Raw genomic sequence first — 57,671 nt, 5'->3', positions numbered from 1 at the left:
CAGGTGACCGCCACGGTGGACGGCGGCGCGGGTGTGGTGCAGGTGTACGTGTACGATCGCGGCCTGCACGTGTGGCCGGACACCGTCGCGGCTCTGCCGGGGGAAACGCGCCAGCTCACGATCCGCGCGATCCTGGAGGAGGGGGCGCCGGTGGCGCTCGGGAGTGGCGCGTGGGAGTCGTCGGACCCATCGGTCGCGCGGGTGGACGCGGAGGGGCGCGTCACCGCGGTGGCGGCGGGGCGCGCCACGATCACCGCGGTCTTCGGCGCTACGCGGGTCAGCTCGTCGGTAAACGTCGTCACCTATCCGCAGCCGCTCCGCTTCGCCTCGGTGAGCGGCGGCAGGACGCACAGCTGCGCGCTCACCACGGACGGCCGGGTGTACTGCTGGGGAAGCAACGAGCAGGGTCAGCTCGGCACCCGCCAGCCGAGCGACCGGTGCGAGCGGTTCGAATACCTGAGGACGGTAACGCGGCGGTACCCCTTCCGCTGCACCCGCATTCCGCTGCCCGCGGATACCGACCTGCGCTTCGTGGCGGTGAGCGCGGGCGACCGGCGGAGCTGCGCCCTGACCGCGGCGGGGTCGGCATACTGCTGGGGTGAGGGCGCCGCCGTTCCCACGGCGCTTCCGGGCGGGGTGGCTTTCCGGTCGATCAGCGGCGCCGCCTGCGGGGTGTCCACCCGCAACGAAGCCTACTGCTGGGGGAGCGCTCCGGGAAGCGCTCCCGCGCCGGTGCCGGGCGGCATCTCCTTCAACCAGGTCGACGTGGGTTACGCGCACACGTGCGGTGTCGCTACCGACGGAGCCGCATGGTGCTGGGGGGGCAACCCCTACGGTGAGCTGGGGGTGAGCGGAAAGCCGGAGAGCTGCAATGCGGTCGATTGTTCGCGGACGCCGTTTCGCGTTGAGGGGAGCCACACGTTTCGCTCCATCGTGGCGGGGACGTTCTTCACCTGCGCGCTGGACGCCACGGGCCGCGCGTACTGTTGGGGAAGCGGGTTCCACGGGAAGCTGGGCAACGGCCAGGAGCTGCACAGCCACACTCCGGTGGCGGTATCCCCGCCGAACACGTTCGCGAGCCTGAGCGCGGGCGGCGAAGCGGTCTGCGGGCTGGACCAGGGAGGAAACACCTTCTGCTGGGGGAACGACGTCCTCCGCCTGGACGGCACGCGGCCCATCTCCACGACCATTCCCACCCGGAGCGCGCCGCAGGGCACTCTCCGCTCGATCGAGCTGGGCGGTCTGCTGGAGGTGTGCGGCATCGGGACGGACGGGATCCTGGTCTGCCACAGCGGGTGGATCGAAGGACGCATCCCCGGGCAGTAGCGGGCGCTGGCAGGGAGCCTCCGCGCCAGCACGATGCTCCAGGAACGAGGGGGAGGTCCCGGACCGGGACCTCCCCCTCGTGCTTCGCGCCTGGAGAGCGGCTCAGTAGCCGTCGCCGCCCTCCGCGCCGGGGCCGCCACCGGTTCCGCCGCCCTGAGCGCCACCACCTTGCATGCCGCCGCCCTGCATGCCGCCCATCGGCGAGCCGCCGGAGGTGAGGACGCCGCCACGCGCCTGCATCCCGCGCCCGCCGGGCTGGCCGGGCTCCGAGATGCGCTCCAGCGTGTCGGCCACGCGGCGAGAGCCCAGCTCGCTGTCCAGGTCCGTCGCCACGTCGGCCTGGGCGATGATCCCCACCAGCCGCCCCTCGCGGTCGGTGATGGGCACGCGGCGCACCTGCTCGCGCTCCATCAGCTGGAGGACGTCCTGCACGGAGTCGTTCTTGTTGCACGTCTCCACGCCCGTCGTCATCACGTCGGAGACACGGGTGCTGGTGGCGTCGCGCCCCTCGGCCACGGCGCGGATGGTGATGTCACGGTCGGTGATGACGCCGCGCAGCCGCCGGTTCTGCTCGCTCTCCACCACCGGGATGATGCCGACGTCCAGGTCGCGCATCTTGCGGGCGGCATCGGCGAGGGTGGCATCGGGGGTGACGACTTCGGGGTTCTCGGTCATGATGTCGGCCGCGCGCATCCGGCGCAGCTCGTCGCCGCCCTGCCCCATCCCGCCCTGCTGCCCGTAGCCGTCCTGCTGGCCGCCGAAGGCGCCGTAGCCGCTGGTGCCGCTGCCGTAGCCGCGCCCGCCGCCGTATCCCCCGCCCCCGCCTCGTCCGGACCCGCCGCCGAAGCCCTGCCCGCCGCCATAGCCGCTCCCCATCCCCCCCGGACGCCCGCCGAAGCCGCCGCCCTGCTGGCCGTAGCCGCCGCCGCGCTGCATCCCGCGGCCGCTGGAGAAGTCCTGGTCGTACGCGCCGCCGCCGCTGCCGAAGCCGGTGTACCCCTCGCGGCTCTGCCGGCCCGAGAACTCGCCCGCATCGGAGCCCATCCCGGTGTACCCGTTGCCGAAGCCATCGGAGCCCATTCCGCCGTAGCCGCCACGAGACCCGCCGCCTCCGCCGCCCTGCCCGCGGAAGCCGCGATCCTGGCTGAAGCGTGAACGGTCGAAGTCGCGTCCGTAGTTTGGCATGCTCGTGCCTCCTGTGCTGGTTTGAACTCCCGCCGGCCGCGCCGCGCGGGCCGGGAGGGCCGCCCGGGGTGCAAGACTCGCACCCGGAGGCGGGCTCAGGAGGAGGCCGCGCCTCTCCGGCGCAGGAGCACAAAGAGCCCCACGACGCCGATCAGCGCGAAGCTGAACCACTGGATGGCGTAACCCAGGTGGGGCCCCTCGTCCAGCGGCGGAGGCGGCACCGCCACCGGGAGGGACCGCCCCGTGTCGCCCAGGAGCTGGAGGTACATCGGGAGCACGCCCGCTCCCAGCCGCGCCTGCGCCTCGCCGCGGTCCAGCCGCCGGTACGCCGTGTCGCCGCGCGCCGAGATCGAGCGGCCGCCGCGGTCCTGCGTGGTGGGGACTTCCTGGAGGATGCCCTCGACGGTGACGGTCCCGGCAGCGGGTGCGGGGCGCTCCGCGGGCGTGACGGCATCCGCGGCGGGGACCCATCCGCGGTTGACGAGAAGGATGCTGCCGTCTTCGAGGAGGAGGGGCGTGGCAAGGTGAACGCCGGGCCGCCCGCCCTCCACCCGGCCGCGGAGCACGAGCCCGGCCGCGGCGAGGTAGCGCCCGCGCGCCACCACGCGCCGGTACGCCAGCCGCGCCGGATCGCGACGCATCTCCGCGACGAGCGCCGCGTCGATGGGCCGCGGCGCCTGCCGCATTCCGGCCAGCACGATGGCGTTGCGGGCCCGGCGCTGCTCCAGCCGGTCGAGCTGCCAGAACCCTAGGCGCACGCACATCGCGCACATGGCCAGGATGAACACGGCGCCCAGGGCGTCGCGGAGGGTGAGGCGCATTGTGGGGGTGGCTGGGGCCTGATGAGGTGGCGAGTGAACTCGCTGCAACAACAGCACAAAGTCCGCCTTCGCGGACCCGGGGGCGAGATCGGCGTTTCACGAGACGGCTTCAGCCGTCTTCCCGTAGTTCCAGCCGGGGGCTTCAGCCCCCGGCGATGGCGACCCCGGGCGATCCCGGACGCCCCCCTACCGCACCAGTCCCAGCAGCAGCGAAGGGCGCAGCAGCGAACGGACCGGCCGCACGTCGCCGGTGACGCGGATGATGGCGTCGCCGAGGGCCGGGCGGCGTGAGAAGCGGCGCGACACCAGGCGCAGCATCGCGGGGCGCGATACGAACGCCTCCACCAGGTGCTGCACCCGCTCGCCGGGGCCGAAGGCGCGGCGCCGGTCCCGCTCGTACGGCGCCAGCGCGGCGGCGGAGAGGTCGCCCGCGCGCAGGGCGGCATCGGCGGTGCGGGCGGCGAGCTCGGCGCCGCGGAGGGCGCGAAAGATCCCCTGGCCCGTGAACGGATCGTAGTACCCCGCCGCATCCCCCACCAGCAGCGCCCCGTCCACGATCGCGCGGCGCACGGGGAAGTCGAACGGGCCGCTGGTCAGCACCTCGTCCACCCGCCGCGCATCCGCGAAGCCGAAGCGCCGCAGCGCGCCGTCAAAGAACCCGGTGGGGTCGCCCGCCACCTCGAGCGCCTCATCCCCCCCCACGACCACCGTGACGTTGAAGTGCCCGCCGCCAACCTCCGCGATCCCCACGCACCCGCGTCCGATCACGCGCAGCTCGCCCCACCCGCGTCCCGCATCGACGCCGACGACGTGCGCGGTCAGCGCCACCTTTCGCAGCCGTGGAGCCCGCCGCAGCAGCTCCAATCGCCTGACCACCACGGAACGCAGCCCATCCGCGCCGACGACGAGGCGCGCGCGGATCTCCTCTCCGCCCTCGACGCTCACCCCCACGACGCGGCCACCCTCGCGCAGCACGCCGGTGGCGCGCACACCGGTGCGCACCTCCGCACCACGACCGCGCGCGTGGTCCAGGAGGATCGAGTCCAGCACGTCGCGCGCGATGCCCAGCCCATGGACCTTGCTGGGGAAGCGCCCGCGGAAGCCGTCCCCCGCACCCGGCCGGATGCGCCAGCCATCGAGCCGGGCGGGATGTGCGGCTTCGACGGCATCCAGCACGTCGAGGGCGCGCAGTGCATCCACCCCCGCGGGGTTCACGCACTCGCCGCACGGCTTGCGGCGCGGAAAGTGGGCGCGGTCCAGCACGAGCACGTCGTGCCCGGCCACGGCCAACCTCGCCGCCATCGCGGACCCCGCGGGCCCGCCGCCGACGATTACCGCATCATACATAGAAAACAGAAGTGCGTCAGTGCATTAGTGCGTCAGTGCGTGGACGGCACGAAGCGCACCGAACAGCAACAACAGGTCAGGAGTTCCGCCCGTCCCAGACGAGCGCCACACGGAACGGCACGTGGGCGAACACTTCGGCGCCGCGCAGCCCCGCGACCCGGGCGAGCGAGCGCAGGTCGGCGGGGGTGAAGGCGCGGCGCACGGAAAGCGGGCCGTCGTTGCGGGTGATGGGGTGCGTGCGCCAGACGGTGGCCGCCAGGAGCCGCGCACCCAGCAGCGCCGCCCGCGTGCGGTGCAGATCGTTGACGATGCCGCCCAGCCGCGCCACCCGGTCCAGCTCGCGAAGCACGCGCACGCACTCCTCGTCCGTGTTGAAGTGGTGCAGCGCGGTGGAGCACAGCGCGAAGTCGAACTCGCCGTCCGCGTAGGGGAGCGCCAGCGCGTCCGCGGGCTCGGCGGTCACATCCGGGTCGGCGGCGACGCGGGCGCGGGCCTCGGCCAGCGTCCCGGGGTGCGCATCGGTTGCGACCACGCGAATGCGCAGGCCACGGCGCCGCCCCCACTCCGCCACGTGCAGCGGGATGTCCGCCGAGCCGGTCGCCACGTCCAGCACGCGGTACTCGCGCCGGGGATGGCGGGCGACGAGCCGCGCCAGGTGGTGGAGGACGACGCGCGTGCCGCCCAGCCAGCGGTTGACGCCGCGGAGGTCGGCCAGGCTCCGCGCCAGCTCGCGCGGGTCGGCATCCGGCGCGTCCATACGCTCCTCGCCGGCGGCGCGGGGCATCGGCGTCACTGCGTGGCCCCCGGGCGGCGGTCCGGCTCCACGTGCACGATCACGTCCTGCGCGCCGAGCTGGTCAGCGACCTCGTTCTCCACTCGGTCGGCGATGTCGTGCGCCGTCTCCACGTCCAGCCCGCCGCGCACGGCGATGGTCAGCTCGGCGAAGAGGGCGCCGGGCCGCCCGCGCGAGCGCACGTCGTACACCTCGCGCACACCCGACACCATCCCCGCCAGGCGCCTGATCTCGGTCGCCTCTACTGCGCGCTGGTCCACCAGCACGGGCACGGCGTCGCGTATGATGCGCCACCCCGTGCGCGCGATCAGCACCGAGACGAAGAGCGTCGTCCAGGCATCGCCGTGCGGCACGCCGAGCTCCGTGAGCCCCAGCCCGGCGAGCACCGCCACCGTCACCCACACGTCCGCGCGCAGGTGCGCCGCATCCGCAAGCAAGAGGTCGCTGCGCAGCGCCTCGCCGCGCCGCTTCTCGTACGCGGAGGCGATGAGGCCGATGACGAGCGACAGGGCCATCGCCCCGACCGCAACGGTGGCATCGAGCTCCCGCGGCTCGTTGCCCAGGATGCGAGACACCGCGCCGCGCACCAGCTCGGTAACGGTGATGGAGAGGAAGGCGACCATGGCGAGCGCGCCCAGCGTCTCGAACTTGGCGTGGCCGTAGGGATGCTCCTCGTCGGGCGCGGCGCCGGCTACCTGCGCCAGGACGATGGCGACGAGCGTGGTCAGCACGTCCAGCCCCGAGTCGATGGCGCCGCCCAGCACCGCCAGCGACCCCGCCCGCACGCCGGCGTACGCCTTCACCGCCACCAGCGCCAGCGAGACGGCCAGCACGGTGTTGAGCACCCGGCGCACGTCCGCCGAGCGCCGCGGCGATGCCTCGCGTCCGGCGGCCGGGCGTCTCATCACCCCACCAGCGCAGTGCGCACCCGCGCCGCCGCCTCGTCCACGGCCGCCGAGATCGCCGCCTCGTCCAGCGTCGCCAGCACGCCGTCGCGAAAGAGGACGCGCCCCTTCACCGCCGTCAGGATCACGTCCGTGGCGCGCGCGGCGTGGAAGACGGCCGCCACCGGATCGTGCACCGGGCGCACGTGCGGGCCGGCCAGCGACACGGCGCACAGATCCGCGTCCTTGCCCGGCTCCAGCGTCCCCACGCGGCCGTCGATCCCCAGCGCGACCGCGCCGTCCAGCGTGCACAGCCGCAGGAGATCGGCGGGCGATAGGATCTCATGTGACGCGAGCTGGCCGCGGTGCACCACGGAGGCGATGCGCGCCTCCTCCAGCAGATCCAGCCGGTTGTTGCTCCCCACGGAGTCGGTCCCCAGCCCCACGCGCACCCCCGCGTCCCGGAGCGCGGCGTACGGCGCCACTCCGTGCCCCAGCTTGGCGTTGGCCACCGGGCAGTGGGCCACCGCGCACCCCGCCTCGGCGATGCGCAGCACGTCCTCCGCATCGATCGTCACGCAGTGGATGAGGAGCGGGCGCGCATCCAGGACGCCGAGCCGGTCGAGCATCTCCACCGTGGTCCGGCCGCGCACGGGCGTGTCGATGCCGCGCGCCTGCAAGCCGGGCGCAAAGTCTCCCGCGCCGCGCTCCACCAGCTCGCGCTCCGCCAGCGACTCCGATGCGTGCACCGCCATGGGGAGGTCCTCCGCCACGCAGTACTCGGCGGCGGCGCGGAAGAGGCGGTCGGATACGGTGTACGGCGCGTGGGGCGACACCCCGATCCTCACCAGCTCCGTCTCGTCGCGGCGGAGTTGCTCGACAGAGGCGCGCAGCTCGGCCATGGACTCGTCGGCCTGCGCCGGATCGGGGCCGAACACCTCGCGGTAGAGGACGCCGCGCATCCCCGCCTCGCGCATCGCCACGGCCCCGGCGGCGGACGATTCTGTGGCGGCGAGCGTGGTCATCCCGGAGCGGATCGCCTCCACCATCGTCCAGCGCGCGGCTACGAGGTAGTCTTCGTCGCGCATGGCCGTGCGCTTGGTGCCCACCAGGCGCAGGATCCAGTCGCGGAAGCGGAGGTCCTCCAGCGCGCCGCGAAAGAGCGACAGCTCGGGATGGGCGTGCACGTTGACGAGCCCGGGGAGGAGGGCGGCCGCGCCCATCTCCACGATTCCGGCCTCAGGGGGCGGCTCGATGGCCGCGCTGGGGCCGACCGCCGCGATCCGCCCGTCCGCGCCCACCATCACCGCGCCCTCGCGGATCGGCTCCGCCGCCACGGGCAGCACCCACGCCGCGCGGTAGATGGTCGCCCTCTCGTGCGTCATTCCTCCCTCGGTACCGGGTCGCCTGTGCGTGAGCGGCCGCGCAGGTGCACACCGCGTTCCGCGGGGCCCTCACCCCCGCTCGTTCCTCGCTGCCCCCTCTCCCGATAACAGGAGAGGGCTGCGCCCTCTGTTATCGAGAGAGGGGGCGAAAACCGTGCGCCGCGCAGATGCCCCGTAGGGGCGCGATTCATCGCGCCCGCCCTCTGCGCGCCTCGACCCATGCACCCCACACCAATCCGGTAGGGGCAGACCTGCATGTCTGCCCGCCCTTGCCCCCGCGCCGACCCCGCGCCCCACGCACCCATCCCGTAGGGGCCGCCCCGCGTAGCTGCCCGTGCCCGCCCCCGCGACACACCCCGCCACCCGCGCAGACACCCCCCGCTCCCCGCGCTTTCGGAGTGGGGCAGCGAGGAACGAGCGGGGAGAGGGCCCCTCAGTTCGGGAAGCTGAACAGCGAAGCGCTCAGCGCACGACGGCTGCTGCGCCGGATCTGCGAATGGTCGTCGGCGGCGCTGCGGCCGACGGCCTGGCCGATGCCCAGCGACACCTGGATGCCGCCGGCATCGAACCGCGGAGCCACCGGGGCCGCGATGTCCAGGCGGTAGGTGCGGCGCGATCCCGGGGGAAAGGCCACGCGCAGCCCCAGCCCCGCGCTCGCCTGAACCGGCGACTCGCGGCCGTACAGGTCGCCGCCCTGCCAGATCTTCCCCACGTCCACGAACGCCGCCGAGCCGACGTCGAAGAGGCGCGGATACGGCCATCCCAGGTACGCGCGGTGCTCCAGCGTAGCCACGGCGCGGCGCTCGCCCATGAAGACGTGCGGCCGGTAGCCGCGCATCCCCGCCCGGCTCCCCAGAGTGAGCTGGAAGGGGACGGTGGTCCGCCATCCGCCATCCAGCGCGGCGGCGGCCACCCAGGTGAAGCGGCTGTCGGGGCCGGGCCGCCAGTACGCCCACCCGTCCGCCTGGCCAAAGAGGTTACGCCACTCGAAGCTCCCCACCGGCGCCGCGTAGTCGCGCCGCCCCTCGCCCACCAGCCGCACGCCGGCGAGCAGCCCGCCCGGCAGCTGCCCCGCCGCAAAGAACCCCAGGTCCACCGCCAGGTCGTCGTCGGTGGAGAGCGCGGAAAGGCTGCGCCCGATTCCCACCTCCGCCTCCACACCCAGGCGCACGTCCTCGGATCCGCGCACGGCGTCCAGGGCGCGGCGTCGCTCGAACCAGACGTTGCGCTGGCCCGCCAGGAAGACGAAGCGCAGCGACGACACCGAGTCCAGCCCGATCACCTTGCCGCCGCCCGGGAGCGGGATGGTGACCTCGCCGCCGCCGGAGGTGCGCAGCGAATCGCCCGGGTACACCGTCCAGTCCCCCGCCAGCGCCACGCCAAAGAGCGTCAGGTTTCCGCGCTGCCCCAGCCGGAACACCGTCCCCACGTCGAAGGCGCGCCGCTGCTCGGCGAAGAGGAAGCGGCGCGGGCGGCCGGCTTCCGCATCGGGAATCCAGAACTCGAAGTTGTTTTCCTCGTGCTCGAACTGCTCGCGCAGCGCAAACCGCCCCGCCTCGCCCCGAAAAGGCCACGCCAGCCGCTGCTGCACGGCGTAGCCCACCGGCGTGCGCGCCAGGGAGATCTCCGCGTCCGTGTGGGTCCCCAGGAGGTGGCGCGTGGCGAAGGAAGCGCCGAACACCCGCTCCCCCTGCCGCTCCTTGATGAACGCGGACACGCGCTGGCCGCGCCCCAGCAGGTTGTCCTCGCGCAGCTCCAGCCCGCGCAGCCCCACCTCGCCGCTCTCCATCTGCGGCTCCAGGCGGGTGGACCACTCGTCGCGCGTCTCCACCACCACGTGCATGGTGCTGTCCGGCTGGCGCACGGCGAAGACGTCCGCGTCGGCGATGTACGAGGTGCTGCGCAGGATGCGCTCCGAATCCAGCAGGAGCGCCTGATCGTAGCAGTCGCCCTCCCTGAAGAGGAGCTCCCGCCGGATCACCTGGTCGCGCGTGCGGATGTGGGCGCGATTCGCCAGCCGGAAGGCCCATCCGAAGCGCGATCCCTGCTTCCCCGCCTCCGTGTCGAAGACGGAGCGGTTGTCGATGAACACCTGCGAGATCCGCCCTCCCGTGCACTCGTCCACGTGGGCGTCCTGCGCGCTCGCCAAGCGCGCAAAGAGCGCCCCCGCCACCAGGGCGAGCGCGCAAAGGAAGCGGTCAGGGCGGCGCAGGTTCGGCAACTTCGCGGCCTCACGGCGCGGTACGGGCGCTCCGCCGGGCAGCAAGGCCGTACGGGGCGCGATGGAAGATTGTCCAGACGCAAGGAGCAATGTTCGCGCCCGGCTCAAGGCGAAACGAGGCGGAAGCCATGCATCAGGCTCCGCCTCGTACCCCACCACCGCCCGGGAGTGTCAGTCGCGCGTGGCCGCCAGCGAAGTTTGCGACGACGCAAGCCGCGCCAGTGACGCTTCGGCGCGCGCGCAGTCTTGGACCGCGCCACTTTCTTTGAAGATGTCGCGCGCACGCTCCAGGTACGCCTGCGCTTCTTCCACTCCGCCGGTCTGCAGGCGCAGCTCGGCGTAATCCGCCAGCGTTTCCGCTTCAAGGAACGGATACCCCTTGCCGCGCGCGATCTCCAGCGCCTTCTCGTAGAGCGTGAACCCGTCCGCGTGGCCGCGCGCGCGCGCGATGTTTCCACGGCCCTGGTACATCCGCCCCAGCAGGTACGGACTGGCCGCCGCGATGGCGTGATTCTCCGCCACAAGCGCCCAGTCCTCCGCCTGCGTCAGGTGTCCCTCCCTCAGGAGAAGCTGCGCCAAGTCCACCGCGATGGCTACACGCAGTGTGGGCGGCACTTCGAGCTTGATGGCGCGCTCGTACGTTGCCGCCGCTTCCGCCATCCTTCCCTGCTCCAGCCGGAGATGACCGAGGTTGTGCAGGCACACCCCGAGGTCCCCGGGAGACGGGTGGTCGCTCCAGACGGCGAGCGCCCGCTTGAACCACTCCTCGGCCTCGTCGAGCCGCCTCAGGCGGGTGGCGACGTTGCCGAGGTTGTTGTAGAGATGCCCGCGCGCCGTGGTCAGCGTCTCCGCCGGCGCCGATTCCGCACGGGCGAGCGCGTCCCGGTAGTAGTTCTCCGCCTCGCGCCAGTTCCCCTGCCAGAGGAGCACGTTCCCCTCGCCGGTGCGGGCGACCACCTCGCCGTGCAGATCCCCGGAGTCGCGCGCGAGCTCGGCACTGCGCTCGTAGTGCAGCGCCGCCTCCTGGAAGTCGCCCAGCGACAGCGCCACGCGACCAATGCGCCGCAGCGCCAGCACCTGCGCCCCTTTTTCGACCAGCGGGAGCGCCACCCGCATCGCCGCGTCGTAGCACTTCCGCGCGCTTCGCGCGCGTCCCAGGGCCTCGTGGTGCTCACCGAGTCCTACCAGGTGCCGCGCCACGGTGTCAAGGTCGCCTTCGAAGAAGCTGCGGAAAAGCGGGCGGAGCCGGTCGTGAAGCGTGGCGACGTACTGCCGCAGGGCTTCATCCGCCTCCGCGAGCGATTGCTCTACGTCCGTAGGGCTGAGGACGCGCTTGTCGACCGTGGTGTACGCTGTGGAGCTGTCCCACATCCGACGCGGGTCCGGCGCGGCCGCGCCGATCAGGCGCAGCCGCAGGACCTCAAGTTCGTCGAGCGCGGGAAGCAGGCCGAGGAGCTCCTCGACTACGAAGGCGGAACGTTGCACAGGCACCAGGACCGGTGCGTTCAGCCGCCCGAGGAAGTCAGCGTGCCACCGCGCTCAGCCGTGCCGTACGTGGAGAAGTGCCACACCTGCGTCTGCACGCGCTGCCCGTCCGAGGTCAGCGTACCACCCACGCTGGTCCACAGCTTGGTCGACTCGTCAAACCAGAGCGCAGCGGCGGCATAGCCCTCCGAGGTGGTGCCGGCGTACGGGAGCTCGATGGTGATGGGCTGCGCGAACTCCACGTTGTGCGGCCCGAACTCCGCCAGCGCCCGCTCCGTCCCCTCCCTGGGGAGGCTCAGCGTGAACATCGTTACCTTGTCCACCGCGCCGGCCGGAACCACGATGCGGAAGCCGTAGTAGCTCAGCGTGCCGCCCGCGGGCCCGATCCACGCCTTCGCCCACAGGTTGGCGGGCTTGGCCTTGATCACCTTGTACGCCGCCACCCGCTCCACGTTCTGCAGCTGGAGCGGGGTCTCCGTCTCGAGCCGGGGCTGCACCGGCGCCGCCTGTCCCTGCCCGCCGAACGGTCCACCCGCCTCCCCACAGCCAGCCACGAGCGCAAGGACCGGCACCACACCAAACAGGAAACGGCGAAGACGCATGCGTACCTCCGGAAGGGATGGGAAGGACACGGGGAGGGGGCAGGAGAGGCCAGAGAGCCGCGTACCCGTGTGCGGAAATTCATTTGGGGACGTTGTAAAACTAACCAAAGTGTACGGATGGTGCAATACATCCGTGACACACGCTCAGGTCGGGACCCCCAGCCTGTATTCGGCGATCTTGCGGCGCAGCGTGTTGCGGTGGATTCCGAGCCGCTCGGCCGCCATGGTGAGGTTGTTCGCCGTCTCGGCCAGCGCTCGGCGAATCATCCTGCGCTCCATCTCCTCCAGCGTCACCAGCGGCATCTCGGCCGGGTCCGCGGCGGTGGGGCGCGCCGCGGGCGGGTGGAGAATGTCGGCCGGCAGATGCTGCGGGAGGAGGATCTCGCCCTCTGACATCACCACCGCGCGCTCCATGGCGTTGCGAAGCTGGCGCACGTTCCCGGGCCAGGGGTGCGCGCGCAGGGCGCCGAACACCTCCTCGGCCACGGCGCGCACCGGCCGCGCGTGCTCGCGGCCGTAGTGGGCCACGTAGTGCAGCGCGAGCTGGTCCAGGTCCGCCCCGCGGTCGCGCAGCGGCGGCAGGTTCAGCGCGACCACCGCCAGGCGATAGTACAGGTCTTCGCGGAAGCGGCCCTCGCGCACCGACTCGGCCAGGTCGCGGTTGGTGGCGGCCACGATGCGCACGTCGATGGACACCGGCGACCCGCCGCCCACCCGCTCCACCTCGCGCTCCTGGATGGCGCGCAGGATCTTGCTCTGCAGCGCCAGGCTCATGTCGCCGATCTCGTCCAGGAAGAGCGTGCCGGCGTTGGCGCGCTCAAAGCGGCCGATGCGGCGCCCGATGGCCCCGGTGAAGGCGCCCTTCTCGTGGCCGAAGAGCTCCGACTCCAGCAGGTTCTCCGGGATGGCGGCGCAGTTGATGGCAACGAACGGCCCCTTGGCCCGCCGCGAGCGCGAGTGGAGGACGCGCGCCACCATCTCCTTGCCCGTGCCGCTCTCCCCCAGCACCAGCACGGTGGCGTCGCTGTCCGCCGCGCGGGCGATGGACTTGAACACCTGCATCATCCCCGCGCTGGACCCCACGATGGCGTCGCCGCCGCGAACCTCGTCCGGAATGGGGCGCAGGCGTCGCACTTCCTCGATGCCGGCCAGGATCTCGCGCACGCGCCCGCGCGGGAGCGGCTTGGGGAGCACGTCGTGCGCCCCCTGCCGGATCGCCTCCAGCGCCAGCTCCATCGACGGGCGCTGCGAGAGGAGGACGACGGGCGCCGAGCCGTCGCCGCGCAGCCTTCCCAGGATCTCCATCCCCGCATCGGAGAAGTCCGCGTCCAGCAGGATCAGGTCCCACGTTCCGGTCGCAATGAGGCGTAGCCCGTCCGTGAGCCCGTGCGCGGTGTGCAGCTCCGCCGCGTCCAGCTCAGGTTCGAGCGTTCGACCGACGCCGCGGTCTGCGTCCAGAAGGAGGACCTTCAAGGGCAATGGGGTGCGCTGGTAGCCGGAATTGAGGTTTGGTCGAGTATAGCGCCCGCACGGAAGCGGCGCAAACGCGCGACGGGGGACGCATACGGGATTATTACGGTGTCGGCTCCGCAAAGTCCAGCACGACGGGAGCGGGGGACCCGCGGCGCTGCCGTGGGTCCCCCGCACACCGGCACGGGCGCGCCGGAACATCAGCTTCTCCGGCGCGCCGCGGCGCGATTACAGCGCCGCCTTGTACAGCAGGCGGTTCGGCGTGCCGGTCACGTTGCCGGTGATCACGCCGGTGGTGGAGTTGTTGATGATCCAGCTGCGGATCGTGGAGTACGACGCGTCGCCGTAGGTGCCCTTGTAGAGCGCGCCCACGCCGGCAACGTGCGGCGAGGCCATCGAGGTGCCGCTGATGGTGTTCGTCTGCGTGTCGCTGCCGTACCACGCGGAGGTGATGCTGCTGCCCGGCGCGTACAGCTCCACGCAGCTCCCCCAGTTGCTGAACGACGACTTGGCGTCCGAGCTGGTGGAGGAGGCCACCGTGGTCACCGTGGAGGCGCGGGCCGGGGAGCGGGTGCAGGCGTCCGTGTTCTCGTTGCCCGCCGCCACCGCCACGTAGACGCCCGCATTGGAGAGACGGTTGACCGCGTCGTCGGTGGCCTGGCTCGCGCCGCCGCCCAGCGACAGGTTGGCGACCGCCGGCTTGATGTGGTTGCTGGTCGTCCAGTCGATGCCGGCGATGATGATGGAGTTGGCGCTGCTGCCGGAGCAGGTGAACACCTTGACCGCGCGGATCAGCACGGCCTTGGCCACGCCGTACGTCTTGCCGCCGACGGTGCCGGCCACGTGCGTGCCGTGCCCGTTGCAGTCGCTGGAGTTGCCGTCGCCCGTGGCGTTGTAGTTGTTCTGGGCGCGGGTGGTGCCGTCCGTCTTGCGGAACTCGCTGTGCGTGGCGCGCACGCCCGTGTCGATGATGTACGCGCGGACGTTGGAGGCGGTGTTGGTGTAGTTGTACGTGCCGCTCAGCGGGCGCGAGCGCTGGTCGATGCGGTCGATCCCCCAGGTGGCGCCGCTCTGCGTGGTGGCGGCGTCGACGATCTGGTCTTCCTCGATGTACGCCACGGCCGGATTGTTCTGCAGCGCGTTGACCTGGCCCTGGTTGAGCTCGGCCGCGAAGCCGTTGAGGGCGGCCGTGTAGACGAAGCGCGGGCTCACCTGCGCCACCGCCGCCACGGAGCGCGGATCGGCGCCCTCGTTGAGGACGACGATGTATTGCCCCTCGATGCCGCGGCCCGGCGCGGCCTGGTAGAGGCGCGCGCCCTCGGAGGGCGCCTTCATGGCGGTGGGGGTCTGGTCCGAGCAGGCGGCCAGCGTGACGGCGGTCGCCAGCAGCAGCGAAGTACGGTTGAAGCGCATGGTGTACGAGTCCTCTCTCCGGATGGTGAAGGATCATCGGCCGGCTGGCTGCCGGACCGGCACTGCGACTGCACCGGACCCGGGAGCGGACCGCGTCCGTACGGACGTTCGATCCAGCCCCCGCCCCACTCCCGCCCCCGCTCCCACGTGCAGTGGAGCGGCGCCCTCGGAACCACGATCGTGTGCGTTTTGGACGCCCCGCTCAAAGGCACGCGGCGCGCCATTCCGGTGCGCGCGGGCAAAGCTGTGCCGCGCAACGACATACCGTTTTGAGGCGCTGAGAACGGGCGGCGCACTTTGGTGCACCGCCCACCAATTTGCAGCGCCCGACCCGCGCCGAGCCCAGGAAACACCTGATATCGCCTGACAGAAAGGATAGAAAGGTCGGTCTCACCCAGAGGCGCAGGGGGGGAACAACGGAGAAAAGCCTCACACGGAGGACACAGAGGGAACTGCAAGCCACAGAGGAAACCTTTTGCTGTTCTCTCTGTGGCTCTGTGTCTCTGTGTGAGACCATCTGTTCTCATTCTGGTGCGGCCCGCGGCGACTGGCGAAATCGCGCGCGGGCGCGTAGTTTTTGGGCTTCTGCCCACGCCCCTTCCCGGGGGCACCCCGCGCGCGCGGCGGGGTATCATCGGCGAGTCCCGTATCTGTGGGAACGACCGACGCTTACGAGCTTCCAGGCACGCTGTAAATGGCCGACGACATCACCCCGCCCGATTCGAACGAGTTCGCGGAGCAGCCCACCGGCGGATCCAAGGTCCTTCCGCGGCTGATCGAGGACGAGATGCGCGAGTCGTTCATCGACTATTCGATGAGCGTCATCGTGCAGCGCGCCCTTCCCGACGTGCGCGACGGGCTGAAGCCGGTGCACCGCCGCATCCTCTTCGCCATGCACGAGGCGGGGCTCGCCCCCAACCGCCCGTACCGCAAGAGCGCCACGGTCGTCGGCGACGTGCTGGGCAAGTACCACCCGCACGGCGACAGCGCCGTGTACGACTCGCTCGTGCGCATGGTGCAGGACTTCTCCCTGCGCTACCCGCTGGTGGACGGGCAGGGGAATTTTGGCTCCATCGATGGCGACAGCGCGGCGGCCTACCGCTACACGGAGGCCCGCCTCGCCCCGCTGGCCACCGAGCTGCTGGCCGACATCGACAAGGAGACGGTCGACTTCTCACCCAACTTCGACGACCGGCAGGTGGAGCCGCGCGTGCTGCCGGCGCGCGTTCCCAACCTGCTGGTCAACGGCTCCAGCGGGATCGCGGTGGGGATGGCCACCAACATCCCCCCGCACAACCTGCGGGAGGTGGTGGGGGCGTGCATCCACCTGATCGACAACCCGGAGGCCACCAGCACGGACCTGCAGGCCTTCGTGCGCGGGCCGGATTTCCCCACCGGGGGCGTGATCTACGGGCGCGAGGGGATCCGCGAGGCGTACGAGACGGGGCGCGGGCGCGTGGTGATCCGCGCTCGGGCGCAGATCGAGGAGCGCGAGGACGGGCGCGGCGACCGCATCATCGTCACCGAGATCCCGTACCAGGTCAACAAGGCGCGTCTCATCGAGCACATCGCCGAGCTGGTGCGCGACCGCAAGCTGGAGGGGATCAGCGACCTGCGCGACGAGAGCGACAAGCGCATCCGCATCGTCATCGACCTGCGGCGCGACGCCATCCCCCACATCGTGCTGAACCAGCTGTACAAGCACACCACCATGCAGAGCACCTTTGGGGTGATCATGCTGGCGCTGGTGGACGGGGTTCCGCGCGTTCTCAAGCTGCGGGAGATGGTCTACCACTTCCTGCAGCACCGCCACGAGGTGCTGCGCCGCCGCAGCGAGTTCGAGCTGCGCAAGGCGCGCGAGCGGGAGCACATTCTGGAAGGGCTCAAGATCGCCGTCGACCACATCGACGAGGTGATCGCCATCATCCGCGGCTCGGAAACCACGGAAGAGGCGGGGATCAGCCTGCGCACGCGCTTCACGCTCAGCAACCGCCAGTCGGACGCCATCCTCAACATGCGCCTGGCCCGCCTCACGGGGCTGGAGATCGAGCAGCTGGAGGGCGAGCTGGCCGAGGTGCGCGCCACCATCGCGGACCTGGTGGACATCCTGGGGAACGAGGCGCGCCGCCTGGAGATCATCAAGGAAGAGCTGCGCGAGGTGGCCGACCGCTACGGCGACGAGCGACGCACCGAGATCCTGGGCGACGCGGGCTCCTTCTCCATCGAGGACCTGATTCCCGACGAGGAGATGGTGATCACCGTCTCGCACGCCGGCTACATCAAGAGCCAGCCGGTGGCGGCGTACCGGGCGCAGGCGCGCGGCGGGCGTGGCATCAGCGGGGTGACGACCAAGGAAGCGGACTGGGTGGAGCACCTGTTCCTGGCGCGCACCCACGACTACCTGATGTTCTTTACCCGCGAGGGGCAGTGCTACTGGCTCAAGGTGCACGAAATTCCGCAGGGGTCGCGCGGGAGCCGTGGCAAGCCCGTGGTGAACCTGATCAACGTGGAGCCGGACGAGAAGATCGCCGCGCTGGTGCCGGTGCGTGAGTTCGCGCACGACAAGCACCTGATCTTCGCCACCCGCAAGGGCGTGGTGAAGAAGACGGCGCTCGCCGCCTACGGAAACCCGCGCAAGGTGGGCCTGAACGCCATCAACGTCCTTGAGGGCGACGAGCTGATCTCCGTGCAGGTCTCGGACAGCAGTTGCGAGGTGATCCTGGCGACCTACGAGGGGATGGCGATCCGCTTTCCGCAGGGGCGCATCCGCGAGATGGGGCGCGCGACGACGGGCGTGCGCGGCATCGCGCTGCAGGGCGACGACCGCGTGGTGGGGATGGTGGTCACCAAGCCCGGCCCCACGCTGCTGGTGGTCACCGAGACGGGGATGGGGAAGCGCACCGACGTGGAGGCGTACCGCCTGCAGGGCCGCGGCGGCAAGGGCGTGATCAACATCCGCACGACGGACAAGACGGGGCGCGTGGTGGCGATCATGGAGGTGCACCCGGGCGACGAGCTGATGGTCATCACACGCCAGGGCGTCATCAACCGCCAGCCGGTGAACGGGATCCGCGTGATTGGCCGCAACACGCAGGGTGTGAAGCTGATCAACCTGGGGCCCAAGGACACGGTGATGGACGTGGCGCGCGTGGTGAACGAGGACGCCGTCCCGGAGCCCATCGTCTCCGAGGCCGAGGAAACGACGGAGATCGTGCCTTCCGCCGCGCTCGAGGAGGACCTGGGCCTCGATGAGGAGCTGGAGGACGACGACGCCGTTGACGCGGACGACGTGGACGACGAGGAGCTTCCAGAGGACGACTACACGGACGACCACCTGGACTCGCTCGGCGACCTGGACGACGAAGTCTGAGACCGGGTCCCATCCCGGCTCGTCACCTCGCTGCCCCTCCCCCAATAACTACCTGGGGGAGGGGCAGTCGCATGTATGGGTGCGCGGGTGCCCCGGGCGTCGCGGGGGCAGCCACGTGGGGCGGCCCCTGCCGGGTTTGGGGTTGGGTGCGAAGGGCGGGGGTCGAGGCGGAGGCAAGGGCGGGCGCGATGAATCGCGCCCCTACGGGTTCGTGGGTGAAGCGGGGGGTCCGGGCGGGGCGAGGGATGGCAGACACGCGGGTCTGCCCCTACGGGATGGGGGTAGGCGGCAGGCGGTGGCGGCACGGACATTTGGACCACACACGGAGTTCTCCCCCTCGCCCGCCCTGCGTCCCCGCAGGCGGGGGAGGGCCGGGGGAGGGGGCACCCTGCATGCGCCGGACGCCAGCAATGCACGCGACGCCCCCTCTCTCGATAACGGCGAGGGCGCAGCCCTCTCCTGTTATCGGGAGAGGGGGCAGCGAGGAACGAGCGGGGGTGAGGGCTACCCGCGCCGCCCCCGCGGCCGGCGCGGCGGCCTGCGCGGCTTCGGCTTGGGCTTCGGCTTCGGCTTGGGCTGCGCGGCGATGGTGCCGGGGCGGGGGGTGATCTTGACGTCCGTGATGGACAGCACGGCGGCGGTGTTCACCGTCTGGCGCACGCGGTAGATCTCGCCGGTGGTGCCGCCGTCGTACGTGCGGTTGGTAAGGATGATCACGAACATGTCGCGCTGTGGATCGATCCAGACGGAGGTGCCGGTGAAGCCCAGGTGCCCAAAGGAGCTGGACGAGAGGTAGTCGCCCGCGGACGAGCGGGGGCCGGGCTTGTCCCACCCCAGGCCGCGCTTGCCGGGGAGCCCCTGCGGCGCCGCGAAGATGCGCACCGTGCGCGGCGACCACACGCGCCGGGCGCCGTACGCTCCGCCGTTCAGCATCGTCTGCGCGTAGACCGCGATGTCGCGGGCTGTCGAAAAGAGCCCCGCGTGGCCCGTCACGCCCCCCAGCCGGAAGGCGTTCGCGTCGTGCACCACACCGTCGATGGTGTACGGCCGCTGCGAGCGGAGCGCGGTGGGTACCGTGATCGGCTGCACCAGCGCGACGGGGGGATCGTACTGCGTAGACTGCATCCCCAGCGGGCCGTAGACGCGCCGCGCCAGGAACTGGTCCACCGGCACCTCCGCTCGCCGCCGCACGACCTCGGCCATGGTGATCATCCCGAAGTCGCTGTACTCCATCTTCTCGCCCGGGCTGTAGACGAGCGGAGTTCGGTAGACCCGCCGCAGCGCCTGCTCCGGGTCGCGTGCGTCGGCGTACAGGTCCGCGCCGGCGGGGAGGCCGGAGGTGTGGGTGAGGAGGTGGCGGATGGTGACGTCGCTCTTTTCGCCCCCGCGGAAGAGCGGCACGTACCGCCGCACCGGCGCGTCCAGCGGGAGCTGGCGGTCGTCCACCAGCGCCATCGCCGCGGCCGTCGTGCCCACCACCTTGGTGAGCGACGCGAGGTCGAACAGGGTGGTCTCGGGGTCCACCGGGACGCCGCCGGTGCGGCCGTAGCCCGTGATCTTCACCAGCTTCCCCCGCCGCCCCACCGCCACCGCCGCGCTGGTGAAGATCCCGTCGTCGATCGCCTTCCTCATCAGCCGGTCGATGCGGGCCAGAGAGTCGGCGCTCATCCCGGCCTCCTTGGCGGGGGCGCGCTGCAGCGTGCGGGCGGCAGGCCAGGCGAGCGGCCGCGGCGCCACCTCCTCACGCTCCAGCACGCCAGATACCGCGCGCGCCGCCGCCCGCTGCGCCTCCGGCCCCGTGCCCCACGCCAGCACCGCCGAGGGGACCTGGGGAAGCGAGTCGCCGGGCGCGGGGAGAAAGGTGACGTAGACGATGCGGCGCGAGGCCGTGTCCGCGGGGGCGGTGGTGCTGTCGCGCTTCACCGTGTCCACCGGGATGGCGACACCGGGGAGCCGGTCCACCACGCGCGGCGCCGCCCCGGGCAGCGCGACGGCTACCACGCAGGGCGCATCGTTGGCGGGCCACGCCGTCAGCGCGGAGAGCGGGCCGCGGCGCGCCACCCACGGCGTCCCCAGCGCTGCCAGCCCGCGCGAGCGGCGCGCCAGCTCGGCGGTGAAGACGGGGAGATGCATGTTCTTGGGAAGGACGAGGACGGTCCGAGTGCAGCCGCGCAGGAGGGTGGCGGGCGCCGTGCCCGCCACGTTCACGGCGCGCCCGTGGAGCTCCTCCGCCAGCCCGAGCGCCTCCGCTCCACGCAGGGCGGCGCGCACGGTGGAGAGTGAGTCCTGGCGCGGGCGATCCACCCCCAGCCGCGCCTTGGCGGCGAAGATGCGCCGCACGGCCTCCTCCACCCGCGCGGCGGAGAGCGTGCCCCGCTCCACCGCGGAGGCCAGCGTTCGCACCACGGCGGCGGGATCGTCCACTCCCACCAGCAGGTCCGCGCCCCCCGCGATGGCCGCGACCGGGGCCCCGGCCCCGAAGCGGGCGCGGAGGGGGCTGCCGGGGCCCACTTCGGCCACCAGGAGCCCGTCGAAGGCCATGTCGCGGCGCACCACGCCCGCCCCCGCCACCGGCGACAGGGGGAGCGGAACGGAGTCGCCCGTGAGCGCGGGGAGCGCCACCCAGCCGAGCTGCACCCCCATCACGCTGTCCTGCACCGCGGAGCGGAGCGCCGCCAGCCCTCCGGCCTCCAGCGCGGCGCGGTCCCAGCGCAGGATCGGCGGGACGGCTCCGGAGGCCCAGCGCGGCGGGTCGAGCGCGGTGACCAAGGCGGGGAGCCCCGCCGCCCGCAGGTCGCGGAGGAACTCGGCCGTCGCCGCGGGGCCCCCGGTAGTGGTGACGTCGCCCGGCACGCCTCCAGAGGGGCCGGGCAGACGCGGGCCGGGGATCACCGCGAGGTCGATGCCCACCGCCTTCGCCTCCGCGGCGACGGCCTGCGCGGCGCGGGTGTTGATGACGGCGGGGCCCAGCTCGGACGGCGCGGGAAGCTCCGTGCCGCCATCCAGCACCGCGCCCACACCGCGCTCCAGCCGCGCCACCACCAGCGGCGGCACCGGCCACCCGCGCCGCAGCGAATCCAGGAGGACGGCCGCGCGCTCCGCCCCGCCCCCCGCCAGCTCGATCCCTCCCACCCGCGGCGTATCCGCGAGGGCGGCGGGGAGTCCGGAGGCGGGGACCGCCACGCGCGCGACCACCATCTGCGCCAGCTTGTGGCGCAGTGGCATGCCGGCGATGCGTCCCGGCGTCCAGGGATTTTCCGGCGGGGGCGACGAGCAGGCGGCGAGCGCCGCCATCGCGAGCACCGCGAAGTGGAGCCGTCCCGCGATGGAACGGCGGATGATGCGCGAAAGCAAGTTTTCCATTCGGTCTGCGTCAGTCGGGGCGCCCGGCGGGCCGCCCCCGCGCAGGAACGGCACGAACCGGACCCGCGCCGTGGGACACATCTGGTGCAACGATGCGGCGCAGATGCCTCAGCCGCGCCACCCGCGTCACGCAGAAACCCGCGAAAACGTTCACACTGTGCATGTCGCGGGGGTGGTCCGGCTCTTGCCCCTCGCGCGCCAGGACAGCCATTCGCCTAGCCGGACTCCCCCGGGCAATCCGCCCGCGCCCCGATCGGTCTCCAAGCATCTCTTCCACGAGTTCCGCCGCCCGCCGGCACTACGACGGGACACCGCGCGCACCCTCCCACGGCGCCGCGATCCCGCCACGGGCTGAGAACCATACATCGTGACATGAGCGACACCCCCACCACGGTCTTCGTTGCCGACGACAACGCGTCCATCCTCCACGGGCTGGAGCGGGCGCTGCGGGCGAGCGGCTACGCCGTGCACACGGCCACCAACGGCCACGCCATCATGCGGCTGCTGGAGGCGGCCCCCCAGCCGCCCGACCTGGTGCTGCTGGACGTGATGATGCCGGAGATGAGCGGCCTGGACGTGCTGCGCCGCCTCCGCACGGAGCCGCGCTGGGCGGACGTGCCCGTGGTGCTGATCACGGCCACCAACGACGGCGCGCTCCCCGTCTCCGCGCTGCGCGACGGGGCGGTCGACTTCCTCACCAAGCCCTTTCGCCTGGACGAGCTGCTGGCGCGCGTGCACTCGCACGTCCTGCGCAACCGCGAGCTGCGCCGGGTGCGCGAGCAGGCCCGCATCCGCCTGGAGACGATCGACCTGATCCGCGAGCTGAACCGCGTGGTCACGGCCGACGAGATGTTCCACCTGGTGACCTCGCGCACCGCCCAGATCCTGGGCGTGGCGCGATGTTCCGTGCTGGTGGTGGAAAAGGGGGAAACGGAGGTGCGCATCGCCGCCTCCTCGCAGGGCCAGCCCGAGGACAGCCTCGGGCTGCACCTGGAGGACTACCCCGAAGTGGCGGAAGCGCTTCGTACGGGCCAGCCGGTGAAGGTTCGCGACGCGGATTCTTCCCCCCTCTTCGACGGGGTGCGCGGCGACTGGGCGGCGCGCGGCTTCGTGCGCCCGCTGCGCTCCTCCATCGTGGTCCCCTTCGCCATCGCGGAGGGGATGACGGGGCTCTTCGTGGAGCGCGCCACGGTGGACGAGCCGGCGCTGGGCGAGGAGGCGGCGGAGCTGGCGGTGCGCGTGGTGGAGGCGATCGTCCAGGCGTGCGACCGCGTGCAGGTCTTTCAGCGGCTGGTGGAGCAGCGCGAGCGCGCCCACGACATCGCCAACACGGACGAGCTCACCGGGTGCTCCACGCGTCGCTCGCTCCTCCTGTACCTGCAGGGGGAGCTGGACGCGGCGCGCGAGCGGGGCGAGCCGGTGAGCGTGGCGGTGCTGGACCTGGACCACTTCAAGCAGATCAACGACACCTGCGGCCACATTGCCGGCGACGCGGTGCTGCGTGCCCTGGGCGCCTGGCTCACGGCCGAGGGTGCCGCGCGCCCGCACGACCGCGCCGGCCGCTACGGCGGCGACGAGTTCGTGGCGGTGCTCCCCGGCACGGGGCCGGCGGGCGCGCGGCGCTTCGCCGAGCGGGCGCGGAAGCACATCTCCTCCATCCCCTTCGTCTTCGGCGACGTGGCGGTGCGCGCCACCCTCAGCGCCGGCATCGCCTCCTGGCCCGACTGCGACGCCGCCACCGGCGAAGAGATCATCGCCGTGGCCGACGCGGCGCTCTACACCGCCAAGGAGCGCGGCCGAGACCAGGTGTGCCTGCCCCCGGAGCTGGGGGTGGGATAATGGATGGCGGGCGGGCCCCTGAAAACCGGGGGATGAATCCCCCGGCTGGAACCACGGGAAAGCGGCTAAAGCCGGCTCGAGAAGCGCGATATCAGACCCCGAGTCCGCGCAGGCGGACTTTGTGCTTTTGTTGCCGCGAGTTCACTCGCCCGGGGACCAGGGAAACCAGGCAACCCAAGCAACCAGTCACCCCGGGCAAACAGGGCTCCTTCAGGGCTCCGGCTTCAGGACGCCGCGCTTGACGGCGGCTTCGAGGGGGGTGGGGACGGCGTAGTAGGGCTCGCCCATGCGCGCGGCAAGGTCGCGGACGCTGTCGGCGCGGGCGTTGTAGAGGTCGGCGGCGGCGGCGTGGCGGTCGTGGGCCTGCTGGTACTCGCGCAGGCGGACGTTGCGCTCCACCACGTGGCGGTTGTAGCGCTCCAGCTCGGCCTTGTACCGGCCGTACAGCGCCGTGGGAAGGTAGCCGCCGTTGGAGAGGCGGTTGTAGCGCATCAGCGAGCGCCGCTCCTCGTCCAGCTTGCGGTCCTCCGCCTCCATCACCGCGCGCCTCCTGCGCGCCTCCGCCCGCGACAGCGTCAGCTCCGCCCCCGAGTCCAGGAGGCGCTCGCGCAGCTCGCCCACCTGGCGCCGCTCGTCGCGGAACGCCGCCCAGCGGTAGAGCTGCTCGCTCAGCTTTACCCCGACGACGGCCAGGAGCACCAGGAGCATGAAGCGCGGCGTCGACTTCATCGCGGAGCGGCGGATGCGGGGTGGCGGAGAGCGCGCGCGGAGGGCGCAACGTGCGCGCCCGATGGAAGATGCAGGCTCCGTCCAAAGTCCGCAACATCCGCATCGCCGCACCCGCATCGCGCGCGCCCGCGCGAGGAAACACGTGTGTACGTGGCACGTATCGTGCGGCGTCTGATTCGTCTCGACCGGGACGCGCAACGGCGTCCGGCGCGAAGGACCCAGCAGGAGGAGCACGCGATGCAGCCCAGCCGTAGACGCCCCCCACCGCCCTGGGAACGAGGAGGAGCCGCCCCCCGGCATCCGGTGGGCCGCACCCGCCGCCGCTTCACCGACTCGCCGGAGTGCGCGCAGCGCTATCGCCGCGCCTACGACGGAGCCGGTGACCGCAGCATCGACGGCGAGCGCCGCGTGAGCGAGGGGCTGCAGGTCCGCCGCCGGCAGCATGGCGGGCTGATGCAGGGCCTCCGCCGCACACCGCTCCGCGACGGGCTCGTGGGGCTGGCGATCGTGGGCGGCGCCGCGCCGCTGGCGATGTCGCGCCTGGACGCCCTGCGCACCGACCGGTCGCACGAGTCGATCGTCCCCACCGTGGGGAACATCGTCCCGCTCACGAACGGCGCGGTAGGTCAGGCCTGGCGCGACGCCACCAACGAGGTGGAAGCCAAGGCTACCGAGCAGGTGGCGGCCAAGTCGGTCGAGCGCGACGCGTTCATCCAGCAGAAGATCGAGCGCTACAAGGACATGGGGCTCGACCGCAAGCTGGCGGAGAGCATCTACGACCTCGCCCTGGAGGAGAAGATCGACCCGGACATCGCGTTCGGGCTGGTGCGCACCGAGAGCGAGTTCAAGGCCACCGCGCAGAGCCACGTGGGCGCCGTCGGCCTCACGCAGCTGATGCCCGCCACCGCCCGCTGGATGCGCCCGGGGACGCAGGTCGCCGACCTGCGCAAGCCGGAGGTCAACCTCTCGATCGGCTTCCGCTACCTGTCTGAGCTGATCGAGAAGTACGACGGCGACAAGGAGCTGGCGCTCCTGGCCTACAACCGCGGCCCCGGCACCGTGGACCGCGTGCTGAAGCGCGGCGGCAACCCGGACAACGGCTACGCCAAGGCCGTTTTCACCGGCGAGGGCGTGCACCGATAGACGCACTGCCAGCGTGCGAAGCGGGCCCCGGAGCGATCCGGGGCCCGCTTCGTTTTTGCGCGGTCAGAGGCCGGGGCGCAGGAGGAAGATCCACTCCCAGCCGTCTTCGCCGCGCATGAAGCCGGCGCGCAGGTCGGGGTAGTTGGGCGTGGTGGCGTACTCCGGCGGCGCCGCCCACACGCGGGTGCCGGGGACGGCCGCGACCCCGCGGTCCAGCAGCCCCGGAAGACGCGCCAGGTTCTGCGCGCGCGTGCTCATGAGCTCCCGCACGGCCGGGATCACCCCCTCGGTGCCGCCGTGCGCGTGCACAAAGGTGCGCGACATCGCCATGCGCAGGGCGGCGGAGTCGCGCCGCACGGCCGCCGTGCGCACCGCCAGCACGAACTCCGCGAGGTCGCCGTTGCGCGCGTCGGCGGGGGTCTGCGGCACCCAGATCACGCGTCCGCGGTCCGCCCAACCCACCGGAGCGCCGGGGCACACCACGCAGCGAAGCTCGAGAGAATCGCCCGCGTCCTGCACCACGGCGAGCCGCATCCCCAGGTACGGGAGGCGCGTGGGGACGGGGCCGCGGAGGAGGAGCCCCGCCTCCCGGCTCCACACCTCGACCGGCTGGACGATGGGCGCCACCACGGCCGGAAAGGGATCCAGCGGCGGGATTGGAGGCGGAGCCGGCGGCGGGGGCGGAGGGCTCGCGCAGGCGGCGGCGAACAGGAAAAGTGCGGCGGCGTATCGCTTCATCGGCGGGTCGGGTGGTGTGCGTGTGGGCGGCCGCGGTTTTCCGCGCCGCCGCGCGCGTGTAAATTCGCCCGATCCGTCCCGAACGCAACCCGTGCCCGGAGCCGCCGCTGAATCCCGCCTCTCCCGCCCCGCTCGCGCTCCTCTGCTCCGTCCCCATCGAGTGCGCCGCCCTCGTGGACGCGCTGGACGGCCGGCGCGAGGAGCTCGTGGGCCGCAAGTCCGCGTGGAGCGGGCACCTGGACGGGGTGCCGGTCATCCTCTTCCCCTGCGGGATGGGGAAGACGAACGCCGCCCACGGCGCCACCGCGCTCCTCGAATCGCGGCCGGTGCGCGGCGTGCTGGGCTTCGGCGTGGGCGGCGCGTATCCCGGTTCAGGGTTGATGCTGGGCGATGTCGCCCTCGCCTCGCGCGCCGTCTACGGCGACGAAGGGGTGGCCGCCCCGGACGGTTGGATCGACACGGGGGGGATCGGCATCCCCCTGGTGGAGCTCGGCGGCCGGAGCTGGTTCAACGCCTTCGACGCGGATGCGGCCCGCGTCGAGGCGGCGCGCCGTGCCCTGGAGGCGGCGGGGATGGCGGCGCGCGTGGGACCGTTCGTCACCGTCTCCACCTGCTCCGGCACCGATGCCCGCGGCATTGAGCTCGCCACGCGCTTTGGCGGCCTGGTGGAGGGGATGGAAGGCGCGGCGCTGGCGCACGTCGCCACGCTGTACGACGTTCCCTTTCTGGAGCTGCGCGCCATCAGCAACGCCGTCGAGGACCGCGATCTCTCCCGCTGGCGCCTCCGCGACGCTGCCGACGCGGCGCAACGGGCCGTGCGCGTGGTCGTCCGTGCGTGGGACACGCCACCGGAGGGGCGTAGACCGTAGGCCGGAGACGGGGCGGGCACGGGCAACCACGTGGGGCGAGGTCGGGGTGCGATGAAAGACAGCGGGTGGGGGACCTACATTCACTGAGACGGGCGGGCGCGTGGACGACATCAGGCGGGGGGACCTCCGCGAGCGGCTCCTGGGCCGCATGGCGGCTGGGGTGGAAGGGGAGGCGGCGGACTTCGACGAGCTGGCGCGCGGCGTGTTCGCGCACCAGTTCGCCTGCAACCAGCCATACCGGCTGTTCTGCGAGCGGCGCGGCGCGACACCGGATTCGGTGACGAGCTGGGAGGAGATCCCCGCCGTACCCACCGACGCGTTCAAGGCGGCCGCGCTGGTGTGCGGCGATCCTGAACGCGCGGCGGCCATCTTCCGCACCAGCGGCACCACCGCCGGCGCCGAGCGCCGCGGAACGCACTACCTCCCCGACCTCGCGCTCTACGACGCCGCGCTCCGGGCCGGCTTCCTCGCCCACCTCCTCCCCGACGGCGCACCCATCCGCTTCCTCTCGCTGGTCCCGCGCGCGGCGGAAGTGCGCGATTCGTCGCTCTCGCACATGGCGGCGGAGTTGATCCGCGACTACGGCAAGCCGGGAAGCGGCACCTTTGTCTCGGCCGATTTCGGGATCGCGCACGAGGAGTGGACGGCGGCGCTGCGCACGGCGGAGGAGGATGGCGAGCCCGTGTGCGTCCTGGGGACGGCGTTCGCGCTGGTGCACGCGCTGGACGCGATGGCGGCGCGCGGCGAGCGATTCCGGCTTCCGCACGGCTCGCGGCTGATGGACACGGGCGGCTTCAAAGGGCGCACCCGCGAGGTGTCGCGGGGCGAGCTGTACGGCGCCATCCGCGAGCGGCTGGGGATCGCGCCGGAGTGGTGCGTGAACGAGTACGGGATGACGGAGATGAGCTCGCAGTTCTACGATGGGATTGCGGGCTCCGCGGCGACGGACCTCGCGCGGCGGCGGCACGTGGGCCCGCCGTGGGTGCGGACGCGGGCCACCGATCCGGAAACGCTCCGCATCCTGCCGCACGGCGAGATCGGTGTGCTCCGCCACTGGGACCTCGCCAACCTGGACTCCGTCGCCTTCATCCAGACCTCGGACCTGGGCTTCAGCTCGCCCGAGGGGTTCCGCGTGATCGGACGTGCGCAGGGGGCCGAGGCGCGCGGCTGCTCGCTGGCGATGGACGAACTCCTCAGCGCGCTCCGCCACGGCTGAGGCGCCGCCTCCGCACCAGCTGCGCGATCCCCGCGAGCGCCAGGAAGATGGCCGCCGCTAGCAGCGTCTGCGCGAACAGCTTGGCGAGGACGGGCGGATCGAAGAGGCTGTAGAACGCCGCCTTGAATCCGTTCCCCGTCTCGAACTGCACCCTGGGGAAGAGCTTGCCGATGGCGTACGGCTGCGCCGGGGTGAAGGGCCAGCCGAGCATCAGGTTGGTGGGCCCGCTTTCGTCCAGCATGTCCACCAGCAGGTGCGATCCGTAGCCGGTCCCCGCCACCAGCGCCCACCTTCCGCCGGCCGCCGCGTACACCGTCAGCGTCAGCACCACCACCGCGGTGATGCTGTGGGAAAAGGTGCCGTGCAGCGATGCGCCGCGCCCCGTCATCAGCCCGAGCACGATGTCGAAGTCGGGCGACACGGCCAGGAAGCCAGCCAGCGTCCACGCCTTCCAGCGCGGAAGCGGCTTCGCGGCGATCGCGATCTCGGCCAGCCCGGCGCCGATCAGTGCGTGTGCGGGAGGAAACGACATCCGTGGGCTCAAGCGTTGAAATGGCGGAGGGGCGTGAACGATCACGCCCCTCCGCCCGCCGTGCCGTGGCATCAACCGTTCCAGCGACGCCGCACACGGGCGCGAAGAACCGCCGCAACCTCTTGCGCCAGAGTGCTTTGCCCTGGGTCCGCAACTTGCAAAACGCCCCCCCGCCCCGCCGGGGCGCTGACGCAGCACACACCATGACGGGAGGAACGCGATGCCAGGCTACGGACGCGACTACAACCAGGGCGGCGGCTTCATGGACCGCGTGGGGAACGGCTTCCGCCGAATGTTCGGCGGCGGCAACCACTATGGCCACGACTACGACACGGGCGCCGGCTACCACGGCGGAATGCACGGCGGCGGCCACGGCAGCGGGATGGGAAACAGCAACTACGGCGGCCATTTGGAAGGGAACGGCCGCTACATGGGCCAGGGCGGCTTCGGCGGCGGGTACGGGCAGGGCGGCTTCGGCGGGCAGGGCGGCTACTCCGGCCCGGGCGGCCATGGAAACCAGGGCGGTTACGGCGGCCAGGGCGGGTTCGGGGGCCAGGGCGGCTACGGCACGCCACGCTTCGGCGGCGGAGGCGGAGGCGGAAATCAGGGCGGCGGCTACTCCGGCCAGGGTTACGGCGGACAGGGCGGCTACGGCAACCAGGGTGGCTACGGCGGCGGGCACCTGGACGAGGACCGCGTGCGCTTCGTGCGCTACGACCGTGACTTCGGCGCGCAGGGCGGCTACGGCTACGGCGCGCAGGGCGGCGGCGCGGGCTACGGCCGCGGGGACATGGATTACGACAACGACTACAACGCCGGCGGCTACCGCGGCGGGCAGGCGCAGGGCGGGATGAGCCGCGGCGCGGGCGGGAATGCCGGTGGGTTCGGTGTCGGCGGGGGCGGGGGCAGCGGCGAATGGGGCAGCTACGGCGGCGGTGGTGCGTACGGCGACTCGAGCGCCTTCCGCGGCTCCAACGCGGGTGGCTTCGAGCCGGGCCGCTACTTCCGCGGCTACGGTGTGGGCAGCTCGCACCGCTACTCGCCCTATTGAGCCGGTGGGCTGAACGGCGGATTGATGAACCGGCGGGCGCTCCTTCACGGGGCGCCCGCCGTGCATTGCGCGCCGCGCAGGGGATCGAGACCAGGCAAGGGCGGGCAGACACGCAGGTCTGCCCCTACCAGTGACGGTGCCGCGGGCGATAGTCGAGGTGGGGGCAGGAGTGGGCGCGATGAATCGCGCCCCTACCACAGCCCGGCAAAACCGCCCCCTCTCTCGATAACGGCGAGGGCGCAGCCCTCTCCTGTTATCGGGAGAGGGGGCAGCGAGGAACGAGCGGGGGTGAGGGCCCTACTCCCCAAACAGATCCCCCGCCCCCGGCACCTGGCGTCTGCCCCGCGCCCGCGGCTGGCGAACCACGCGTTCTTCCGGAAAGATCACCACCGCGTCCGGCTGCGCGAGCGAGCGGAAGACGGCGCGCCCCTCCTTTTTCAGCAGCGCGAGCGCCCCGCGCACCTCGTCCTGCGTCAGGTCCGAATCGGTCAGCCCCGCGAGCACCTCGCGGAACGGAAGCGTCTGCCCGCGATGGCGGCCCGCCAGGAGCTCGGCGGCTGCGATGGGATCTGCGCGGCGCGAGGGCTCCGGTGCGTGCGCCGGTTCACCGCCGAAGAGGTCCAGCACCTGTTCGGGGGGCGGCTCCGCGGGTTCCGCGGTCGGCGTGAAGAGGACGGACGCGGCGCGGTCCTCCAGCCCGGCGCCCTGCACGGCCGCATTCAGCGCCAGCGCCGCGGCGGGCTCGGAGGAAACCAGGAATAGGTACGCGGCGACGGCATCCTCCCCCGCCCCCACGCGCGCAGCCTTGAGCACGCGCCCCTCCGCCGCCTTCTCCAGCCGCGCACGGAAGCGCTCCAGCACCGCCTCCAGCGCCTGGGCTACCCCGCCCTCGCGCTCCGCCGCGCGCCAGCCGAAGACCCACTCGTGCCGAGCATCGCCCAAAAGCGCGGAGCAGCCCTCCACGATGCGCTTCGCGAACGGCGGGAAGTCGGCGAGGGGGCCGCTGAACTTCCCCTGCTTCTCGAAGTCGCCGTGCGGGAAGCGGAGGAGGAGGTCGATGGCGGGATCGCCGAGCACGGCATCGAGCAGGGTCCAGGGGAGGCGGCGGGCGCTCGGCGGGGCCATCCAGAGGAGCGCCCGGGCACGCTCCGGGACCGCGAGCAGCACGTCCGCCACGTTGCGGAAGTCGGCCTCCACCAGCCCCACCTCGCCGGGAGCGAGGGCGGCGGGATCGGCGGCGTCACGGACGCGATCTCCCCACCCGATCCCCTCCAGCTCGGCGCGGAAGCGGGCCAGGAGCGCTGGATCCTCCTCGGCCAGCACGGCCGACGCGAGCTCCGGCGCCGCGTCCAGCACCGCGCGCACCGCCGCCACCGCGCGTGAAGGCCCCTGCCGCCCCGGATCGCCCACCCCGAACGAGTACTCGGCACCCGCGAAGGCATCCAGGTACACGATGCGCTCCGGCGCGCCGGGATCATCCTCCTCCGTGCGCGCGGCTGCACGCGCCGCGTCCCGCGCCCACGCGCCGGCGAACGCGGCGAGCACGGGGTGCAGCGCGGCGTCGGGAACGGGCGGAGCGGGCTTCACGGCAAAGGGCGCGGGGTGGACGGTGGATGCGGGCGAACACTACACCCGAACCCATACCGAAGCAACCCGGCCCGCAGGTTGCTGCACTGCGCGCGGGACGATGGGTGCCACCCGATAACCAGGAGGAATGCCATGGATGCAACCGCGTCGCGCAAGGCGACCGTCGCCTGCTCGTCGTGCGGGCGACTGAACCGCGTGGACCTGTCGCGCGCATCGGACCGGCCGAAGTGCGGCGCGTGCGGACGCCCGATCGCGCTCGACCGCCCGCTGGCGGTGACCGACGCCACCTTCGAGCGCGTGGTCGCCGGATCGGACGTGCCCGTGCTGGTGGACTTCTACGCCGACTGGTGCGGCCCCTGCAAGATCATGGCGCCGGTGCTTGACGCGGTGGCGCAGGCGCGCGCCGGCTCCGTGCTCGTCGCCAAGCTGGACACGGACCGCAACCCCGCCATCGCGCGCCGCTTCCAGATCGCCTCCATCCCCACCCTAATCGTCTTCCGCGGCGGGCGCGAGGTGGGCCGCGAGCTGGGCGCCATCCCCCGCCCGCGCCTGGAAGCGCTGCTGGACGGCGCGACGAGGTGATACCGTTTCTCGCGGCGGCGCAGGAGGGGAGAACAGCGGAAGAAAAGCATCACACAGAGACGCGGAGGGGTACGGAAAGGCCACAGAGATACCCCTTCTGCTTTTCTCTCAGTTGCCTCTGTGGCTCTGTGCGAGGCCATCTGTTCACCTTTGTTGCTCTCCCGTCTGGTGCGGGGGCATGCGTTGCATCTGCTCAATCCGCCGCGACCGCCGCCGGCTCCAGCTCTACGCTCCAGTTGATGCGGGTGTCGGGGGCAAGCGAGGCGGCTACCGAGCAGTACTTGTCGAACGAGAGCTGAACGGCGCGCTCCACGTGCTCGCGCGGGGAGCCGGTGGCGACGCGGAAGGTGAGGTGGAGGTCGGTCAGGCGGCGCGGCGGGTTGGGGGCGCGGGAGAAACGCACCGAGACGCTGCACGCGCTGGGGGGCGTGCGGCGCTTCTCCAGGTAGTCGATCACGTCGATGGCCGAGCACGACGCGATCGCCACCACGAGCGTATCCACGGGGCTGGGCGCGGCCTCCCTGTTCCCATCCACCACCAGCGTGGGACCTCCGGCGGGGCCGCCGCGGTAACGCATCCCGCCCTCCCAAACCACCTCGACCGGGTACTCCACGGGCACTCCCTCCGGCATCACTTCCTCCTCGTTCGTCAGTCGTCGCGCTGGACCGTGTAGGACAGCGTCACCATGCCGCTAGGATACGTGCGCGTTCCCGCGAGCGCGAGTGCGGTGCGCGGCGCGCCGGGCGGCAGCAGCGGCACGCCCCCGCCCAGCAGGATGGGTACGACGGTGACTTCCACCGAGTCCACCTGGCCCGCCGCGAGCAGGCTCCGGAACAGCTCGCCGCCGCCGAACAGCCATATCTCGCCCTCGCCGGGCTCGGCGCGCAGGGTGGCGACCACCCCGCCCGCATCCTCAGCGACGACCGTGACGCCGGGGTGATCCTCCGGACGCAACGTGCGCGAGAAGACGTAGACGCGCGTGCCGGGTGCCCAGGGCGCCTGGCCGGTCCGCGTTAGATCGTAGCTGCGCCGTCCCAGGAGCACCGTATCGACCCTGGCGAAGATCGCGGCGAAGTCGACTGTGGGATCGTGCGGAATCCAATCGAACTCGCCCTCAGGCCCGGCGATGTACCCATCCAGAGTCGCGGCCACGTTGTATCGCACCCGGCGCATACTCCCTCCTTTCTCTCTTGAGCCTCTGTGTCTCTGTGTGAGCCCGCTGTTGCGGTTCCTCAGATGCTCGCCACGTGCCGCCCCGCGAGCTCCCGCAGCCAGCCGTGGATGTGGCCGTTGCTGGCCAGCACCCGCCCCGTGTCGAGCGGCTCGCCGGAGTCGCCGGGCCAGCCGGAGACGCGCCCTCCCGCCTCGCGCACCAGCAGCATCCCCGCCGCCACGTCCCACGGCGCGAGGCCGACCTCGAAGAAGCCATCCAGCCGCCCCGCCGCCACGTTCGCCAGGTCCAGCGCCGCGCTGCCGTCGCGGCGCACGTCGTGAGTGGCGCGCACCGCATCCGCCACCAGCGACATGTAGGCGTCCAGGTTCCCCTTCCCCTTTTTGAACGGAAAACCGGTGCCGAGCAGCGCTCCAGACGGCTCGCGCACCGTGCTGGTGTGGATCGGCTCACCGTTCAGGAAGGCGCCGCACCCCCGCGCCGCGTGGAAGACCTCGCGCAGAAAGGGCGCGTGGATCACCCCCGCGGCCGGCCCGTCGTCGTCCGCAAAGGCGATGCTCACGCACACGAACGGATGGCCGTGCACGAAATTCGTGGTGCCGTCCACCGGGTCCACGATCCACCGACGGCCGGACGTGACCGCCCCCGACGAGAGCTCCTCGCCCACCACGGCGTCGTCCGGAAAGCGCTCGCGGATGCGCTCCGTCACCAGCCGCTCCACCGCCTCGTCCACCTCGGTCACCAGGTCGGCGCGGCCCTTGAGGCGCACGCGGTCGGCGCCGGTGCGCGCGGCGATCAGCTCGGCGGCGTCGTACGCGGCGTCGAGGGCAAGGCGGAGCTCGTCGTGGAACGGCGTGGTCATCGGGAACGGGGCACGGGTGGAACTTAGGGTGACGTCCGGGATACGCATGCAGCGGCCCGCCCGGTGGATCTGGCGTCCTTTTGGGACCGATGGTACATTGGGCGTTTCCGCGCGTAAAAGCCACCCGTCGCAGCGAAAGTCCGGCCTCCGGTCGTACGTCCGAACGCACGCAAGTCACCCTTCCACCCACCCGTCACGGTCACGCCATGGCAAACACCCCCAACGAGTCGCCGAGGGAGGCAGCCGCCACCCTGGACCTCCCCCCATCGCAGACCGGCTTCGCGGATACGAGCTTCTTCGGCCATCCGCGGGGGTTGTCGACGCTGTTCTTCACCGAGCTGTGGGAGCGCTTCTCGTACTACGGCATCCGGCCGCTCCTGGTGCTGTTCATGACGGCGGCGATCGCCAGCGGCGGCTTCGAGCTCCCGCGCGAGCAGGCGTCGGCCATCGTGGGGATCTACGCGGCCAGCGTATACCTGGCCTCGCTCCCCGGCGGGTGGGTGGCGGACCGGATCCTGGGCCTGCGCCGCGCCATCTTCTGGGGCGGCGTGCTGATCGCGCTGGGGCACCTGGCCATCGCGCTCTCGGCCGTCTTCGAGCGGAGCGCCTTCTTCCTCGGGCTGGTGCTGATCGTCCTGGGAACGGGTCTGCTGAAGCCGAACATCTCGGCCATCGTGGGCGACCTGTACCCCGAGGGCGGCGCGCGGCGTGACGCGGGCTTCTCCATCTTCTACATGGGAATCAACATCGGCGCGCTGGTGGCGCCGCTGGTCACCGGCTTCCTGGGAGAGGACCAGGAGCGCTTCGGCTGGCACTACGGCTTCGGCGCGGCGGGTGTCGGAATGGTGATCGGCCTCATCTGGTACTCGCTGTCGGCCAAGCGCACGCTGGGGAACATCGGGATGGAGCCCTCGCGCCACGCGGACCCCGTGGTGGACGCGCGGCAGCGCCGCAGCGCCGTGATGGGGCTGTCCGTCTTCGTCGCCGTGCTCGCGCTGGTGGTGATCCTGGGGATGGCGGGCTTCATCAACGTCAACCCGGTGAGGGTGGCGGAGAACATGAGCTACGTCATGCTGGGGATGGCGATCCTCTACTTCCTCTACCTCTTCGTGGCGGGCGGTCTGAGCACGGACGAGATGAAGCGGGTGGCGGTCATCATCGTCCTCTTTCTCTTCGCGGTCATCTTCTGGTCGGCATTCGAGCAGGCGCCGACCTCGCTGACGCTCTTCGCGGCCGACTTCACGGACCGCCACGTCTTCGGGTGGGAGATGCCGGTCACCTGGCTGCAGGCGGCAAACTCACTCTTCGTGATCCTGCTGGCGCCGGTGTTCGCGGCGATCTGGGTGGGGCTGGCGCGGCGGCGCGGCGACCTGAGCAGCCCCGCGAAGTTCTCGCTGGGCCTTCTCTTCGCGGCCGTGGGCTTCGCCATCATGATCTTTGCGGCCAACGCGGTGCTTTCCGGCGGCGCCGGCACGCGGGTCTCGGCGTGGTGGCTCATCGCCAGCTACTTCTTCCAGACGGTGGGCGAGCTGTGCCTGAGCCCGGTAGGCCTGTCGTCGATGACCAAGCTGGCGCCCCGCAAGTACGCGGGCCAGATGATGGGCGTGTGGTTCATGGCCGCCGCGCTCGGAAACCTGATCGCGGGGATCGTGGGCGGGCACGTGGACCCGGAGAACCCGGCGCAGATGCCGGCGCTCTTCGAGCGTACCACGCTCTCGCTGCTGATCGCGGCCGCGGTGCTGGCCGCGCTGATCATCCCCATCCGGCGGATGATGGCGACCGCCTCCGACGAGCGGCCCGCGGGCGTGCACTGACGCGCGGCGGGGCGAGGTGACGCGAACGGGGCCCCACACGCGGGCCCCGTTCGCCGTTCATGGGGAACGCGCGCCGCGCAGCCGTTTACAGGAGGCCACACGGCGGATCCCCCGCCCGCGGCGCGACGAACAGAACAAGCATGCTGAGCGACGAGCAGATCGGCGAAAAGATCCGGGCGCTGGAGCTGGAGGAGGACTACATCCGCGAGCTCCTGGCCTCGCTCGGCTTCGACCCCGCGGACGGCTTCACCTCCGCTTCCATCGCGGCGCTGGAGCGCGCGACGATGGACGAGCGCCGGCGGGCGGCGTTGCGGACGCTGGCGCTCGCGCCGGACTGAACTTCGGGGAATGGGGAATGGGGGGAATGGGGAATGGTAGCTTCAACAGCCACAACCGCCTGGGGCTGTCCCCAACCTGTCCCTGATCCCCTCTGCCGTTCCCGATTCCCCATTCCCCACTCCCCATTCCCCGATGTTCCACCTCGACCCCTCCGACCCCACCCCCATCGAAGCCCAGCTCGTCCGCACCGTGCGCTCGGCGCTGGGGGCGGGGCTGCTGGCGCCTGGCGAGCGGATGCCCACCGTGCGGCAGCTCGCGGTGGACCTGCGCGTGGGGGCCAACGCGGTTGCGCGCGCGTACGAGGAGCTGGAGCGGCAGGGGGTGCTCGAAACGAAGCAGGGGGTAGGGACCGTAGTGCGGTTGTCCCCGAGCGCCATCAAGCACGACGAGTTGCTCGCCGAGCTCTCGGCGCTGGAGGACACCTTGCTCCGGGAAGCGAGCGAGCTGGGGTTTTCGCTGGACGAGGTCATCATCCACCTGGACAGCCGCCGCCCGCGGTAAGAGGCACTCATGGCAGGCAACAGCATCGTACCCTCAAAGGGCAACATGATCGCGCCGCAGAGCAACGCGCCGCGTCCCAACTTCATCTCGGCCATTGCCTTCGGCCTCCCCACGGTGGCCGGGGCGATGACGGCGGCGGCGGTGAACACGCCGCTGGCGGCGGCGGTGGGGCTGGGGCTCGGCATCGTGGCCGCGCTCTCGCCCAAGATCGCGCAGCACTGGGAGCGCGCCGTGGTGCTGCGCTTCGGGCGCTACGCGGGGCTGCGGGGGCCCGGGCCCTTTTTCGTGATCCCCTTCGTGGACAGCATCTCCGCGTGGGTGGACCAGCGCACCGTCACCACCGCCTTCACCGCCGAGGAGACGCTCACCTCGGACACGGTGCCGGTGAACGTGGACGCCGTGCTCTTCTGGACCGTCTACGATCCCGAGAAGGCGGCGCTGGAGGTGCAGGACTACACGGCCGCCATCAGCTGGGCCTCGCAGACGGCGCTGCGCGACATCATCGGCCGCACCTCGCTCTCCGAGCTGCTGCGCGGCCGCGTCCGCATCGAAAAGGAGCTGCAGGCGCTGATCGACGAGCGCACCACCCCCTGGGGCGTCACCGTGCACTCGGTTGAGATGCGCGACGTGGTGATCCCCGCCGCCCTGCAGGACGCCATGTCGCGCGAGGCGCAGGCGTCGCGCGAGAAGTCGGCGCGCATCATCCTGGGCGAGGCCGAGGTTGCGATCGCGGAGCTGTTCGAGAAGGCCGCCGAGCGCTACCGCGACAACCCCACCGCGCTCCAGCTGCGGCAGATGAACATCCTGTACGAGGCGCTGAAGCAGAAGGGCGGGATGATGGTGATCCCGAGCAGCATCGTGGAGTCGATGGGTCCGGCGGGGGTGATGGGAACCGCCGCGCTCGCCGCCCAGGCGCAGCAGAAGCAGGACGCCGACACCACCGTCGCCGAGCTCCCGACCGTCCCGCCGGCCCATCCCAACCTCCCGCCCGCCGCGGACCTGCGGGTGTTCGGGGGGTAGGGCGGGCCCCCTCCCCCGCTCGTGAACTCGCGGCCCTTCCCCCAATAACTACCTGGGGGAGGGGCGTTCGCAGCCATTTGCCCGTGGCGCGCAGGTCTCGTAGGGGCGCGATTCATCGCGCCCACCCTCTCCCTGCCTCGACCGTTGCACCATGCGCGGATCCCGTTGGGGCCGACCTGCGTGTCTGCCGACCCCTGCCCGGCCTCGACCCTCGCCATCGACACCGGCCTTGTAGGGGCAGCCCGCGTGGCTGCCGTGCTTTCATCCGCGCCGATGCTGGCGCGTCCCGCCTCCACGACCCCCGCTTCCCAGGCTGGGCACCTGATGACCGCGTGCACCATCAGGCTTACATGAGCACGCCAATGAGGAACACCACTCCGGCGCCCGCTACGAACCACCACGCCGCGGACCGGCGCAGCCTGGCACCGTCCGGGGTGAAGAGCGACGGGCGAAAGAAATCGAGAATGTAGATCTGGCGTGGGAAAAGGCCGAAAAATTCCTTCTCGTGCGGGTTCCGCAGATGCTCCCGCAGTCGGAACGCGAGGAGGTTCACCCCCATTGCCCATACCACGAGCGCGACCCAGAACAGCGCATGTATCACCTTCCCCTCCTCTGCGATTCCAGGTACTCGCTCGCGCAGCGTCGGATCAGCGCCTCCGCTTCGGCGAGCGGGAGGTAGCTGGATGCGCGCGGGCCGCCGGGGTATACGGCGGTCCGGTAGAAGCCGTGCTCCTCACTCTGGATGGTAGCGGCATCGACCGCCGGGTCCTCCGAGACCGCGAACTCCCATGTGTCGTGCCGCGCGCGGAAGTAGAAAGGGGAGCCATCCACCGTCCCTTCCGCCTGGACGGGAACGGCGGCGGTGGTGAAGTGGAAGGTGAGCGGGAGGGTCATCGCGAGCCTCGTACAAACGTTTGAAGAGCTATGATCCGGCCTTCTCGCGCTTCCACATCAGGAGCGCGAGCCAGAAGACGAAGGCCTGGACGGAGGACGGCCAGTCCGCCGGGAGATCGATCAGGACGCGGCGCGTGAACGTGCCGGCCGGCGCGACCCGCCCCACCTGCTGCTCCCCCTCGAACAGCCCGAAGCGCCGGGCCCACATCGACTCCTTGCGCAGCGCGAACGCCCGCTTCCCGACCTCCAGCTCGAAACGGTCGCTGAGCACACTGGGCTTGATGGCGCGCGCCAGCGTCCTGCCGTTCCACTCCAGCAGGAAGGCGCCACTCATCATCCCCTCCCGGTAGAGCCGAAAGGTCTCGCCGTCGATCTGCACGTCCGCCTTCTCGCGCCACGACGACGCGTCCAGGTCGGCGATCAAGCGGCCGTCCTGTTGAAGGTGGAAGCCGCTGGAGAATATCCCCTTGGGTACTGCTTCGATCACGAGCGCCTCCTGGCCGGGTGGAACTGCCTGCCGGGATGCGCCGGCACACCATGGGCTACGAGCCGCGTCAGACCATGGTTTCGGCGGACGTGTCACTAGGGATGGTGCGGTGTGGCGCACCCACCCCACCCTTCACGGCGCGCGCCCCGCTCGCCAGCCACAGTTCAGTCGGGGTGGCAGAAAAATCTGCCAGGATGGCCGAAGCGCATTGGCCCGGCGGCTGCAACGCGCGCGGGCCGCAGGTCGTCCACCACCCTTCAGCCTGGAGGAACCCGTGAACTCATATCTGTCGGTGATTCTGCTCGTCGCCTCCGCCGCCGCGTGCGCGCCCTCCGCGCCCCAGCCCGGACCCGCGCCGCGCCGCGCACAACTCGACGCGGACGTGCCGCCGATCCTCGCGCTGCTGAGCGACCGGGAGCGGCTGTCGCTGACCTCGTCGCAGGTGATCGCGCTGGACTCGATCGCGCGGGAGTGGGACGTCAACAACGTGAAGCTGAACCGACGGTTGGGCGTGGCGCGTGGCAAGCGCCCGGTCACCATGGCGCTGAACCCCGCGGCGAGCCCCACCCGCGCCGCCCTCGCCGACAACAACCGCCGCGCCGCCGAAGCCGTGCAGCAGGTGCTGACCCCCGCCCAGCGCGAGGCTGCCTGCGCCATGCCCCGCGCCGTCGGGACGCGCGCGTCGGGCCGGAAGGGCGGTCTCAAGGCGTCGTTCGCCGGACGCGGCACCGCGCGGCCCGAATCCCGCCCCGCAGCGGTGCGTCCGGCGTGGCACTGGTGCGCCGGAACGGCTCCCGCCCAGCCGCTCGCAACGCTGTAAGGCTGAGCCGGCACACGTGATCGAAGCGGCCTGGCGTGACGGCAGGGACTCGCCGTCACGTCAGGCTGCTTTTATCAAACTCGGGGCGCCCGGTAGCGGGCGCATGCCTCGGTCACTCGGGCGACGGAATCACTTGTCCGGGTAGAAGTAGTGCCGCTGCCATTCGTACGCACGGCCACGTACCCTGCACCACTCGTCGAAGTCCGCGCCACCCTCGGCGCGGAAGGCGATCCAATCCTCCACGATCTGCCGCGCCGCCGCGAGCTCCGCCCGCATCTCGTCCCGCGCGCGAGGGTCCGCGTCTCCCTCGATCAGCCGCGCCACCTCCGTCGTGAACGCCAGATCCTCTTCGGGATCTCCGATGTAGTAGTCGGGGAGGTGGTGCACCGCGAACTCCAGGTGCCCGAGCCCGTGGTGGATGAGCCGAATGCGCGACGGCTGCTCCCCCGGGTCCAGCTCGATCGCGCGGCGGAGGTGCTCTTCGGAGTTCTCCCCGTTCTTCGCGTGAGGGTACCGGGAGAAGAACATGCCCAGCCACCGGTGGGGGAGCGCGGCGCCGGGCTCCCGCTCGCACCACTCCAGCAGCGCCGGGCGGAGGAGGCGCGCGACCAGCGGGTGAGGAGTGAGGTCGTCGTAGGAGGTCTCACGCTCCTCCAGCACCCGGGAGATCCAGACGGCGAATTCACGCCTCTCCTCGAACGTCCATCGTTCGGCCACGCGCAGGAACTCGTTTAGGCACCGGAGCGCTTCCCGCCGCAGCCCACGCTCGCGAAGGCGGCAGTATCGGGCGTACTCGGCCCACGACGGCACGCGCTCCGCCCCCGCAGCCGCCGTCAGCATCACTCGCGAGTACCGTTCGTTGCCGCGCATGACCCTGTATCGCGGACTAGCGGATTGCCCGCAGCCTCCGGTTCACCTCTTCCAGGTCGAAGGCTCCCGGGTCGAAGTCGTCGCCCATCCACTCTCGCCTTTCCTCGTACTCGTCGTGCTCCGGATTGCCGAGCACCTCCGGCAGATCGTCGTAGCCCCAGATGCCTCCGCAGTCCTCTGGCGGGCAGGCGCGCTCGCCCGCGGTGCACACCGAAAACTCCGGGCGCTGCTCCTGCCGAAGTAGGGCTTCGACGAGAACCTCGTGCTCCCAATCGTCGCCGAAGTCGTATAAGTAGTGCATCCGCTGGCCCGGCTTGGTGAGCACGCGGTAGAGCCGCGCCTGCCTCTCGTCGTGCACCCGTAGCCCGCCCCGCGATGCGGCGGGGCCGTAACGCTTGGCGCCTGCGGTAAACTGGTGAAGGTGGTCGTCCTGCCAGCCCATGCTGACCTGGATCACCTGGTGCAGCGCTTCCAGCGTGATCGTCGCCGGCACGTGGAGCTGCCTCCAGATGGGCGGCTCGGACCCCAGGAGCGTCACGCGGAGCTGGAAAGTCGGTTCGGTGGACACGGTCGGGAAATCGTCGGAGTGAGGCGGTTGCTTTTGCGGGAACCTTGTCTACGGCTTCCGCTGAAGATGGGATCACTATCTTCCGTGCCGTGCGGAGGTGCCGCGCAGCTCCAGGATGAGGCGCCGGACGGAGGGGTCGCGGAGCTGGCGCTGCGCGGCCAGCTCCGCGGCGAAACGGCCCCGCTCCACACGGCCCCGTCCGCGTTCGTGGACCATGTGCGCGAGCCGGAGCGCCTTGAGTGCGTCTTCATCGCGGGGAGGGCGCGCCGCATCCTCCGCACCCCAGCGCGCCGGAGGGTGCCAGCGCGCGACCTTTCTCTGGTACTCGCCCAGGTACATCCACAACCCGTACGGGATGGAGATGCTCCGCAACGCCGAGCGGGGGAGGCGGCTGGCCCACTCCACCCGCTGGTACCAGCGCCAGGTGTTGGGGCTGTTCTTCATCCGGTCGGTGATCCCCAGGAACCGTATGCGCCTGCGGACCGCGGCGACGTCCACGCCGGCGTCGCCTGCCCAATGCTCCAGCAGACCGAGCAGGTGTCCAAAGGTGTTTCCGCCGGACACCAGGTCCACGAACACCTTGGGACGGGCGCTGGCCGCGATCTGCCCGGGCGAGAGACCGAGGCTGGCGAGCTGGTCGCGGATGGCGGCGACGGCCGCGGGATCGGTGCGGGCGAGCTGCTCGACGTCTGAGTGGCGCATCGAGAGGTTCAGCAGCACGAGCCGCTCGCTCCACGACGTGCCGCTCAGAACCCCCGTCAGGTAGTCGAAGATGCTCTCCGGTGATCGCCCCACGAAGACGAGGTCACCGTCCGCCGCCGCCGCGACCACCCGCACGCCGCAGTCGCGCAGGTCTACAAAGAATCCGCGGTAGGCATGCTCGCGGTCTCCATCCAGCAGAGTGCCCAGCGCCGGCCGGCCGGCGAGTTTCCAGCGAAAAGGTGCGGTCACGTTGCGTCGCGCTTCAGGTGGACTCACGCAGCCGTGCCCGAGCCTCGTCAGTGGGGATCGCCTGCGACGGGTCTGCACGATGCCCAGCGCTCATGCACGCCAATTAACCCGGCCGAGCGCCAGAGATCAAGCCACCCGGTGAGGTAGGTCATCGCGCGCTGACGCACGTATGACTCGGGATAATTTTGGAACGCTCCGCTTACCGTCCGTTAGTTCGCCGCCTCTGCGGCTCCGCGAACTCCAAACAAATACACTCTTCCCCGCAACCACTTGCGGTCAACATAAGTTTTATACATAATATATGACGCCGTTTTTTTGTTTTCACTCGCATTGGGAGGTTATGATGGTCCCGCAGCATGCGCGTTTATCCCGCCATCTCACTCTCTCGCTCCTGGTCCTGGTCGCTGGTTGCTCGGATGTTCCAACCTCCTCGATGAGCCGGCATTCACCAACGGCAGCAACAGGTCCAAATCTCACGATTGCGGTTACGTCCCCGTCGTGGCCGGCAGCGAATACGGAGGAGCCGCCGGTCGGCTCTTATTTCCGTGTGGGAAACGGATCAACTGTGTATCTGTACGTTGGCGGAGGAAGGTCAGTGGGCATCCCCGACTGGCATACCTACCGGGTTTGCTCTGGGGGCGGCTCAAGCCTCGTTCGCACGCTCTCCTCGATGTATGGCCAGATGGTGGGCGTGCTTCCCTCGGCGAAGCAGCACCGCTGGATGGGCAGCTTTCGTCCGATCCGCCGTCAGAATCCGACAGACGGCGCAATCTGGTTCGTTGCCGGATGCATCCGGACCGGCTTTCACAGTGAGCAGGCGTACGTACTGGCGAACGGCACCATCGAGGACGCTACCCCCTGGGGACGTGTCGAGACGGTGGACGCGGCAGCATACGACGCACTTCCTGAGTTGACCAGCGGGATTGGGCATCGCCCCCTGCCGCAGCGAACCCTGATCAGATGGTCTGGTAGTCCTGAAGTTCGGATGGTAGTGGGTCCCAGCCTGTCGCTTACGATGAACGGTGAGATCTTCGATTCACACTGCTTCGACTGGGGTGAGATCCAGATGGTGAGCCAGGCCACGTTCAACGCCTACCCTGCGACTGGCGTGCTGCACAACGGAGGCAATGCTTGCGTCACTGACGACCGCATTCCTGTCGCCGACGGGTTTGATTTTCCCGTGACCCCGTTTCCAACGGTGACCACGGCTCGCTACGACGCCGACCGCTACTACCTGGCGCAGGGATTCAGGGTGTATTCGTCGAGTGGGTATCACGACGGTGAAGATTGGAACGGAGACGGGGGTGGGAACACCGACTGCGGTGACGCGGTGTACGCGCCCGCCAGCGGAAAGATCGTAAATCGACAGCAGTCAACAGCAACGACCGGCTGGGGCAACGCTTTGGTGATCGAGCATCTTCTACCGGATGGGCGTAGAACTCAGACGATCCTAGCCCACCATGAGTCCTTGGTACGTACCCATGGAGTAGTGCGCCGTGGAGAGCTAATCGCCTTCGTCGGAACCACGGGGAACTCCGGAGCATGCCATCTCCATTGGGGCCATCGGAATCCTGGTGATCCGTACTGGAATCAGTTCGGGATCGGTTATAGCTCGTCTACATACCCGTACATGGAGGCCGCATCGAATTTCGTCAACGCAAATCGTGCGCTGGTAATCCCGTAACTCAACCGTGGCCGTCGGCGCAGTGCATTGGGCGACGACACTTAGAAGACGAGAGGCTGGACCGGATTGGTCCAGCCTCTCGTCTTGGCCCCTCTCGTGACGCGTTTATTCCCCGTACGGCACCCAGATGTTCTTGACGTTGGTGGCGTGGCGGAGGAACTCGGGGCCCTCGGCCTGCTCGGCGCTTTCCCAGTCGCGGGGGCGGCCGTAGTTGACGAAGGTGCGCTTCATGTTGCCGGTGGAGAGGCGCTCAACCTTCGTGCTCCCCTCCGCGCCGCCGAAGTACCACATCGCGTCCACGTCGTCGTGGCCGGCGAGGGTCTCGGAAAGCTCGTCGCGGCGGCCGGTGACGATGTTCACGACGCCGCCGGGGACGTCGGAGGTGTCGAGGAGCTGGTAGAAGTCGGTGGCGGCGAGCGGGTGGCGCTCCGAGGGGATCACCACGACGCTGTTCCCCATCGCGATGGCGGGGGCCACCAGGGAGACGAAGCCCAGGAGCGGCGCCTCGTCAGGGCAGGCGATCGCCACGACGCCGATGGGCTCGTGCATGGCCAGGGTGACGTTGCGAAAGGGCGTGCCGTGCACCGCCCCGTCCCACTTGTCCGCCCAAGCGCCGTAGGTGTAGAGGCGGCGGATGGAAAGCTCCACTTCGCGCGCGGCGCCCGCCTCGTCGCCGGTGAGGGCGGCGATGCGGCGGGTGAACTCGTCCGCGCGGGCGGCGAGGTTCTCGGCCAGGTAGTAGATCACCTGCGCACGGTTGTGCCCCGTCCCCTTGGCCCAGCCCGAGGCCTTGTGCGCCGCCTCCACCGCGTTGCGGATGTCCTTGCGGTTGCCGAGCCCCACCTCGCCGACGACGCGGCCATCCGCGCCGACTACCGGCATGGAGTAGCCGCTGTCCGGCCGCGCCTGCTTGCCGCCGACGTAGAGTTTGGCGGTGCGATCGATGGGCGGGAGGGAGGGTGCGTCAGTGCGTGAGTGCGTGAGTGCGCTCACGGCGTCGGCGATCTTGCCGCGGCCCTTTTTCGCTGTCGCCTGTCCACTGTCCGCTTTCCCCTGATCCTTTTCCCACTTCGGCTTCACGTACTCCCACAGGCCCTCGCGCCCGCCCTCGCGGCCGTAGCCGCTCTCGCGATAGCCGCCGAAGCCGGAGGCGGCGTCGAAGAGGTTGGTGGAGTTCACCCACACCGTCCCCGCCTTGATGCGCGGGGCGATGTCCAGCGCCAGGTTGATGTTCTCCGTCCACACGCTGGCGGCGAGGCCGTACGGGGTGTTGTTGGCCAGTGCAACCGCCTCGTCGGGGGTGCGAAAGGTCATCAGCACCACGACAGGGCCGAAGATCTCCACCTGCGCGACGGTCGAGGCCGGACCCACGTCGGTCAGGAGCGTCGGCGGGAAGAAGCACCCCTCCTGCGGGCAGCTCCACGACGGCTGCCAGAGGGTGGCGCCCTCGGAGCGTCCCTGTTCCACCAGCTCACGAATCTTTTCGAGCTGCACGGGGTCGATGATGGCGCCGATGTCCACCGCCTTGTCCAGCGGATCGCCCACGCGCAGCGTCTCCATCCGCTCGCGCAGGCGGGTGACGAGGTGGTCGGCGATCCCCTCCTGCGCAAGGATGCGCGAGCCGGCGCAGCACACCTGCCCCTGGTTGAACCAGATGGCGTCGACCACGCCCTCGATCACGCTCTCGATGTCGGCGTCGTCGAAGACCACGAACGGGCTCTTGCCTCCCAGCTCCAGCGACAGCTTCTTGCCACTCCCCGCCGTCGCGGCGCGGATGATCCGCCCCACCTCGGTGGAGCCCGTGAAGGCGATCTTGTCCACGTCCGGGTGCTCCACGATCAGCGCGCCGGTGCGCCCGTCACCCGTGATGATGTTGACGACGCCCGGCGGGAGCCCCGCATCGCGGCACACGTCGGCGAAGAGGAGGGCGGTGAGCGAGGTGAACTCGGCCGGCTTCAGCACCACCGTGTTCCCCATGGCGAGCGCGGGGGCGATCTTCCACGACAGCATCAGCAGCGGGAAGTTCCACGGGATGATCTGCCCCACCACGCCCAGCGGCGCATGGCCGGGCATCTCCGTCTCCATCAGCTGCGCCCAGCCGGCGTGGTGGTAGAAGTGCCGGGCGACGAGCGGGATGTCGATGTCGCGCGACTCGCGGATCGGCTTGCCGTTGTCCAGCGTCTCCATCACGGCGAAGAGGCGCGAGTGGCGCTGGATGTGGCGCGCGATGGCGTACAGGTAGCGCGCGCGCCCGTGCCCGCCCAGCGCCTGCCACCCCGGCAGCGCGGCGCGCGCGGCGGCGACGGCGGCGTCCACGTCTTCCGCGCTCGCCTGGGCAATGCGGGCGAGCGGCTTGTTGGTGGCGGGGTTGTTCGATGGGAAGTACTCGCCGCCCGAAGGCTCGCGCCACTCGCCGCCGATGAAGAGCTGCGTGGTGCCGCCTCGTTCCTCCAGCCAGCGCAGCGCGGGCGACGCGCTTTCGGGGGCGGGGCCGTATTCCATGGTCTCGAAGATCTCGGCGATGCTCATCGATCGGGTCCTTCCGGGGGGTGCGTGCCGTTCGGGGGCCTTGCGGTGTAAGTATACGTTCCTCCGCGCGCCCGCGCACGGGCCCCGCCCTTGCACCCGCCGCGCGGACACTCCGCATCCAGAGGCCGATGACTGTTCCGGACCCAACCCCTTCCCCGCCCGGCGAGTACGGCATCGTGGACGCGCAGGGGATCATGCACCCCGCCACCCGCGACGAGCTGGTCGCGGCGTGCCGCGCGGGGCCCATCCCGCGCCTGGTGTGGACGCCGGAGTCCGGCGGCCCCGTGCCTCCCGAGGAGGTGCCCTTTCTGCTGGAGGCGATCCGCGCGCGAATCGGCGGCGGGGCGAAGACGCAGGCGATCATCGTGGGCGTGTTCGCGTCGGTGCTCGCCGTTCAGAACCTCGATGCGCTTCGCCCCGGCTCACCCGGGGCCGTGTACCTGCTGTTCGGGGTGATCTGGGTGGCGCTGCGGCTGCGCGAGTGGCACCAGGCCAGCGTGATGACGCCGCAGGGCTTCCGCGACATGATGCGCGAGGCGGAGCAGACCGCGGCGCTGCGGCGGGTGCCCGTCGTGTACCTGCGCTTGCTGGCGGGGATGATCGCGGCGGTCGGCGCGGCGCAGCTCCTGGCGAACGGCTCCGGAATGCCCAACTTCGGCATCGGTCCGGCCGCGATGGTGCCGGAGTATGTCCGCGGGGGCGAGACGTGGCGGCTCCTCACCGCCGGCTACCTGCACGGCGACATCATCCACTTCGCCGTCAACTTCATGGCGCTCCTCGCGCTGGGCCGCGAGACGGAGGTTCTGGCGCACCGCGCGTACCTTTCGCTGGTCTTCCTGGCCGCGGTGCTCGGCGGATCTCTGGCCAGCTTCATCGTGCCGCCGGATGCGCCGTCGGTCGGCTCGTCGGGCGGGCTGATGGGGCTGATCGGCTTCCTGGGCGTGCTGGCCTACCGCCGGCGCGAGACGGTGCCGCCTGGCTTCCTCAAGATGGTGCTGCTGAACGTGGCGGTGATCGCCGGGATCGGGATCGTGGGGATGGGGCTGATCGACAACGCGGCGCACGCGGGCGGGCTGGCGGTAGGCGCGCTGCTGGGCGCCGTCTTCGTCCCCACGACGCGCGCCCACCCGCAGTGGGTCACCGGCCGCGCCGTGCACGCGGCCGGCATCGCCGCCATGATCGTGCTGGCGCTGGGCTGCGCGTGGACTCTGGTCCTGGTGCTGCTTCCGGTTTTCTAAGGGCGCCTCACACGGAGACACAAAGGGCACGACGAGAAGAACAGAAAGAGTTTCTCTGCGCCTTGCAGTTCCCTCTGTGCCCTCTGTGTGATGGTGTTTACGATGCCGCGGTTGGTCTCGGGAGCCGACTGCGTTATACTGGAGGCGCGGCCCGCGGGTGTGGCCGCAGCGGTAGCACGGATTTAGCCAAGTGCTTTCGCCGTTCCATGTTGTCCCCGAACGGCAACCCTGACATGAGATACTCCAAACACATCATCCGGGCCTCGTGCGCGGCCCTGCTGGCCTTCGCCGCGCCCGCGAGCGCGCAGGACGGCCCCCGCGCCGGCGAAGACACCTCGCGCGTCGCCGTCGACGCGGACAGCCGCCCGCGCGGGCTGGTGACCACCGACGAGCTGATCGCGGACCGCCTGCGCCGCATGGGCGTGGTGAACCCCGATCCGGCGCCGCGCCGCCCCACCTCGCGCGCCGACTCGCTCACCTGGGAGCGCCACCGCCGCGCCGCCAACAACGCAAAGGGGCGCCGCATCGTCGTCTCCATCTTCGACCGGCGCCTGTGGCTGATCGACGGCGCGGACACGCTCCTCTCGGCCCCCGCCGGCGTCGGCATGGGGATGGTGAAGAGCACGGGCGGGCGGCTGATCGACTTCTCCACGCCGCGCGGACGCCGCACCGTCATCAAGATGGAAGAGGACCCGCTCTGGATTCCACCCGACTGGCACTACCAGTCGATGGCGGACCGGGTGCGGCAGTTTCCGGCCGGCGGGGTGGCGCTCAAGGACGGAGGGCGCGTCATACGGCGCGGCGTGAACCTGGGGATCCTCAAGGACGGCGAGTTCGAGATCCTCCCGCAGGAGCACCCGCTGATGTGGGACGGGATCATGTACATCCCGCCCTTTGGCACCATCAACCGGCGCGTGCCGGAGGTGCTCGGCAAGTTCAAGCTGGACACGGGCGACGGGTACTTCATCCACGGCACCAACGACCCCATCGCCATCGGCTTTCCCGCCACCCACGGCTGCATCCGCCTGGACGAGGAGCCACTCACCTTCCTGTACGAGAACACCACGGTTGGTACTCCGGTCTACATCTACTGATCGGGCGGGTTGGGTGAATGGCGAAGGCCCCCGCGGAATGCCGCGGGGGCCTTTTTGTTTCTGCTGGCGATTCCGGCGGTTGAAACCGCTGCAACAACCGCGGGAAGCCTGCCTTTGCAGGCTCGGGGATCAAGTCACCGGAGCAACACCGCGACCAGCACCCCCACCAGGATTCCGGCGATGCCCACGAGCAAAAAGAAGGCGGCGTAGCTCAGGATAATCGCGAGGATGCCGCGCAGGAGGGCGGGAACGCGTGGGCCGCCGGCAAATTGCGCCGCCGCCCACACGTAGTACGCGACGACCACCGGGACGCTCCAGTTGAGCGAGGCCTGCGGGTCCGCGCCCGCGGCGGCGCCCAGCAGGAGGGCGGCGATCATCAGGACGCATTGCTGCGCGCCGGTGTAGGTGTTGAAGATCAGGTGCTCCGCGTAGTTGTACCCCGCGCGCCGGAAGACCCACCGCGTCGCGGCCGCGGCGGTGGGGAGGGTGAACGCCAGCAGCAGGGTGAAGTACGACGAGATCATCTCCATCAGCGCCCCCGCGCGGGGAGAGAGCCGTCCGTTCGTGCTGGTGGTCATCCCCTGCGCCATCTCATCGGCCATCTGGCCGGCGAGACCCGTCTTCACGTAGACGAACGTGGTGAGCGCGCCCATGATCAGGAAGTACTTCACCGGGTTGGCGTAGCCCACCGTGTGGCCGCGCACGTACTCGCGCACCATGTGGCCGGGGCGGCGAAAGAGCTCCACGAAGGTGAAGAGGAGCCCCCGGTTCAGGTCCAGTGCCTCCGTCACCTGCTGCGAGAACACGGCGCGCAGCGTGAACCTCCCCTGCCAGGCGCGCTGTCCGCAGCGCGCGCAGAACTCGCCCGCGAGGGCCGCTTCGCAGTTGGCGCAGACGGCGGGCGCCGCTTCGGCCGCGGGGAGCGGCTCGGCGGCGGCCTGGGTGGGGAGGGTCGCTTCGGACATGGGAGATCCCTCGGGAGGGAGAAGAACGGGGGCGGGCCGGGCGGCCCGCCCCCCGGTCGGTCAGCGGAGCCCCATCTGCATGCGGGTGGTCAGGCGGCCGTCGCGGAAGCTGGCGGTCATCACCGTCCCCAGCGAAGCGCCCTTCCAGCTATACCCCTCGCTCATCGTCCCCATGATGTCTACGAAGCCGGTGAAGTTGCCCGGTCCGCCCATGATGCGCGCCACCTCTTCGTGCGTCATCCCTACCTGCACCTGGTTGTACTTCGCCAGGGTGGCGGTGCGGGCGGAGGCGGACTGGCTGTCGAGCCCCGCCTGCAGCGTCTGCAGCGCGCGGCCGTCCATGAAGGTGACGATCATGAACTCGGCGCCGCGCTGCCACTTGTAGCCGGCGGAGCGGTGCCCGCCGATGTCCGTGCTCGACGTCTGCGTGCCCGCGAAGCCTACGAGCGCGTTCACCTCTTCCAGCGACATCCCGGGACGGATGGCGCGGAAGGCCGCCGCCGTCAGACCCAGCCGCTGCGGCATCGCCGAGCGTGGAGCGGCCGCGGGTGCCGAAGCGGGCGCGGCGGAGGCCGCCAGCCAGTTGCGATAGGGACGGGTGTGCGACTGGAAGGCGACGCGGCCCTCGCGGTTCACCTCCACCACGATCTCGGTGCCCGCGGCGTCCGTCCAGCGATAGCGTGCCTCGCCGCGGCCGGCGCGCACCGCCTCGCACAGCCCCGTGCCGGCGTCGTTGCGTTCGGTGATGGAGGGGGTGAGCCGCGGGTAGGAGCGCTGGAACTGCGAGAGGAACTGCCGGAACTGGAGCTCGCAGGCCGCGCCGGTCACGTTCGCGGCGGACAACGCCTCCACCTGCACGAACCCGTGCTGGTCGTGCACCGCCACCGTCCACGTTTCCATCCCCATCCAGGGGAGGAAGCTCAGACGCGTGACGCCGTTCTCGCGCTTCACGGCCAGGGGCTGCTCACGCCAGTGGGCCGCGACCTGCGGAGCGGTGGCGCCCCACTTCAGCTCCGAAAATTCGGCGGGGTTGAGGCCCTCGATCGCGTTCTGCGCGTGGGCGGGTGCGGCGAGGACGCCGGCAAGGAGGGCGGCGGAAATCAGCTTGTTCATCGCGTGGATCGGGGAGTTGGACGCGAAAGCGCCCGCGGGGAGCGGGCGCGAAAGGATGGTGTGCCAAGAAGATACAAACGCCCCCGGCGGGCCGGAAGTGGGGGTCCGGTTCCCGTTTGGGAACATCGCCGCGGCCCAGGGCGGACCGCGGCGGTGCCCGGTCACGCCATCGGGTGGCGGTGCGAGGCGGAGTAGCGGCCGGTGACGTGGTGCTCCAGCTGCCGCTCGATGTCGTTGAGGAGCGACGAGGCGCCGAAGCGGAAGCGGTCCGCCTCCAGCCAGCGGCGGCCCAGCTCCTCCTTCATCATCATCAGCCAGTCCAGCGACTGCTTGGCCGTCTTGATGCCGCCGGCCGGCTTGAAGCCCACTTCGTGCCCCGTGCGGTCGCGGTACTCGCGGATGCAGCGCGCCATCACCAGCCCCACCGGGAGCTCCGCGTTGCGCGACTCCTTGCCGGTGGAGGTCTTGATGAAGTCCGCGCCCGCCATCATCGCCACCACCGATGCGCGTGCCACGTTGCGCAGCGTCGCCAGCTCGCCGGTGGCCAGGATCGCCTTGAGGTGGGCGGGGCCGCACGCTTCGCGGAACGCCTTCACCTCGTCGTACAGCGCCTGCCAGTTCCCGGTGAGCACGTGCTCGCGGGTGATGACGATGTCGATCTCCTCCGCCCCGTCGCCCACCGAGGCGTGGATCTCCTCCACGCGCTGCTTGAAGGGCGAGAGCCCCGCCGGAAAGCCGGTGGAGACCGCCGCCACCGGGATCCCCGAGCCGCTCAGCGCCTCCACCGCCGTCGACACGAAGCGGTGGTAGACGCACACGGCGCCGCAGCGGATGGTGAGCTCCTCCGCGCCGAGCGCGCCCAGCAGGTCGGGGCGCAGCGGCTGGCGGGCCTTTGCGCACAGGCGCCGCACCGTCCCCGGCGTGTCGTCGCCCGAGAGGGTGGTGAGGTCCATCAGGGTGATGGCGCGCAGGAGCCACGCCGCCTGCCACTGCTTCTTGACGGTGCGCCGCCCCGGTAGCGTGGATGCGCGCCGCTCCACCGCGCTGCGGTTCACCCGCACCGAGCTGACCCAGTCCAGGTCCAGCGGCACGCCGGGGTTGCGCCCCTCTTCTTCCACGGAGTGCGAGGCGCCGGTGGGTACGGCGACGAGTCGGGAGGATTGCGTTGCCATTGCGTAGCGCGTCTCGTTCGTGGTGCGGCGCCGTCGTGCGGCGCGGGCGGAGCTCTCCACAAGATACCGCCGCTCCCGCCCCGCCGCCAACCTCGCGCGCGAGGCGCCGCCGCCCGACCGGCGCCGTTCCCGGCATCGAAGCACGGTGGAATGAGCTTGCGGCTCCAAAGCGGGCGACAAACGAAAGGCTGGCTAAACTCCGCGCGCGCCTTCATTTTGTGGGCAGGACGGCGATCCCACGCCGCCCCGCAGTTCCCCGCCCGTGCACCCCCCCACCCCAGGTCCGGTAAGACGATGCGATTCGCCACCTCCGCCACGCGGCGCGCCCTGCTGGGCGCGGCCGTGCTCTGCAGCCTTCCCGCCGCCCTCGCGGCACAGCCCGGCACGGCCATCCGCGCCGGGCAGACGGTCTCCGGCAGCCTCGCCGAGTCCGATCCCAAGCTCGACGACGGCTCGTACTACGACCAGTACGTCTACCGCGGCCGCGCGGGCGAGCAGGTGACGGTGACGCTGCGGTCCAGCGCCTTCGACACCTACCTGGCCGTCGGGGCGATGAACGGCGACAGCTTCGCTTCCAGCGACACGGATGACGACGGCGCGGGCGGCACCGACTCGCGGGTGAGCGTGGCCGTCCCCGCCGGCGGGGTGCTGGTGATCCGCGCCAACTCGCTGGCGGGGGGCTCCACCGGCGCGTACACGATCCAGGTGGAGTCCGGCGGCGCGGCACCGGGGCCTGGCCAGCGGCCGCAGCCTGCCCAGCGCCCGCAGCCGGGCGGCGGCGGCGGCGGCACCATCGCCGCGGGACAGACGGTGCGCGGCGAGCTCAGCACCAGCGACATGCGCCTCCCCGACAACTCGTACGCCGACGACTACCGCTACACCGGCAACGCGGGCGACCAGCTCGTCATCACCCTGCGCTCCACCGCGTTCGACGCGTACCTGGTGTGGGGCGCCGGCTCGGGAAGCTCGTTCGCCTCTGAGAAGACGGACGACGACGGCGCAGGCGGCACCGACTCGCAGATCACCGTCACGGTGGGCAGCAGCGGCAGCTACACCGTCCGCGCCAACTCGCTGGCGGCCAACTCCACCGGGGCCTACACCCTGAGCGTGGAGCGCACGGGCGGCGGCGGTGCTGGTGGCGGAGGAGGAGGCGGGACGCGGGCGCGCGGCGGGGCGATCCGCGCCGGCGAGACCGTCGCCGGCCGGCTGGAGGCTTCCGACCCCAAGCTGACCGACAACTCGCACTACGACAGCTACGTCTACCAGGGCACACCGGGCGAGCAGATCATCATCACCCTCACCTCCGGCGACTTCGACACGTACCTGCGCTGGGGGCGGATGCAGGGGCAGCAGTTCCAGCTCCTGGGCACCGACGACGACGCGGCCGGCGGCACCAACTCGCGGATGCAGGTGACGCTGGACCAGAGCGGGACGTACGCCATCCAGGCCAACTCGCTCTCCGCCAACATCACGGGCAACTACACCCTGGCGGTGGAGCGCGCGAGCGGCGCGGCCCCCACCGGCGCGCAGACGATCGCGATGGGGCAGACGGTCAGCGGCCGGCTGGACACGTCCGACCCGAAGCTGAGCGACAACTCGCATTACGACCTGTACGTGTACCGCGGCCGTCCGGGCGAGCAGGTGATGGTGACGATGCGCTCCACCGCCTTCGACACGTACATGGCGTGGGGGCGCGTGGCGGGGAACCGCTTCGACGCCATCGCGCGCGACGACGACAGCGGCGGCGGCACCAACTCGCAGCTCATCGCCACGGTGGGGGCCAGCGGCACCTACGCCGTGCAGGCCAACTCGCTGGCGGCGGGCGCCACCGGCGCGTACACGATCACGGTGCAGCCGGTGAGCGCCACGGCGCAGCAGCAGACGACCGCCCCGGCCGGCGCCGTCACGGTCACCGCGGGCCAGACGGTCAACGGCCAGCTCACGGCGTCGGACCCGATGCTGTCCGACAGCTCGTACTACGACCAGTACGTGTACCGCGGCAGCCCCGGCGACCGGCTGCAGATCACGCTGCGCTCCAGCGACTTCGACACCTACCTGCGCTGGGGCCGGCTGGAGGGCGGGCGGCTGGAGGCGGAGGTGAACGACGACGACGGCGGCGGCGGCACCAACGCGCAGGCCACCGTCACGGTGGGCGGCACCGGGGTGTACGTGATCCAGGCCAACGCCTTCGAGCCGCGCAAGACGGGGAGCTACACGCTGGCCGTCCAGCGCCTCTCCGCCGCCCCGGCGCAGACGGCGGCGGAGGAGCGCACGGCCGGGCAGAACAAGTGGCTGTACGCCTCCACCGAGGCCACCACTCCCGCACTCCGCACCGTTGGGCAGCGCATCAAGCAGGCGGGGATGATGGAGCGCTTCACGGAGTCGCTCAACTCCAACAGGAACCTCCCCGCCCTGCCGCGCAGCGTCTCGGTGCGCACGGCCCAGTGCGGGCAGATAAACGCGTTCTACAGCCCGCGGCTGGGCGCGGTGACGATGTGCTACGAGCTGCTCAACGACCTCGCCAACATCTTCGTTCGCGACGGTCAGTGGACGCAGGCCCAGTCCGAGGCGGTGGACGGGGCGGTGAACTTCATCATGTACCACGAGGTGGGCCACGCCCTGATAGACGTGATGGACCTGCCGGTAACGGGGCGCGAAGAGGATGCCGTGGACCAGCTCGCCACCTACATCCTGCTGGGAAGCGGTGAGAAGGGGGCGCAGGCGGCCTTCAACGGCGTGCTGGCCGTGCAGCCGGGCCAGGGCAGGGTGTTCGGCAACTCGGACTTCGCGGACGAGCACTCGCTGGGCCCGCAGCGCCTCTTCAACATCGCCTGCTGGGTGTACGGCTCGGACCCGCAGAAGTACTCGCGAATCGTGAGCGGCGGCATGCTTCCGCGCGAGCGCGCGGTGCGCTGCCCCGGCGAGTACCAGCGCATGGCCAAGGCGTGGGAGCGCCTCCTTTCCGCCAACCGCAACGTGCGCTGAGCGGCGTTTAGCGGGGAAGAGCTGGTCTCACGCAGAGGCGCAGAAACGCAGGGAGAGAACAACGGACAAAAGCTTCACACAGGGGCCACAGAAGAACTCAAAGCCACAGAGAAAACCTTTTGCGGTTCTCTCTGTGGCTCTGTGTCTCTGTGTGAGCCTTCTGTTTCAACGCGCCAGCGGCTGGGTGAGCTCGGTGCGCCAGTTCGCGGGGTCGGCGTCAGCTTCCGGCCCGGAGACGTAGGATTCCCACAGGTCGGCGCCCGGCTCGTGCCCATTGGCGCGCATCCACGCGTGCAGCTCGCCCCATGCGCCGGAAAGTCCCTCGTAGCCGCCACGGTAAGTCGTCCGCGCGACGGTGGCGGCCGGGAGCCCGCCAGCCCGCACACGGCCGCTCTCCGCGATCGCCACCGGCACCGCCATCCCGACCTCGAGGTCAAAGGTGTCCGGGTCCATCCGCAGGTGGTGCGTGAACATCGGTCCGTCGGGCGTCACACCCTGAGCGGCGACGGCGCTCTTCAGCTCGCTCATCGCCGGCCCCATCACGTTCCGGATCTCCTGCCGCGGCACCGTGAGGCGGATGATGGCGGCGTTCCTGGCTTCGGTCTGCGTGATCTGCGGGGTGTCGATCATCTGGAAAACTCCGGTACTCGGTTGAGGGCGGCACGCCGGACGGCACCCACCTCTATCCATACGACGAACGGGCCGTGCCAGGAACGACACGACGTTCTCGGCCATCAAGAGGACGCCCCGCCCTCCGAGGCGGAGAGCGGGGCGTCGTGCGTCGCGAACGGGTGCGCGGCGGGTCAGGCGGGGGTGAGCGCCTCGCGCCAGCGGATGAGGCGCGGCGCCAGCGTGCGCCCGCCATCCATCGGGCGGTAGGCGGAGAGCGAGACCAGCGACGGGCGCTGGAACGACCGCCAGCGGCGCATCCCCACCTGGTCGCCGGTGTCGCGGGCCAGGGTGTGCAGGCGGGTGCGCGCGTGGTCCTTTTGCGGCGCGTCGCCCCAGGCGAGGGCGGCGAGCATCGCCTCGCGGGCGGCGGGGGCGTCGCCCATGGCCAGCACCACGCCGGCCAGCGCGTGCGCCACGCGGGCCCGGTCCACCCCGTCCGGAAAGCGGGCGGCGGCCAGGCACAGGTCCAGCGCGGCGCCGCGGCGGTCGCCCCGCGCGCGTCGGACGGCGGCGCGCTCCTCCAGCCCCACCGCCGCGGACTCGCCGTCGCCGGCCCGCAGCGCGGCGCGTATGGCGCGGGTAAGGCCCCGCTCCGCGTCGTCACCCACCACCGCCTCGCCCACCGCCGCCAGCCGCGCGATGGTCCCCGAGCCGCCGTCCAGGTCGCGCGCGGCACAGTACAGCGCCAGCGCACGCTCGCGGTCGCCCAGCTTGCGCGCCAGCCGCGCCGCGTGCAGCGCCGTCGACGACGATACCGTGTCCAGCTCCAGCGCCAACGACACGGCCGCATCGGCTTCGGGGAGGCGGCGGGTGCGCTCCAGCTCGCAGGCGTACTGCACCAGTGGCGCGGCCACCCGCGCGCACGGGTCGGCGGATTCCTCCAGCACCACCAGCACGCGCGTCAGGATCGACTTCTCCGGCGAGCGCTCCAGCTCCTCGACTTCTCGCCGGGCGCGGCGCAGCACGAACTCGTCCTGCGTTCCTCCGGCCGCGCGCTCCACGGCCGCGAGCACCAGCGCGCCCGCCGCCGCGCGGCGGCTGCGCTCGCCGCGCTCGCTTTCGGAGATCTGCCGCAGCGTGCCTGCCGCCGCGGATGCCAGGGGAGCGTTCATCGTCATCATATGGTTGAGAACTGTTCTCAACAATCTACAGTCGCGGCTCTGGCATGTCAAACGGGCAAACTACCCTCACACAGAGCCACGGAGGAAACCGCGAGAACAGAGAAGAGGCGTTCTCTGCGGCTCGTAGTTCCCTCCGTGCCCTCCGTGTGACGCCCTTTCCATCTAAAAAGCGAGGGCTCCCCGCGAGGAGAGCCCGTCGTCGTTTGTGTGGTGCCTGCGACCCGCTACGGTCGCGGGCGCTGCGAGGCTTCCGGGGTGTAGGTGCCGCAGTGGGCACCGTCCGGGCCCACCCGCACCTCGATCTGCCCTGCGTGGCACTCGTGGTGCTCGTTGAACTTGCAGTCGGTCACCGTGCAAGCCCCCACCACCGAAGTCTGTGCCGAAGGCCTCTCCTGAGCGTTCTGCATCGCCGTACCTTCCTGTTCAGGGGTTCAGGATTCCAGCGTTGCCAGGGGAGAAAGCAAGTCGTGGGCCATTGCGAATGCGCGCAAACACGCCTGCGGCAACGACTTGCGAATGATTCTCAACTGCGGGCGCAGGGCGGGCGAGGGGGAGAACCGCGTGGTGTGCTCGCAGATCTGGTAGGGGCGCGATTAATCGCGCCCGTGTCACGGGCGCACACCATCCCCCGCCGCACCCGAGACCGCTTCAGCGGTCTTCCCGTGGTTCCAGCCGGGGGATTCATCCCAAATCCTGCAAACCAGAGTTTGGGTTGAGCCGCACCACCAGGTTTTCGCTGGTGTGGCGCTTCGCGGCGTGGCGCAGGGGCTCACCACGGCCGCAATTCGACCTCGGAGGGCTCATCCGCACGCGCTCAACACCTCTCAGGCGCGTGCGAGCGCCCGGATCG

The 57,671-nt window shown here is 71.0% G+C and carries 49 protein-coding genes (1 of these 49 running past the window's edge); 17 read left to right on the top strand and 32 right to left on the bottom strand.

Going from position 1 to position 57,671, the window contains the following annotated elements:
• Positions 1 to 1,326, top strand: the 3' portion of a protein-coding gene (locus VF584_09945; GenBank protein ID HEX8210484.1) for an Ig-like domain-containing protein. The gene continues 528 nt to the left of window position 1, outside the view; 1,326 of the gene's 1,854 nt are visible here — the last part of the coding sequence; its start codon lies beyond the left edge, outside the window; it ends in the stop codon at positions 1,324 to 1,326.
• Between the two features lie 102 nt (positions 1,327 to 1,428).
• Here the strand turns inward: VF584_09945 and VF584_09940 are convergent, their stop codons facing one another.
• From VF584_09940 to VF584_09890, 11 genes are all read right to left on the bottom strand, one after another.
• Complete coding sequence (locus VF584_09940; protein HEX8210483.1) at positions 1,429 to 2,511, bottom strand: CBS domain-containing protein; 1,083 nt, start codon at positions 2,509 to 2,511, stop codon at positions 1,429 to 1,431.
• 95 nt (positions 2,512 to 2,606) lie between these two features.
• On the bottom strand, positions 2,607 to 3,332 hold the full coding sequence (locus tag VF584_09935; protein HEX8210482.1) for an SURF1 family protein: 726 nt from the start codon (positions 3,330 to 3,332) through the stop codon (positions 2,607 to 2,609).
• Between the two features lie 186 nt (positions 3,333 to 3,518).
• A complete protein-coding gene (locus tag VF584_09930; protein HEX8210481.1) occupies positions 3,519 to 4,679 on the bottom strand; it encodes an NAD(P)/FAD-dependent oxidoreductase in 1,161 nt (386 codons plus the stop codon).
• A gap of 76 nt (positions 4,680 to 4,755) precedes the next feature.
• Positions 4,756 to 5,463 carry a methyltransferase domain-containing protein gene (locus VF584_09925; GenBank protein HEX8210480.1) on the bottom strand — a complete coding sequence of 236 codons (708 nt, stop codon included), beginning with the start codon at positions 5,461 to 5,463 and terminating at the stop codon, positions 4,756 to 4,758.
• 5 nt (positions 5,464 to 5,468) lie between these two features.
• Positions 5,469 to 6,377: a cation diffusion facilitator family transporter gene (locus VF584_09920; GenBank protein HEX8210479.1), complete on the bottom strand. Its 909-nt coding sequence runs from the start codon at positions 6,375 to 6,377 to the stop codon at positions 5,469 to 5,471.
• A complete protein-coding gene (locus VF584_09915; GenBank protein ID HEX8210478.1) occupies positions 6,377 to 7,741 on the bottom strand; it encodes an amidohydrolase family protein in 1,365 nt (454 codons plus the stop codon). Before VF584_09915 ends, VF584_09920 begins: the two co-directional genes overlap by 1 nt.
• Positions 7,742 to 8,174: 433 nt before the next feature.
• Positions 8,175 to 9,962 (bottom strand): hypothetical protein, encoded by a 1,788-nt coding sequence (locus tag VF584_09910; protein HEX8210477.1) that lies wholly within the window; start codon positions 9,960 to 9,962, stop codon positions 8,175 to 8,177.
• Positions 9,963 to 10,133: 171 nt separating this feature from the next.
• The gene (locus VF584_09905) at positions 10,134 to 11,453 is read right to left on the bottom strand and encodes a tetratricopeptide repeat protein (protein HEX8210476.1); all 1,320 of its coding nucleotides are present in this window, start codon (positions 11,451 to 11,453) and stop codon (positions 10,134 to 10,136) included.
• A gap of 14 nt (positions 11,454 to 11,467) precedes the next feature.
• On the bottom strand, positions 11,468 to 12,049 hold the full coding sequence (locus tag VF584_09900; GenBank protein ID HEX8210475.1) for a hypothetical protein: 582 nt from the start codon (positions 12,047 to 12,049) through the stop codon (positions 11,468 to 11,470).
• Between the two features lie 144 nt (positions 12,050 to 12,193).
• Complete coding sequence (locus VF584_09895; GenBank protein ID HEX8210474.1) at positions 12,194 to 13,522, bottom strand: sigma-54 dependent transcriptional regulator; 1,329 nt, start codon at positions 13,520 to 13,522, stop codon at positions 12,194 to 12,196.
• Between the two features lie 225 nt (positions 13,523 to 13,747).
• Positions 13,748 to 14,932, bottom strand: coding sequence for a S8 family peptidase (locus tag VF584_09890; protein HEX8210473.1), 1,185 nt, complete (start codon positions 14,930 to 14,932; stop codon positions 13,748 to 13,750).
• A gap of 694 nt (positions 14,933 to 15,626) precedes the next feature.
• Between VF584_09890 and gyrA the strand changes: the two genes are divergently transcribed.
• Entirely contained in the window at positions 15,627 to 18,302 is a 2,676-nt protein-coding gene (gene gyrA, locus VF584_09885; GenBank protein ID HEX8210472.1) for a DNA gyrase subunit A, read from the top strand.
• Between the two features lie 504 nt (positions 18,303 to 18,806).
• Here gyrA and VF584_09880 read toward each other — a convergent pair.
• The gene (locus VF584_09880) at positions 18,807 to 21,665 is read right to left on the bottom strand and encodes a serine hydrolase (protein ID HEX8210471.1); all 2,859 of its coding nucleotides are present in this window, start codon (positions 21,663 to 21,665) and stop codon (positions 18,807 to 18,809) included.
• Positions 21,666 to 22,037: 372 nt separating this feature from the next.
• Here VF584_09880 and VF584_09875 point away from each other — a divergent pair, with 372 nt between their 5' ends.
• On the top strand, positions 22,038 to 23,504 hold the full coding sequence (locus VF584_09875) for a diguanylate cyclase (protein ID HEX8210470.1): 1,467 nt from the start codon (positions 22,038 to 22,040) through the stop codon (positions 23,502 to 23,504).
• Positions 23,505 to 23,714: 210 nt separating this feature from the next.
• Here VF584_09875 and VF584_09870 read toward each other — a convergent pair whose 3' ends face one another.
• Positions 23,715 to 24,233 carry a hypothetical protein gene (locus VF584_09870; protein HEX8210469.1) on the bottom strand — a complete coding sequence of 173 codons (519 nt, stop codon included), beginning with the start codon at positions 24,231 to 24,233 and terminating at the stop codon, positions 23,715 to 23,717.
• A 303-nt stretch (positions 24,234 to 24,536) separates the two neighbouring features.
• Between VF584_09870 and VF584_09865 the strand changes: the two genes are divergently transcribed.
• Positions 24,537 to 25,376, top strand: a complete 840-nt coding sequence (locus VF584_09865) for a transglycosylase SLT domain-containing protein (protein ID HEX8210468.1) — start codon at positions 24,537 to 24,539, stop codon at positions 25,374 to 25,376.
• 63 nt (positions 25,377 to 25,439) lie between these two features.
• Here the strand turns inward: VF584_09865 and VF584_09860 are convergent, their stop codons facing one another.
• Positions 25,440 to 26,114: a hypothetical protein gene (locus tag VF584_09860; protein HEX8210467.1), complete on the bottom strand. Its 675-nt coding sequence runs from the start codon at positions 26,112 to 26,114 to the stop codon at positions 25,440 to 25,442.
• A 62-nt stretch (positions 26,115 to 26,176) separates the two neighbouring features.
• On the opposite strand from VF584_09860, the gene mqnB reads away from it, so the two are divergent.
• Together mqnB and VF584_09850 are read left to right on the top strand one after the other, a co-directional pair.
• Positions 26,177 to 26,983: a futalosine hydrolase gene (gene mqnB / locus VF584_09855; protein HEX8210466.1), complete on the top strand. Its 807-nt coding sequence runs from the start codon at positions 26,177 to 26,179 to the stop codon at positions 26,981 to 26,983.
• 100 nt (positions 26,984 to 27,083) lie between these two features.
• On the top strand, positions 27,084 to 28,199 hold the full coding sequence (locus VF584_09850; GenBank protein HEX8210465.1) for a hypothetical protein: 1,116 nt from the start codon (positions 27,084 to 27,086) through the stop codon (positions 28,197 to 28,199).
• Here VF584_09850 and VF584_09845 read toward each other — a convergent pair.
• Positions 28,177 to 28,731, bottom strand: coding sequence for a metal-dependent hydrolase (locus VF584_09845; GenBank protein ID HEX8210464.1), 555 nt, complete (start codon positions 28,729 to 28,731; stop codon positions 28,177 to 28,179). The genes VF584_09850 and VF584_09845 overlap by 23 nt on opposite strands.
• Before the next feature lie 220 nt (positions 28,732 to 28,951).
• Here VF584_09845 and VF584_09840 point away from each other — a divergent pair, with 220 nt between their 5' ends.
• Positions 28,952 to 29,782 (top strand): hypothetical protein, encoded by an 831-nt coding sequence (locus tag VF584_09840; GenBank protein HEX8210463.1) that lies wholly within the window; start codon positions 28,952 to 28,954, stop codon positions 29,780 to 29,782.
• A 297-nt stretch (positions 29,783 to 30,079) separates the two neighbouring features.
• On the opposite strand, the gene VF584_09835 is transcribed toward VF584_09840, so the two are convergent.
• Positions 30,080 to 31,369 carry a hypothetical protein gene (locus tag VF584_09835; GenBank protein HEX8210462.1) on the bottom strand — a complete coding sequence of 430 codons (1,290 nt, stop codon included), beginning with the start codon at positions 31,367 to 31,369 and terminating at the stop codon, positions 30,080 to 30,082.
• 132 nt (positions 31,370 to 31,501) lie between these two features.
• On the opposite strand from VF584_09835, the gene trxA reads away from it, so the two are divergent.
• Positions 31,502 to 31,951, top strand: a complete 450-nt coding sequence (trxA, locus tag VF584_09830; GenBank protein HEX8210461.1) for a thioredoxin — start codon at positions 31,502 to 31,504, stop codon at positions 31,949 to 31,951.
• A 193-nt stretch (positions 31,952 to 32,144) separates the two neighbouring features.
• Here trxA and VF584_09825 read toward each other — a convergent pair whose 3' ends face one another.
• The 3 genes from VF584_09825 to VF584_09815 are packed head-to-tail and all read right to left on the bottom strand — an operon-like array spanning position 32,145 to position 33,984.
• Entirely contained in the window at positions 32,145 to 32,582 is a 438-nt protein-coding gene (locus VF584_09825) for an OsmC family protein (protein ID HEX8210460.1), read from the bottom strand.
• A 17-nt stretch (positions 32,583 to 32,599) separates the two neighbouring features.
• A complete protein-coding gene (locus tag VF584_09820) occupies positions 32,600 to 33,124 on the bottom strand; it encodes a dihydrofolate reductase family protein (GenBank protein HEX8210459.1) in 525 nt (174 codons plus the stop codon).
• A 59-nt stretch (positions 33,125 to 33,183) separates the two neighbouring features.
• Entirely contained in the window at positions 33,184 to 33,984 is an 801-nt protein-coding gene (locus tag VF584_09815) for an inositol monophosphatase family protein (GenBank protein ID HEX8210458.1), read from the bottom strand.
• 206 nt (positions 33,985 to 34,190) lie between these two features.
• Between VF584_09815 and VF584_09810 the strand changes: the two genes are divergently transcribed.
• From VF584_09810 to VF584_09795, 4 genes are all read left to right on the top strand, one after another.
• On the top strand, positions 34,191 to 35,798 hold the full coding sequence (locus tag VF584_09810) for a peptide MFS transporter (GenBank protein ID HEX8210457.1): 1,608 nt from the start codon (positions 34,191 to 34,193) through the stop codon (positions 35,796 to 35,798).
• A gap of 140 nt (positions 35,799 to 35,938) precedes the next feature.
• Positions 35,939 to 36,136 (top strand): hypothetical protein, encoded by a 198-nt coding sequence (locus VF584_09805; protein ID HEX8210456.1) that lies wholly within the window; start codon positions 35,939 to 35,941, stop codon positions 36,134 to 36,136.
• A gap of 133 nt (positions 36,137 to 36,269) precedes the next feature.
• A complete protein-coding gene (locus VF584_09800) occupies positions 36,270 to 36,638 on the top strand; it encodes a GntR family transcriptional regulator (GenBank protein HEX8210455.1) in 369 nt (122 codons plus the stop codon).
• 9 nt (positions 36,639 to 36,647) lie between these two features.
• Entirely contained in the window at positions 36,648 to 37,658 is a 1,011-nt protein-coding gene (locus VF584_09795) for a slipin family protein (GenBank protein HEX8210454.1), read from the top strand.
• Between the two features lie 346 nt (positions 37,659 to 38,004).
• Here VF584_09795 and VF584_09790 read toward each other — a convergent pair whose 3' ends face one another.
• From VF584_09790 to VF584_09780, 3 genes are read right to left on the bottom strand one after another with little or no spacing between them, the layout of a single operon-like run.
• Positions 38,005 to 38,259 (bottom strand): hypothetical protein, encoded by a 255-nt coding sequence (locus VF584_09790; protein HEX8210453.1) that lies wholly within the window; start codon positions 38,257 to 38,259, stop codon positions 38,005 to 38,007.
• Positions 38,256 to 38,552, bottom strand: a complete 297-nt coding sequence (locus tag VF584_09785) for a hypothetical protein (protein ID HEX8210452.1) — start codon at positions 38,550 to 38,552, stop codon at positions 38,256 to 38,258. The genes VF584_09790 and VF584_09785 overlap by 4 nt, the downstream gene beginning before the upstream one ends.
• A 28-nt stretch (positions 38,553 to 38,580) precedes the next feature.
• Entirely contained in the window at positions 38,581 to 39,039 is a 459-nt protein-coding gene (locus VF584_09780; protein ID HEX8210451.1) for a hypothetical protein, read from the bottom strand.
• A 274-nt stretch (positions 39,040 to 39,313) separates the two neighbouring features.
• Between VF584_09780 and VF584_09775 the strand changes: the two genes are divergently transcribed.
• The gene (locus VF584_09775; protein HEX8210450.1) at positions 39,314 to 39,859 is read left to right on the top strand and encodes a hypothetical protein; all 546 of its coding nucleotides are present in this window, start codon (positions 39,314 to 39,316) and stop codon (positions 39,857 to 39,859) included.
• 129 nt (positions 39,860 to 39,988) lie between these two features.
• Here the strand turns inward: VF584_09775 and VF584_09770 are convergent, their stop codons facing one another.
• The 3 genes from VF584_09770 to VF584_09760 all read right to left on the bottom strand — a co-directional run bounded on the left by VF584_09770 (position 39,989) and on the right by VF584_09760 (position 42,248).
• Complete coding sequence (locus tag VF584_09770) at positions 39,989 to 40,729, bottom strand: hypothetical protein (GenBank protein ID HEX8210449.1); 741 nt, start codon at positions 40,727 to 40,729, stop codon at positions 39,989 to 39,991.
• Positions 40,730 to 40,745: 16 nt separating this feature from the next.
• Positions 40,746 to 41,297: a plasmid pRiA4b ORF-3 family protein gene (locus tag VF584_09765; GenBank protein ID HEX8210448.1), complete on the bottom strand. Its 552-nt coding sequence runs from the start codon at positions 41,295 to 41,297 to the stop codon at positions 40,746 to 40,748.
• A gap of 75 nt (positions 41,298 to 41,372) precedes the next feature.
• Positions 41,373 to 42,248 carry a hypothetical protein gene (locus VF584_09760; protein ID HEX8210447.1) on the bottom strand — a complete coding sequence of 292 codons (876 nt, stop codon included), beginning with the start codon at positions 42,246 to 42,248 and terminating at the stop codon, positions 41,373 to 41,375.
• A gap of 595 nt (positions 42,249 to 42,843) precedes the next feature.
• Between VF584_09760 and VF584_09755 the strand changes: the two genes are divergently transcribed.
• Positions 42,844 to 43,932 carry a M23 family metallopeptidase gene (locus VF584_09755; protein ID HEX8210446.1) on the top strand — a complete coding sequence of 363 codons (1,089 nt, stop codon included), beginning with the start codon at positions 42,844 to 42,846 and terminating at the stop codon, positions 43,930 to 43,932.
• 105 nt (positions 43,933 to 44,037) lie between these two features.
• Here VF584_09755 and VF584_09750 read toward each other — a convergent pair whose 3' ends face one another.
• Complete coding sequence (locus tag VF584_09750) at positions 44,038 to 46,461, bottom strand: aldehyde dehydrogenase family protein (protein HEX8210445.1); 2,424 nt, start codon at positions 46,459 to 46,461, stop codon at positions 44,038 to 44,040.
• A gap of 128 nt (positions 46,462 to 46,589) precedes the next feature.
• Here VF584_09750 and VF584_09745 point away from each other — a divergent pair, with 128 nt between their 5' ends.
• Both VF584_09745 and VF584_09740 read left to right on the top strand, forming a co-directional pair.
• A complete protein-coding gene (locus tag VF584_09745) occupies positions 46,590 to 47,699 on the top strand; it encodes a rhomboid family intramembrane serine protease (protein HEX8210444.1) in 1,110 nt (369 codons plus the stop codon).
• A 233-nt stretch (positions 47,700 to 47,932) separates the two neighbouring features.
• A complete protein-coding gene (locus VF584_09740; GenBank protein ID HEX8210443.1) occupies positions 47,933 to 48,793 on the top strand; it encodes a L,D-transpeptidase in 861 nt (286 codons plus the stop codon).
• 134 nt (positions 48,794 to 48,927) lie between these two features.
• Here VF584_09740 and VF584_09735 read toward each other — a convergent pair whose 3' ends face one another.
• From VF584_09735 to deoC, 3 genes are all read right to left on the bottom strand, one after another.
• Entirely contained in the window at positions 48,928 to 49,758 is an 831-nt protein-coding gene (locus VF584_09735) for a DUF3667 domain-containing protein (protein HEX8210442.1), read from the bottom strand.
• A 60-nt stretch (positions 49,759 to 49,818) separates the two neighbouring features.
• Positions 49,819 to 50,871: a hypothetical protein gene (locus tag VF584_09730; protein HEX8210441.1), complete on the bottom strand. Its 1,053-nt coding sequence runs from the start codon at positions 50,869 to 50,871 to the stop codon at positions 49,819 to 49,821.
• A 161-nt stretch (positions 50,872 to 51,032) separates the two neighbouring features.
• Positions 51,033 to 52,043 (bottom strand): deoxyribose-phosphate aldolase, encoded by a 1,011-nt coding sequence (gene deoC / locus VF584_09725; GenBank protein ID HEX8210440.1) that lies wholly within the window; start codon positions 52,041 to 52,043, stop codon positions 51,033 to 51,035.
• Between the two features lie 294 nt (positions 52,044 to 52,337).
• Between deoC and VF584_09720 the strand changes: the two genes are divergently transcribed.
• Positions 52,338 to 55,028 carry a DUF4344 domain-containing metallopeptidase gene (locus VF584_09720; GenBank protein HEX8210439.1) on the top strand — a complete coding sequence of 897 codons (2,691 nt, stop codon included), beginning with the start codon at positions 52,338 to 52,340 and terminating at the stop codon, positions 55,026 to 55,028.
• A 165-nt stretch (positions 55,029 to 55,193) separates the two neighbouring features.
• On the opposite strand, the gene VF584_09715 is transcribed toward VF584_09720, so the two are convergent.
• The 3 genes from VF584_09715 to VF584_09705 form a co-directional block, all read right to left on the bottom strand.
• Complete coding sequence (locus VF584_09715; protein HEX8210438.1) at positions 55,194 to 55,658, bottom strand: GyrI-like domain-containing protein; 465 nt, start codon at positions 55,656 to 55,658, stop codon at positions 55,194 to 55,196.
• Between the two features lie 173 nt (positions 55,659 to 55,831).
• Positions 55,832 to 56,812 (bottom strand): hypothetical protein, encoded by a 981-nt coding sequence (locus VF584_09710; protein HEX8210437.1) that lies wholly within the window; start codon positions 56,810 to 56,812, stop codon positions 55,832 to 55,834.
• Positions 56,813 to 57,045: 233 nt separating this feature from the next.
• The gene (locus VF584_09705; protein ID HEX8210436.1) at positions 57,046 to 57,171 is read right to left on the bottom strand and encodes a DUF1540 domain-containing protein; all 126 of its coding nucleotides are present in this window, start codon (positions 57,169 to 57,171) and stop codon (positions 57,046 to 57,048) included.
• Between the last annotated feature and the right edge of the window lie 500 nt (positions 57,172 to 57,671).

This window comes from Longimicrobium sp. (assembly GCA_036389135.1).
Lineage (GTDB): Bacteria > Gemmatimonadota > Gemmatimonadetes > Longimicrobiales > Longimicrobiaceae > Longimicrobium.
The sequence above is the reverse complement of the archived record's forward strand: the minus strand, read 5'-3'. Positions and strand labels throughout refer to the sequence as shown.

Coding starts and splice junctions, on each gene's coding strand:
- VF584_09940 (HEX8210483.1), bottom strand. CDS start 2,511: ATGCCAAACTACGGACGCGACTTCGACCGTTCACGCTTCAGCCAGGAT.
- VF584_09935 (HEX8210482.1), bottom strand. CDS start 3,332: ATGCGCCTCACCCTCCGCGACGCCCTGGGCGCCGTGTTCATCCTGGCC.
- VF584_09930 (HEX8210481.1), bottom strand. CDS start 4,679: ATGTATGATGCGGTAATCGTCGGCGGCGGGCCCGCGGGGTCCGCGATG.
- VF584_09925 (HEX8210480.1), bottom strand. CDS start 5,463: ATGCCCCGCGCCGCCGGCGAGGAGCGTATGGACGCGCCGGATGCCGAC.
- VF584_09920 (HEX8210479.1), bottom strand. CDS start 6,377: ATGAGACGCCCGGCCGCCGGACGCGAGGCATCGCCGCGGCGCTCGGCG.
- VF584_09915 (HEX8210478.1), bottom strand. CDS start 7,741: ATGACGCACGAGAGGGCGACCATCTACCGCGCGGCGTGGGTGCTGCCC.
- VF584_09900 (HEX8210475.1), bottom strand. CDS start 12,049: ATGCGTCTTCGCCGTTTCCTGTTTGGTGTGGTGCCGGTCCTTGCGCTC.
- VF584_09890 (HEX8210473.1), bottom strand. CDS start 14,932: ATGCGCTTCAACCGTACTTCGCTGCTGCTGGCGACCGCCGTCACGCTG.
- gyrA (HEX8210472.1), top strand. CDS start 15,627: ATGGCCGACGACATCACCCCGCCCGATTCGAACGAGTTCGCGGAGCAG.
- VF584_09880 (HEX8210471.1), bottom strand. CDS start 21,665: ATGGAAAACTTGCTTTCGCGCATCATCCGCCGTTCCATCGCGGGACGG.
- VF584_09875 (HEX8210470.1), top strand. CDS start 22,038: ATGAGCGACACCCCCACCACGGTCTTCGTTGCCGACGACAACGCGTCC.
- VF584_09870 (HEX8210469.1), bottom strand. CDS start 24,233: ATGAAGTCGACGCCGCGCTTCATGCTCCTGGTGCTCCTGGCCGTCGTC.
- VF584_09860 (HEX8210467.1), bottom strand. CDS start 26,114: ATGAAGCGATACGCCGCCGCACTTTTCCTGTTCGCCGCCGCCTGCGCG.
- VF584_09845 (HEX8210464.1), bottom strand. CDS start 28,731: ATGTCGTTTCCTCCCGCACACGCACTGATCGGCGCCGGGCTGGCCGAG.
- VF584_09840 (HEX8210463.1), top strand. CDS start 28,952: ATGCCAGGCTACGGACGCGACTACAACCAGGGCGGCGGCTTCATGGAC.
- trxA (HEX8210461.1), top strand. CDS start 31,502: ATGGATGCAACCGCGTCGCGCAAGGCGACCGTCGCCTGCTCGTCGTGC.
- VF584_09825 (HEX8210460.1), bottom strand. CDS start 32,582: ATGCCGGAGGGAGTGCCCGTGGAGTACCCGGTCGAGGTGGTTTGGGAG.
- VF584_09820 (HEX8210459.1), bottom strand. CDS start 33,124: ATGCGCCGGGTGCGATACAACGTGGCCGCGACTCTGGATGGGTACATC.
- VF584_09815 (HEX8210458.1), bottom strand. CDS start 33,984: ATGACCACGCCGTTCCACGACGAGCTCCGCCTTGCCCTCGACGCCGCG.
- VF584_09810 (HEX8210457.1), top strand. CDS start 34,191: ATGGCAAACACCCCCAACGAGTCGCCGAGGGAGGCAGCCGCCACCCTG.
- VF584_09805 (HEX8210456.1), top strand. CDS start 35,939: ATGCTGAGCGACGAGCAGATCGGCGAAAAGATCCGGGCGCTGGAGCTG.
- VF584_09800 (HEX8210455.1), top strand. CDS start 36,270: ATGTTCCACCTCGACCCCTCCGACCCCACCCCCATCGAAGCCCAGCTC.
- VF584_09795 (HEX8210454.1), top strand. CDS start 36,648: ATGGCAGGCAACAGCATCGTACCCTCAAAGGGCAACATGATCGCGCCG.
- VF584_09785 (HEX8210452.1), bottom strand. CDS start 38,552: ATGACCCTCCCGCTCACCTTCCACTTCACCACCGCCGCCGTTCCCGTC.
- VF584_09770 (HEX8210449.1), bottom strand. CDS start 40,729: ATGCGCGGCAACGAACGGTACTCGCGAGTGATGCTGACGGCGGCTGCG.
- VF584_09750 (HEX8210445.1), bottom strand. CDS start 46,461: ATGAGCATCGCCGAGATCTTCGAGACCATGGAATACGGCCCCGCCCCC.
- VF584_09745 (HEX8210444.1), top strand. CDS start 46,590: ATGACTGTTCCGGACCCAACCCCTTCCCCGCCCGGCGAGTACGGCATC.
- VF584_09740 (HEX8210443.1), top strand. CDS start 47,933: ATGAGATACTCCAAACACATCATCCGGGCCTCGTGCGCGGCCCTGCTG.
- VF584_09735 (HEX8210442.1), bottom strand. CDS start 49,758: ATGTCCGAAGCGACCCTCCCCACCCAGGCCGCCGCCGAGCCGCTCCCC.
- VF584_09730 (HEX8210441.1), bottom strand. CDS start 50,871: ATGAACAAGCTGATTTCCGCCGCCCTCCTTGCCGGCGTCCTCGCCGCA.
- deoC (HEX8210440.1), bottom strand. CDS start 52,043: ATGGCAACGCAATCCTCCCGACTCGTCGCCGTACCCACCGGCGCCTCG.
- VF584_09720 (HEX8210439.1), top strand. CDS start 52,338: ATGCGATTCGCCACCTCCGCCACGCGGCGCGCCCTGCTGGGCGCGGCC.
- VF584_09715 (HEX8210438.1), bottom strand. CDS start 55,658: ATGATCGACACCCCGCAGATCACGCAGACCGAAGCCAGGAACGCCGCC.
- VF584_09710 (HEX8210437.1), bottom strand. CDS start 56,812: ATGAACGCTCCCCTGGCATCCGCGGCGGCAGGCACGCTGCGGCAGATC.